This window comes from Achromobacter sp. 1014246743 (assembly GCF_059760725.1).
In genome coordinates this window covers 1-43,438 of sequence record NZ_JCBANA010000061.1, presented here as the reverse complement: position 1 = coordinate 43,438, position 43,438 = coordinate 1, and the positions used below count along the sequence as shown (strand labels likewise).

Here is a 43,438-nt window from a genome sequence, read left to right as displayed (position 1 = left end):
GCTCGGCCAGGAACCCCTGGATCTCGCGCACCGTCATGCCCCGTGCGTACATCGCGATGATCTTGTCATCGAACCCGGTAAAGCGGCGTTCATGCTTGGGGATCAGGATCGGGGCAAAGCTGCCATCGCGGTCCCTGGGGATGTCTACCCGCAAGGGGCCGTCGTCGGTGAGCACTGTCTTGCGGCTCTTGCCGTTGCGCTGGTTGGTCGCCTGCTCGGGGCGCTCCTGGCCCTGGGCGTAACCCAGATGATGCCCAAGCTCGGCACCCAACGCCCGTTCGATCAGCGCCTTCTTGAACGCCATCGACAGGTCCTGCACCGCCTCGGCGGTCATCGGGCCTTTAACGAATTGATCGACCAGGTCCGCCGGGATCGACGGCAACTCTCGCAGGGGAAGTTTCTTCTTTGTGGCCATACAGGTGCTCCTTGAGCGGTATGTTAGGCCTCAAACACAAAATTTATGACACTCCCCTGGCTTGCGCATGCTGGCTGTCTCGCGCGCCGCCCATCAGGCGCTGCACATTGATGTCAACGCCACGGCATCCGCGCCGCTACAGGCCAACAGCATTTCTGATGCCACGTGCTCCGCTCACACACAAGAGCGACATCCTGACAGCACCAACATCACTACCTACACGCGAGAGCGTCATCGGCGCACGCAAGACGCCGCGTAAGCTTCGTAAGGCCGCCCGCGCGGCCGGCACGAAGCGGGCACCGTCCCACCCCGCCCACCCCCCTCTGACCGTGGCTAACATGCCAAGCACACCGACCGCCCCAGGGTCCGCCATTAAGTCGCATCAAGAGCGCGTGGCGGTGTCGGGGTGGGGTGGGCGGGGCGTGTAGATGCGCCCGAGGGAATCCGTAGGGAGCCGAAGGCGGACGAGGATGACGACGGGGCAGTCCGGAGCGAAGGCTCCGGACCGCAATCGTAGCCCCGCCCACCCCACCCCGACACCGTCACGCGCGGCTTAAGAACTCAATTCTTCAAACACTCAATTCTTCAAACGCCCTCAAACTCCACCAACAACGGCTTCAACACAACCCGCAGCGCTTCCTGCAACTCAGCCCCCGGCTCCACCAAAGGATCCAAAACACAAGGAGAATCGACGCCGATAAGATCCATCACAGACTTCATCGGTCCAGGATTCGTCTCCGCGAATGCCAGGTTCATCAGGGGGATCAGGCGGCGGTGCAGCAGCATGGCGGCTTGGGTTTGGCCGGCCGCGGCCAGGTCGTAGACCTGGCGCCAGGCCTTGGGCAGCAGGCTTGCCGTCACCACGATGCCGCCGCGGGCGCCGGCGGCCAGGTGGACGGGGAGCAGCGTATCTTCGCCGCTGAAGACGGCGAACGAATCGTCTACGCCTGCCACCGTGCGCAGGAAGTGGTACATGTCCGTGTTGCAGGCCTTCATCCCGATGATGTTCGGGTGGCGCGACAGCTCGTGCAATACCTCCGGGGCAATCGCGATGCGCGTGCGGTACGGAATTTCGTAGATCATGATCGGCAGCGGCGAGGCGTCTGCGTAGCGCAGGAAATACTCGCGGATGCCGGCTTGCGTCGGTGTCGTGTAGTAGGGCGTCAGCACCATCAGTGCGTCCGCGCCTGCGTCGGCGAATTCCTGGCCGGCTTGCAGTGCGTCGTGGAAGCCGGGGTCCAGTACGCCGGGGATCACCGGCACGCGGCCGGCGACGGCGTCTACCGTCAGCTTGCACATGCGGATGCGTTCGGCGCGGGCCAGCGCGCCGTATTCGCCCGTGCCGCCCAGCGGCACGATGCCGTCGATGCCTTGCTTGAGCAGATAGGCGATCAGCGCCTGGGCGGCCGGGGCGTTGATCGTGTCGTCGGCGTTGACCGGGGTGGGGATCGCGGGGAACACGCCGCGCAGTTGGCTTGCATTCAACATGGAATAGATCCTGATAAAAGGGAAACGGCGCCGCGTGTCAGCCCGCCAGGCTGCGGCGGCGCAGCCGGTCGGCGAGCCAGATCAGCGCGGCGATGAAAATGAACAGGCAGGTCGATACCGCTGCGATCACGGGCGAGATTTGCAGCGTCACCTCGTCCCAGAACTGCTTGGGCAGGGTGGCGTTCAGGCCGCCCGAAGCGAACAGCGCAATCGTCAGCTCGTCGAACGACGTTGCAAACGCGAACAGGAACGACGACATCAGGCCCGCGCCCAGGATCGGGAACGTCACGAATCGCAGCGTCGACCACGGGCCGGCGCCCAGGCTTTGGGCCGCCAGGTCCAGGCGCGTGTCGTAGTTGCGCAGCACTGCCATCATCGTGATCACCACGTACGGCACGGCCACCACCGTGTGGGCCAGGATCAGGCCGATCGTCGAGCCCACCAGGCCGACACGGGCAAAGAAATAGAACATGCCCACCGCGATGATCATGCGCGGCACCACGATGGGCGACAGCACGAAGGCCAGCATCGCGGACTTGCCGCGCATGTCGGCGCGCACCAGCAGGAAGGCCGCTGGCGTGCCGATCAGCATGGCCAGGAGGCCCGTGCCCACGCCCACGATCAGTGACCGCGTGATCGCCTGCATCCATACCGGCGACGTGAACATCTGCTCGTACCATTGCAGTGATAAGCCCTTGGGCGGCCAGGTCAGGCCCGAACCCGAATCGAACGACAGCGGGATCATCAGGAACGCGGGGGCGGACAGGAAGGCCAGCACCGCCAGCACGATCCACCACAGTGTGCGGGACTGGCCGGTGCCGGACACCGAGCGGCGCAGGCGCTTGGGCAGCAGCGAGAACAGGCGGTCGGACAGCGCGGCCAGCACGTCCAGCAGCGCTTCGCCCGCGCGGCGCATCAGGCCGGGCTGGCTTGACGTACGAGGGCGCGATGCGCTGCCGCCGGTCATGGTCGACAGCCCCAGGATCTTGTCGTACAGGGCGAAGACCACCAGCACCACCACCAGCAGCAGCACCGACACCGCGCCGGCGAATTCCCAGTTCATGGTCTGCTGGACCTGGTCGATGATGATCTGCGTGATCATCGTTTCCTTGCGGCCGCCCAGCAGCGCAGGCGTGATGAAAAAGCCGATCGCGGTGACGAACACCATGATGGCCGCGGCGGCCACGCCGGGCATCGACAGCGGGAAGTAGATCTTCCAGAACGCCGTGCCGGGGCGCGCGCCCAGGGTCGATGCGGCGCGCGGCAGGTTGCGGTCGATGTTCTCCATGACCGACAGCATCGTCAGCACCGCCAGCGGCATCAGCGCATGCACCATGCCGACCAGCACGCTGCCGAAGTTGTAGAGCAGGTTGGCCGGCGCATCCAGGATGCCCAGCGCCTGCAACAGCTGGTTGACCACGCCGTTGCGGCCCAGCAGCACGACCCAGGCGAAGGTGCGCACCAGGAAGCTGGTCCAGAACGACAGCAGCACCCAGAACAGCAGCGAGGTCTTGCGCCGGGCCGACAGGCTGGAGATCAGGTAGGCGACCGGGTAGCCGGCCACCACCGCAAAGAACGTCGTCCACAGCGAGATCTTCAGCGTGATCAGCAGCACGTTGACGTACACCGACGACTCGAACAGCCGGTGGTACTGCGCCAGCGTGAAGCCCTGGTCGCCGTAGAAGCTGAGCAGCAGCAACTGGCCGACCGGATAGATCAGCAGCACCAGCAGCAGGATCACCAGCGGTGCGGCCATCAGGAAATGGCGGCGGCCCTGGCTCATGCGCTTGCGGGGAGGGGCGAGGGGGCTCATGCCGTCACTCCGCGATGGCGACCGCGTCGGCGGCCTGCCAGCTGACCGACAAGGGCTGGCCGATGGCGTATTGCTCGGCCTCTCGGCGGGTGGGGTAGGCCACCACGATCGGGGCGCCGTCGGGCACGCCCGAATCGAGGTACAGCTTGGTCAGGCTGCCCGTCACCATCACGTCGAGCAGCTTGCCGGTCAGGGCCGGGCCGTTGGGGCCGGGGGCCGCGGCGGGGCCGGCTTGCAGGTTCTGCGGCCGCAACATCAGCGTGACCTTCTGGCCGACCTTGATGGCGGCGCCGTTGGACAGTACCTGGCCGGTCACGCCCTGGTGCGCCAGCTTGACGGTCAGCGTGTCGCCATCCACCGCGGTGACTTCACCCGGCAGCAGGTTGGATTCGCCCAGGAAGTCGGCCACGAACAGCGTGCGCGGGCGGAAGTACAGGTCGGCCGGGGTGCCCAATTGTTCGATCGCGCCGCCGTTCATCAGGCAGATGCGGTCGGACATGGTCATGGCCTCTTCCTGGTCATGCGTCACGTAGACGATGGTCGTGCCCAGCTCGCGGTGGATGCGCTTGATCTCCAGCTGCATCTGGTCGCGCAGCTTCTTGTCCAGCGCGCCCAGCGGTTCGTCCATCAGGATGATCGCGGGGCGGTAGACCATGCAGCGCGCCAGGGCGATGCGCTGCTGCTGGCCGCCAGACAGTTCGCGGGGCAGCCGCGTGCCGACCTGCGGCAGCCGCACCATGTCCAGTGCTTCCTGGGCGCGGCGCTTCGCTTCGGCCGCCGGGACCTTGCGCATCTTCAGCGGAAACGCGATGTTCTCCAGGATGGTCATGTGCGGGAACAGCGCGTAGTTCTGGAACACCATGCCGATATCCCGCTCGTACGGCGCGCCGTAAGTGACGTCGTGGCCGTCGATCAGCACGCGGCCTTCGTCTGGCCGGGCCAGGCCGGCGATCAGGCTGAGCAGCGTGGTCTTGCCCGATCCGGACGGGCCCAGCAGGGTCAGGAATTCGCCGCGGGCGACGTCCAGGTGAGTGGGCGCCAGGGCGACGAAGTCGCCGTAGCGTTTGCCCAGGCCGGAGATTTGCAGATTGGAAGAAGACATGGTGTTCGGCGTATGCAGAGATTTACTTCAGGACCCAGCCGTTGAAGCGCTCGAGCACGTCGCGCTGCTTGTCCAGCCAGTACGCGGCGTTGATGTGCAGGCCGGTCTTGATGTTGTCGGGATGGGTGGGGCAGTTGCGCGCCACGTCGGCCTTGATGAAATCAAACGCGGCGGGTTGGGTGACGCCGGCGGCGAAGTACTCGACCAGCGCGGCCTGGCGCTTGGGGTCGGACGCGAACTTGATGAATTCGCGGCAGGCGTCGGCGTTGGGCGTGCCCTTCAGGATGGACCAGTTGTCGCAGCCCCAGATGTTCTGGTCCCACACGATCTGCACGGGGGCGCCGTTGGCGATGGCCGATTGCGCGCGCGAGACCCAGGTGGCGATCATGTCGACCTCGCCCGAACCCAGCATCTGTTCGACCTGCGCGCCGGTGTTCCACCACACGTCGACCGACGGCTTGATCTTGTCCAGGCTGGCCAGGGCGCGGTCGACGTCGCAGGGGTAGACCTTGTCGGTGGGCACGCCGTCGGCCATCAGCGCTTCTTCGATGGTGTCGAACGGATGCTTGCGCAGGCCACGGCGGCCGGGGATGTTCTTGACGTCCCAGAAGTCCGCCCACGAGGCCGGGGCGCGGCGGCCCTTGAAGGCGTCGGTGCGGTACGCCAGCACCGTGGTGTAGACGTTGTTGCCCACGCCGTAGGGCGACATGTATTGCTTGGGAATCGTGGCCACGACCGGGTCGGATTCCAGGCCGTGCTTTTCCAGGTAGACCTTGCCGCCTTCGGTCAGCATCAGGATGGCGGGCTGGCTGATCTTGGCCATGTCCCAGGTGTAGTTGCCGGTGTCGACCATGCTGCGGATCTGCGCGGTGGGCTCGGCGTTGGCCTGCACGCCCACCACCTGGATGCCGGTGGCGTCGGTGAACGGCTTGTAGAACACGGCGCCATAGGCCTTGCTGTAGATGCCGCCGTCATCGCGCACGACGATGCGCTTGGAGGCCGCGCGCGACGGCGTCCAGATCATGGGCATGGCCAGGGCGGCGACGCCGGCGGCGGCGGTCTTGAGCGCGCTGCGGCGCGAGGCGTTGTACGTAGTGCGTTTCATGGAAGGCTCCAGCGGGGCGGGGACGGCGGACGGAAAGGGCGCTTCAGGGCAGCAAGCGGCCGGGATTGAAGAGGGCGGCGGGGTCGAAGCCGGCTTTCAGCGTGCGCATCATGGCCAGCTCGACCGGCGACTTGTAGTGCGCCATTTCGGCCAGCGACGTGCGGCCCACGCCATGCTCGGCGCTGAAGGTGCCGCCCAGCGCATCGGCGGCATCGTTGACGGCGCGGCGGATGGCGGCGGCCGTGGCGTCGCGCTCGGGCAGCGCGTTCCAGGCGTCGAACGTGAAGAACGGAATGAAGTGCACGTTGCCGTCGCCCAGGTGGGCCACGATCAGGATGGGCAGGCCAGGCACCAGGCGATGGACGGCTGCGGTGGCCTCGGCAATGAACTGCGGCACGCAAGAAACAGGCACGGCGCTGTCGGTGGTCAGGCCGACGCCGGCCTTCTTGTTGCCTTCGGACACGCTGTGGCGGACTTCCCAGAGCGCGGCGCGCTGGCTGTCGTTGGTGGCCAGTACGGCGTCGTGCAACAGGCCTTGTTCCGAGGCCTGTTCCAGGATCTGCTGCAGCACGTCCTGCAGTTCGGGGCCGCTGCCGGTGTCCGACAGTTCCACCAGCACGTGCCACGGATGCACGCCCGCCAGCGGATTCTTGCGGCCCGGCACGTGCGCCATGACGATGTCCAGCTGGTTGCTGTCGATCATTTCGAAACCGGACAGGCGCGAAGCGCATTGCTGCTGGAACAGGCCCAGGATGTCCAGCGCGGCCTGCGGATCGGTCGGCGCCAGCCAGGCGACGGCGTGGCGGGTGGGCAGCGGGTGCAGCTTGAGCACCGCCGCGGTCACGATGCCCAACGTGCCTTCGGAGCCGATGAACAGGTGCTTCAGATCAAAGCCGGTGTTGTTCTTGCGCAGCGCGGTCAGGCCGTGCCAGATCGTGCCGTCGGGCAGCACCACTTCCAGCCCCAGGATGTTGTCTCGCGTATTGCCGTAGCGCAGCACGCCGGTGCCGCCGGCATTGGTGGCGATGGTGCCGCCGATCTGGCACGAACCTTCGGCGCCCAGGCTGATGGGGTACAGGCGGCCGGCCTCGGCGGCCGCCTGCTGCACGGTGGCCAGCACGCAGCCGGCTTCGACTTCCATGGAGTTGTTGGCGGGGTCGATGCGGCGGATCTTGCGCAGGCGGGCCAGGTTGACGATGACGGGCGGCGGGCCCGCCGCATCGGGCACGGCGCCGCCGCACAGGCTGGTGTTGCCGCCTTGCGGCAGCACCGGGGTGGCGTGGACATTGCACAAGCGCACGATGTCGGCCACCTGCTGCGGGGTCCCCGGCAGCGCCACGCACAGGGCCGGGCCCTTGTAGCGGCCGCGCCAGTCTTCGGTGTAGCCGGCCATGTCGGCCTCGTTGCGCAGGATCGCGTCGGCGCCCAGGGCCTGGGTAAGCGCGTCGAGCAGGGCAGTGCTGGTCATGTCTGTCGTCCCATGGGGATCGGGGGGAAGGAAACCCGATCACGTTGAGACACAGCATACGATTACTTAAATCGCTTTTCGATTTGATTAATCGTATATCAATTGATTTTAGGGTATGTCCTAGGGCGGAAGGCCCGAATGGCGGTTTTTAAAATAATCGAAATACAATCGATACGTTCGATATGTAATTTAAACGGAATCCGGCCAACAAGGAAGAGCCATGCTGCCCAGCGTGATGGATTACCGGACGCAGGCGCGCAAGCGGCTGCCCCGGCTGGCGTTTGATTATCTGGAAGGCGGGGCCGAAGACGGCGCCACCCAGCGGCGCAATACGGCCGCCTATGGCGAGCTGGAATTCCAGCCCCAGGTGCTGGCGGACGTGAGCGACTGCCAACTGGGCACCACGGTGCTGGGCGCCGCCGCAGCCATGCCCGCGATCGTCGGGCCGACCGGCCTGAACGGCCTGTTCTGGCCCGACGCAGACGTGCACCTGGCGCGCGCCGCCCACCAGGCCGGCCTGCCGTTCGTGCTGTCCACCGCGTCGACCTCGCTGCTGGAAGACGTGCGCGCGGCCAGCGCGGGCGAACTCTGGCTGCAGCTCTACGTGCAGCGCGACCGCCGCATCGCCGAGCACCTGATGGACCGCGCCTGGCGCAGCGGCTACACCGTGCTGTTCCTGACCGTGGACGTGCCGGTGCACGGCAACCGCGACCACGACAAGCGCAACGGCTTCAAGCTGCCGCTGCGCCCATCCGGCCGCCTGTTGCTGGACCTGGCTGCGCACCCCGGCTGGTGCTGGCGCATGCTGCGCGGCGGCGGTCCGCAGCTGAAGAACCTGGCCGTCAGTTCCAACGCGCGCGAAGACATCACCGAGCAGGCCGGTGCGCTGAGCCGGCAGATGGATCTGGCGTTGACCTGGGACGACATCGATTGGCTGCGCCGCAGATGGCACGGGCGCATCGTCATCAAGGGCATCCAGACGCTGGCCGACGCGCGTCGCGCCCGGGCCCGCGGGGTCGATGGCATCGTGCTGTCCAACCATGGCGGCCGGCAGCTGGAAAGCGCCCCCTGCATGCTGGATGCCTTGCCCGAGGTGGCGGCTGAACTGGGGCATTCGCTTGAGATCCTGGTGGACGGCGGCGTGCGGCGCGGCAGCGATATCGCCAAGGCGGCGGCGCTGGGCGCGCGCGCCGTGTTGCTGGGCCGCGCACCGCTGTACGGATTGGCCGGTCGCGGGCCGCGTGGCGCGGGCGAGGTGCTGGCGATTCTGCGGACCGAGCTCGAGAACACATTGAGGCTGCTGGGGCGGGACCACATCGGCGCCCTGGACGGCGCCGCGGTGCGCCGGCGCCGCGCCATTTTCGATTGACCTGAGGAACGGAACATCATGCGCGAAAAGATTGTCTTCATCGGCGGCGGCAACATGGCCAGCGCCATCATCGACGGCCTGCTCCGGCAGGGCCGCAAGCTCGCCGACTTCCTGGTGGTGGAACCCTGCGAGTCCACCCGCGCCAGCCTGCTGGCGCGTGGCCTGGCGTGCCGCGAAAGCGCCGGCCCCGAACTGGCCGACGCGGCGTTGTGCGTGCTGGCGACCAAGCCCCAGGGTTTGCGTGAAGCCTGCGCGCAGGTACAGGCGCACTTGCCGGCGCACGCCACCGTGGTCAGCATCGCGGCGGGCGTGAATCTGGCTTCCCTGTCGCAATGGCTGGGGGACCATGCGCGTATCGTTCGCGCGATGCCCAACACGCCCGCCAAGGTGGGGCTGGGCATGACGGGCCTGTACGCCACCGCGGCTTGCGAAACGGCGCAGCGCGACCAGGTGGACAGCCTCTTCGCGGCGGTGGGCGAACGCATCTGGGTCGACACCGAAGCCATGATCGACGCGGTCACCGCCGTGACCGGTAGCGGCCCGGGCTACGTGTTTTATTTCATGGCGGCGCTGGAAAAGGCGGCGAGGGAGTTGGGCTTTGGCGCGGCCGATGCGCGGCGCCTGGCGGTGGCGGCGTTTCGCGGCGCGGCCGAACTGGCCGCGGGCGACGATGCGGCGCTGACCGAGTTGCAGGACCGCGTGACATCCAAGGGCGGCACCACCTACGCCGCGCTGACGCACCTGCGCGAGGCCGGCGTGGCGCAGGCCATCACCGAGGCGGCCTTGAAGGCCGAGCAGCGCGCACGGGAATTGTCGGCGGGGTAGGTCGACGGGGTCAGCGCTGGCGGCCCAGCCACGCCAACAGCAATACCGATGCCGCGATGGCGGCCACGTTGAATTGCATGGCGCTGGCGAACGCGTGCGCATAGCGATCGCCGACCGCAGCATCGGCATACGCATCCAGCGCGCCGCTGAACAGCATGCCTGCTGCGGATACGCCCAAGGCTGCGCCCACCTGCTGCAAGGTCGCGACCACGCCGGCGGCCATGCCGGCGTGGCGGTCTTCGACCAAGCCCAGCGCCAGGTTCACCAGCGGCGTGTTCACCGCGCCTTGCGCCGCACCGAGCCACACCAGCGCGGGCACCAGCGACCAGGGCGCCAGTGCGCCGCCCGCCGCCCCCACTTGCAGCATCAACGCCGCCGTCGCGCCGCCATACAGCACGGCGGCCACCAGGATCGCGCGCGTGCCGCAACGCGCCACCAGCCGCGGCGCCGCCATCGAGCCGGCCACGAAGCCCACGCTGGCCGGCGCGAACACCGTGCCCGCCGTCAGCGGGTCCACGCCCAGGCCGGTCTGCAAGAGCAGGGCGTAGCAAAGGAACATGGCGCTGGCGGTGGAAAACACCAGCGTCACCAGCAGGCAGCCCGCCGCAAAGCGCGGTTGCGTCAGCAAGGCCATGTCCACCAGCGGCGTGCGGCCTGCGGCAGCGGCGCGGCGCTGCAATTGCGTGAACCACGCCAGCAATGCGATCGACGCGACGCCCGCGGCCCAGGTCCACACGGGCCAATGGCGCGCGGGGCCTTCGACCAACGCCAGCAGCAGCAAGCCCAGGCCCAGGCCGACCAGCGCGGAACCCGGCCAGTCCATGCTGGCGCCCGCGGCATCGCGCGATTCGGGAATGTGACGGGCCAGCCGCCAGGCGATCAATCCTAGCGGGACGTTGACCAGGAAGATCGTGCGCCAAGCCAGCCCGAACAGATCGGCATGCACGATCCACCCGCCCAGCACCTGGCCGGCGATGGCCGCCAGCCCCAGTGTCATGCCGAGCAGGCCGAAGGCGCGGCGGCGCGCATGGCCGTCGTAGCTGACGCGGATCAGCGCATAGACCTGCGGAAACAGCATCGCCGCGGCCGCGCCTTGCAGCACGCGCGCGGCGATCAGCGCGTTGGCGCTGGGGGCCAGGCCGCACAGGGCAGACGCCAATGCAAAGCCCGCCATGCCCAGCATGAACAGGCGCCGCCGGCCATGCCGGTCGCCCAGCCGGCTGCCGGCAATCAACAGCACGCCATAGGCCAGCTCGTAGGCCACGATGATGAAGTTGATCTGCGCGAAGCTGGCGTCCAGCGTGGCCTGCATGCTGGGAATGGCGACGTTGACGACGAACAGGTCGAAGATGGTGATGAAGCCGCCGGACAGCAGCACGGCCAGGCCGAGCGGGCCGGGCGTGGCGGGTGATGATGCGGGGGCGGGGCAGGCGGCGGGCAGGGCGCTGGAAGACATGGATAGGCCAGGGGAAAGACGATTGGCGCTATTCTGGGCGGGTCCGCAGCCTTATACAATTTAGCTGTTTATGCTGTTACTGAAGGCAATAGCCGATGCCCCGTTCCCGCAAGCCTGATCCCGTGATCGACGTGGCGCCTGTCGCCGCGTCGGTCTCCTCCTCCCGCGCCACATCGGTTGCCGCAGGCAGTGCGGCGGCGGCATCGGCTCCCCCGTCCGCGGCACGCCTGGACCGCACGCGCAGCGACCTGGCCGAATTCCTGCGCCTGCGTCGCGAACGCCTGAGTCCTGCGGCGTTGGGCCTGCCCGCCGGCGGCCGCCGCCGCACGCCGGGCCTGCGGCGCGAAGAAGTGGCGGCCCTGGCGGGCGTGGGCCTGGCCTGGTACACCTGGTTCGAGCAAGGCCGCAACATCAGCGTGTCGGCGACGTTCCTGGAAAACCTGGCGCGCGTGCTGAAGCTGGATGCGGCCGAACGCCGCCACCTGTATCTCCTGGCGCATCAACGTCCGCCCGCGGAACCCGGCCGCACCTGGTGCACCGTGCCGCCGCAGGTACGCCGGCTGATGGACGACCTGCCGACGCGCCCCGCCTACATCCTGAACCTGCGCTGGGACGTGGTGGTGTGGAACGCCGCGGCCGAGCGCGTGTTCGGTTTTGGCGCGCAGGCTCCGGGGCGGCGCAATCTGCTGTGGATGCTGTTCACCGACCCCGCCATGCGGCAGTTGTTCGTCGACTGGCCGGCGCAGGCGCGCGCCATGTTGTCGACCTTCCGGCGCGACTTTGCGTCGGCCGCGGGCGTGCCCGACATCGCGGAGCTGGTCGACGAACTTGAGCGGGTGTCGCCGGACTTCAAGGCGTGGTGGCGCGAACACGATGTGCACGGCAACTGCATGGGCGTGCGCAGCCTGCACATCGGCCCGCTGGGCGACGTGGCCTTCGAGCATTCGACGTTGTCGGTCGACGAAAGCCGGCATCTGCGCCTGGTGGTGTACGCGCCCGCACCGGACGAACCGCAGGCCCGCGCCTTTGCGCAGTGGCTGGCGCGCAAGCCCGCGCGGCCCGCGCGTGGCTCCAGAGAATAAGCGCCGCGTGGGTCTACGGCGGGGGCGCGGCGCACTCCTATAGTCGGCGCCATGCCTGCCGAAAACCTCTCCCGCCGCCATGCCCTGACCCTGCTCGCCATCGTGGTATTGGCGTGGGGATTCACCTGGGTCGTCAGCAAACTGCTGCTGCAATACATGACGCCGATCTGGGCGGTGGCGGCGCGCAGCCTGGTGGGCACTGCCGCGTTGCTGATGCTGGGCCTGGCGTTGCGCCGGGTTGCATGGCCGGTCAAGGCCGACATTGCCGTGATCCTCAGCGTGGGCCTCTTGCACATGGGCGCCTTTGCCGCGCTGGTCAGCCTGGGGTTGCAATACGTGCCGGCGGGCCGCTCGGTGGTGCTGGCGTACACCACGCCGCTCTGGGTGATTCCTGCCGCGCGGCTGTTCCTGGGCGAGCCGATCGGACGCGGCCGCCAGGCGGGCCTGGCGCTGGGCCTGGCCGGACTGGCCGTCATCTTCAATCCCCTGGCATTCGACTGGCACGACGGCGACGCCGTGTTCGGCAACGGCCTGGTGCTGCTGGCCGCGCTGTGCTGGGCCGCCAACATCGTCTACGTGCGGGCGCATCGCTGGGTCACGCCGCCGTTTGAACTGGCGTTCTGGCAGGCGCTGCTGGCGTCCGTGGTGCTGGCGGGGGTGGCGTGGGCGGCCGAAGGTACGCCACGCGTGGTCTGGAGCCCGGACCTGGGCTGGCTGCTGGGCTACGGCGGCGTGTTCGGCATTGCCGTGGCGTACTGGGCGGCGGTGAATGTGAACCGCTCGTTGCCTGCCGGCGTCACGTCCATCGGCTTGCTGGGCGTGCCGGTGGTGGGGCTGCTGTGTTCGGCGGCCATCCTGCACGAGCCGCTGAGTACGCCGCTGGTCGTGGGGATGGCGCTGATCGTGGCGGGTATCGCGGCCGGGGTGTTGGACAAGGGGCGTCGCTAGCGAGATTTGAAAAAGGCGCTTGACGCCGGGAAGTCGGGCTGTGTATCGTAAGATATATATCTTAAGATGCATCGTAAGTCATATCCCAGATACCCAGCGAGGCCATGCCATGCGCCACTTCCACTTCCTGGCCGCGTTTTCACGCGGTCTTCGCCATGAATCCCGCGACGGCCACGGCCGCGGCGGCCACGGTGGCCGCCATCATCATGAACGCGGCAGTCACCATCACGAATACGCCGGGGGGGCGTATGCTGGCCATGGCCGGCATCACGATTACCCCGGCAGCCCATACGAACAGCCTGGCGCTCGTCACGCCCAGGACATGCCTGACGGCAATTTCTGCGAAGGCGGCCGTGGCCGTCATCGTCGCCATGCCGGGGGCGGCGGTGGCTGGTTCGGCGGCCCCTGGGGCGGCCGTGGCGGCGATGCCGACGACAGCTTCGGCGGCGATGGCCGCGGCTGGGGCCGTAGCCGCAAGGTGTCTGCCGATGACCTGCAACTGATGCTGCTCGGCCTTCTGGAACAGAACCCCAGCCATGGCTACGAGCTGATCAAGGCGCTTGGCGCACTGTCCAACGGCTTCTACACACCCAGCCCCGGCATGGTCTACCCCGCGTTGACCTACCTGGAAGAGCTGGGCTACGCCACCGTCGAACAGGAAGGCACCAAAAAGCGCTACCACCTGGCCGAGCCGGGCCGCGCCCACCTGCAAGCCAACCGCGAGCGCTTGTCGGTGATGTTCAACAAGCTCAAGCACGTGGCGCGCAAGATGGACTGGATGCGCCAGGCCTGGAGCGGCGAATCGCGCGCCGCGCCCGCGGACGACGAGAACGCCACCGGCTGGATCGACGAATTCGTCCATGCCCGCCAGGCGATCCGCCATGCGCTGCTGGAACGCACCGAGGCCTCGCCGGCCGAACAGCGCCGCATTGCCGCGATCCTGCGCCGCGCCACCGAGGAAATCACCGGCAAGAAGGACTGTGCCTGATTCCGTTCATTCCATTGGAGTACCCATGACCCGTAGCGACCTGACTGTCGAACGCGTGCGCCATTCGCTGAAGATGCGCATCCTGACCGTGGCGCGCGTCGAGCGCATCGCGGGCCTGTTGGCCCGCGTCACCTTTACCGGCGAAGACCTGCACGACTTCGTCTCGGCGTCTTTCGACGACCACGTGAAACTGTTTTTCCCCGCCGATCCATCCCAGCCGCCGGCTTTGCCCGAAGTCGGCCCCGACGGCATCAAGTTCCCCGAAGGCGTGCCGCGTCCGGCCGCGCGCGACTACACGCCGCGCCGTTTCGATACGGCCCGCCAGGAACTGGATATCGACTTCGTGCTGCATGGCGATGGGCCTGCGTCCACCTGGGCCGAGCAGGCCGAGGCGGGCCAGCGGCTGGGCATCGGCGGCCCGCGGGGTTCGTTCGTCGTGCCCACGGGCTTTGACTGGCATGTGCTGATCGGCGACGAGACCGCGCTGCCGGCCATCGCGCGCCGCCTGGAGGAACTGCCCGCCACCGCGCAGGCGCTGGTGCTGATCGAGGTGCCTGGCGCCGACAACGAAATCCCGCTGGCTACGCGCGCCCAGGCCAATGTGCGCTGGCTGCATCGCAACGGCACGGCCGCCGGCTACAGCACGTTGTTGCTGGAGGCCGCGCGCGAACTGACGTTGCCGCCGGGCGAGGGCTATACCTGGATCGCGGCGGAATCTGCGGCGGCCAAGGCCGTGCGCGAAATCATGGTGGCCCAGCACGGCATCGACAAGAGCCGCATTCGTGCCGCCAGCTACTGGAAGCGCGGCGCGATAGCGGTGCACGAGTCGCACGAAGACTGACGCAACGCACCCATCGGCCCTGGGCTGTCGTCCCACCGCGGCATATGTCGGCCGCGTGCGGGCGTCTACCCCTGCGCCAGCGCCAGCAGATTGGCCACGCGCCCGCGCGGTGAGTCTTCGCGCACCGCCAGCCCCAGCACCGCGCGCGGCCAATCCAGCGCAAACGGGCGGTACACCACGACGTCCGGACGCAGATGGCGCAGCGACGCGGGCACGATGGCCACGCCCATGCCCGCGGCCACCAGGTTCACCGCGGACGACAGCTGCGGCGCGCGCTGCCCCGGCAGCGGGTTCAGCCCATGCTGCCGGCAGGCGGCCATGATGTCGGCGCTGAGCCCATAGCCGGACTTGCGCGAATACTGGATGAAGCGTTCCTGCACCAGGTCGGCGGGCGCCAGCCGCTTGCGTCGCGCCAGCGCGTGGCCCAGCGGCAAGGCCACCATCAACGGCTCTTCGGTCAGTTGCAGAAAGCGCAGCCCGCCGTCCATCGCGAAGGGCGGGCGCACGAACGCCGCGTCGATCCTGCCGTCGCGCAGCTGCGCGACCAGCGTTTCGCTGTCGTCCTGCGACAGCGTCATTTCCACGTCGGGATACTGCTGCCGATACAGGCGGATCAGTTCGGTCACGACCGGGTGAAACGAGGCCGATTCGGTAAAGCCCAGCGCCAGCTCGCCGACCTCGCCACGCGCGGCGCGCTGCGCCGTCTGCACGGCCGCCTGGGCGCGTTGCAGGATGTCCTGCGCGCATGCCAGGAAGGCGCGGCCCGCGTCGTTCAGGCTGACGCCGCGCCCGCGGCGGTCAAACAGCGGGGTACCCACTTCTTCTTCCAGTTGCCGGATCTGCTGCGACAACGGCGGCTGCGCCATGCCCAGCTGTTCGGCGGCGCGGGTGAAGTGCTGGGCCTCGGCCGTGGCCACGAAATAGCGCAGGTGACGCAGTTCCATATCGATACCTGAAAAGTACTGATTATCAATTTTCCATATATTGGACATTCTATTGCAGCGGAACGATCATGCAGGCATCGATCTTTCGTTTTCAAGGAATGCACATGGCCCCCTCTCTGACCCCCGGCGCGCGGCTGCGCCAGCTTCTGGCGCAGGACATCGTGGTGGCGCCCGGCGCCTACGACGGGATGTCGGCCCGCCTGGTGACGGCCGCCGGTTTCAATGCGGTGTACGCCAGCGGCGGCGCCATTGCCCGGGCCGCCGGCTACCCGGACATCGGGCTGCTCAGCTTTACCGAGGTGATGGACCGCGTGGAAAAGATCGTCGATGCCAGCGGCCTGCCGGTGGTGGCCGATGCGGATACGGGTTTCGGCGGCTCGGCCAACGTCGAACGTACCGTGCGCATCATGGAGCGCGCCGGCGTGGCTGCCTTTCATATCGAAGACCAGTCATTTCCCAAGCGCTGCGGCCACCTGGACGACAAGAGCCTGGTGGACGCCGGGGAAATGTGCCGCAAGGTGCACATCGCGCGGCAGACGCTGGCCGACGCCGATACCCTGGTGATTGCGCGCACCGATGCCATTGCGGTGGAAGGCTTTGACGCGGCCATCGCGCGCGCCGAGCAATACGTGAAGGCGGGCGCCGACATGGTGTTCGTCGAAGCGCCCGAAACGCTGGAGCAGATCCGCGCCATCGCCGCGCGGTTGCCCGGGCTGAAGCTCATCAACATGTTCTACGGCGGCAAGACGCCGCTGGTGCCGCTGCCCGACCTGGCGGCCATGGGCTATCGCCTGGCGATCATTCCGTCTGACCTGCAGCGTGCAGCCATTCACGCGATGCAGGCCACGCTGGCCGCCATCCGCGAGACGGGCGACAGCCGCGCGCTGGCCGACCGGCTGACCAGCTTCAAGGAACGCGAAGAGATCGTGCAGACGCGCCGCTACCTGGCGCTGGATACGCAGTAACCGCGCGCTGTGGACCGGGCGCGGAACGCCCGGTCACGGCAATGCATCCGGCAGCCGCAGCGCACCCGGTGACTGCGCCGTTGCGACTGCGCGCTAGCGCTGGCAGCGTTGCGGCATCGACAGTGGCCACAGCCGCTGGTTGTACGCACCGTACAGCGTGCGGATGCCACATTCCATGCCGACCCGCGCCACCATGGCGCCTTGCTGATCCAGGATCATCGACATGTCGCGCGTGGACACCACGGCGCGTTGGCCCGAGAACGGCGTAGCGTATTGGTACACCGGCGCGATCGCCAGCTTGCCCTGGCCGTCGGCATAGCCCAGCAGGCCGCCCACGCGGGCCAGGGCCAGGCCGTCGCGTCGCAAGCCCAGGTATTCAAACACCGGGCCATCGGCCACGGCCTTGTCGTTGACGGCGCGCTCGGTGCCGTTGGGCAGCGTCATGACCGCGCGGCCCTCCGAGAAGCCCGAGCCGAAACCGGCCAGCGTCATGCGCGTCTTTCCCGTCAGGTCCGCATAGTGGGTGATGTGCCGGCCCTGCTGCTGGTCGCGCCGTACCAGCCAGGGCGAGCCCGTCGGCCAGCTCCATTCGCCCGCAGGCAGCGTGGCCACGGTCTTGCCGTGTTCGTCGATGAGGCGCGCACCGTCATCGTCGCTGAGCAGCGCGCGGGCGGGCTTGCCCTGGAAGGGCGTGCCGGCGACCGGACCCGGGGCGATCTGCCAGCGGCCGGCGCCGTCCAGGTAGCCGTAGCGGTTGGCGCGGCGGATGGACATCCAGCTGCCCATCGGGGTGTAGCTGGCGTCCTGCACGTCCAGCGCATCGGACGCGTCGGGCGCGATCATCCAGCGCTGCTTCTGGCTGTAGGCCAGGTAGGCGCCGTCGTCGGTGCGCGAGACGTCCATGCCGGACTGGAACGTGGTCAGCGCGCGGCCGGCGGTATTGATGACGGCTTGCGGCCGCTGGTAGTCCTCGCCCTTCCAGCCCGCCTGCGACACCAGCCACAGCTTGTCGCTGACGCGCGTGGCGCCGTGATGGCTGGGCGGCACGACCCACTTGCCTTGCTGGTCGATCACGCCGACCTTGTCCGCGCCCAGGGCGGCCACGGCCTGGCCCTTTTGGAAGACGCCTATGAACTGGAACGCGGGCGCCGACACTTCCTTGCCGGCGATGAAGTCGTACAGGCCCCACGGATCGCCTTCCGCCGCGGTCTTCAGGTAGCGCACCAGGCCGGGCGCCACGACCTCGGCCTCGAAATAGTCGGGCAGGGCGTAGGTCTTGCCGGCGCGGTCGATCAGGCGCGCTTCGCCTTTGGCGTAGATCAGCGCATAGCCATGGCGGAAAGCGCCGATGTGCTGCTGCAAGGGCAGGTCCATCGGCTTGCCGCGCGCATCCAGCAACTGCATGCCGTCTTCGGTCTGCGCGGCGTAGCGCAGTTGGTCGGCGGTGGGCGTGTCGCCGGCTTCGTCTTTCGCTGCGTATTCGTCTTGCGGGCCGTCCAGCGGCAGCACGGCGGTCCACGTCTTGTCGGTGGCCACGCTGCCATCGGCCAGCAGCAGGCCGGCGCTGCTGTCGCCGCACTGGCAGTAGCCCTGGCCCAGCAGGCCCAGTGGGCCGCCGGGCACATCCAGCGGCATGTCGCGCAGTTGCGAACCCTGCGCGGCCGCCAGGGCCTCGGGCTGCAGTATCGCGCGGCCCTCGGCATCCAGTGCATTGAACAGCTCACCGTCTTCGCCGGACAGCCACAGCTTGCCCTGGCGCAGCGCGAGCCGGCTGACATTGGCCAGCCAGGGCGGCGCGGTGTCGCCATGCAGCCACGTGCCCTTGGGCGTGAGCAGCCCGGCGACGCGGCCCGCGGGGTCGCGGAACAGCACGTAGTTGCCTTCATTCTCGGCAGCCGTCATGCCCGTGCCCAGGGTCACGGGTTCGGCGCGGCCCGGCACATAGGCCTTGAGCGTGTCGCGCGTGGCGTAGACCAGCGTGTCGCCGTGCAGCACCGTCGACTGCGCCTCGGCGTCGGTCAAAGTGCCCAGCGGCTGGCCGGCGGCGTCGAGCAGCGCATAGCCGCCGCGCGGCAGCTGCGCGCTCCAGAATGCCTCGCCCACCTTGATGATGCGGCGATAGTCCTTGCCCTGGCCGATGACGTTGCCGGCGGTGTCGATCAGCGCCACCTCGTTTTCACCCTCGGCAAGCGCCAGGGTGTCCTTGGATCGGCGCGAGATGTCCAGGTACTGCGGTTTCACGCGCCAGTTCCAGTCGCTGCCGAGCAGCCCATACCGACCGTTCGCGTCGGCGGCGATGAACAGGTCGGGGCCGTAGCCGGACAGGATGCGGATGTCGTCGGTGGCGTAGCGGCGTTCGCCGGTGTTGGAGCGGTATTCCTCGCGGTAGGTGATGGCCACCTGCGCCGGCTTGCCCTCGCCCAGTTGCACGCTTTGCACGCTGGCATCAAGCGCATCGCCCACGGTGTTGCCGCTGCGGTCGATCAACTGGTATTGGCCATCCCGCGTCACCACCGCCAGCCCCGCTTCGACGAAGTCGGACACGCTGCTGTAGCGCGGCGGCACGGCCATCTTGCCCTTGGCATCGATAAAGCCCCACTTGCCCTTCCAGCGCACCGCGGCCAGGCCATGGTGGAAGTCGCCGACCGCCTCGAATTGCGGATTGATGGCCAGCTTGCCGTTGCCGTCCAGAAAGCCCCAGGCGTGCCGGCGCAGCGATTCGTCGGTGGGGACGCGGTCGATCTCTTCCAGCGCCGACGGCAACAGCACGGCGGCGCGGTTGTCGGACAGCGCGCGGATGCAGCCCAGGGCCGCATTGCCGTGGCCGTCGCGATCCTCGACCATGGCGCTGGTGTTGACGGCCGACGCATCGACGCAGACGCTGCGCGCCTGGCGGTACTGGGCGTGGGCGGACAAAGAGACGCCCAGCGCGGCGAGGGCGCAGGCGAGACGGGTGGCGTGAAACGCGCGTGAGGTCATGGTCATTCTGCTTTGGCGGATGCGGGGACGGGCGCCAGTTCGATCTCGGCGGCTTCGGGGCAGGTCAGCTTTTCGCGCGGCCAGGCCTGGCGCTCTTGCGCGTCCAGCACCACGATTTCGTCGCACAGCTTGCCGAACAACGCGGTGGTCTTGCCCTGGGGGTCGATGAATTCCAGCAGGCGGCCGCGGCGCACCAGCGCGCGTTCGTCCTGGAAGTCGGAGGCCCAGCCGAAGTCCGGCGCGATCACGTAGCGGCCGGTCAGGTCGATGTAGCCGTACTGTTCGCCGGTGCGCTGGGTGCGTTGGGCAAGCGCCCGCCCATTGCGCAGCGGGCCCAGCTTGTCGAAGTAGGGGCCGACGATGCGCTTGCCGTCGGCGTTGATGAAGCCATAGCGGTCGTTCTGGCCGCGATACGGCACGACCCCTTCGCTGGCCTTGCGTTCCTCCAGCGAATACTTGCCCTTGATGCGGGTGATCTCGCGGCCCTGCAGGTCGGTGATGATGCCTTCGGACGTTTCTTCGTCGTCGAACACCAGGCGTTTCATCGACGCCAGCGGCGTGCCGTCGCCGCGCTGCGCAAGCAGCGTCTTGCCGTTTTCGTCCATCAGCCGGTAGCTCTGGCCGTCATAGACGCGGGCCAAGCCCTCGGGCTGCACGAAGAACGGGTTGAACTCACCGTTCACCGCGGCGATCTTCATGTTGCCGCGGGCATCGATCGCGCCATTGCGTGAACGGTATTGCACGTAGATCCAGTCGCCGTACTGTTCCTGGCGGTCAGGGCTGCCTTCCCACAGGCGGGTGGTGCCGCCCTGGCGGTCGAACAGCAGCGTGGCGCCGTCCTGCCCCTGCCCCAGGAAGCGGCCCTGCCGCAGGTCCTGCGGCTTTGCACTCAGCAGCGGGCTGCGCTGGCCGGTGCGCAGGTTGATCAGGCGATAGCTTTCGCGATAGCTGCTGGAAGCCCCCTTGCCGCGGGGTTCGCGCGCCAGCAGGTAGCCATTGCCCAGGTAGTCCAGGTCGTAGCTGCCGGCATAGGTGGCGGGCACCACCCATTTGCCCTGGCGGTCGATGACGCCCCAGCGGTCGTTGTCCTGGGCGTTGGCCCAGTCATCCTTGAATTCCTCGATGCTTTCAAGCGTCGGCTTGACGGCCACGCTGGCGCTGCGAATGTTCCACAGGCCCCAGCGTTGCCGGCGGTTGTCGTCCTGCGTGTAGTAGTAGAGCAGGTCGCCGTCGATCTTTTCGCCGTTGACTTCCACCCGCGCCGGCAGCTTCTGCACCTGGCCGCGCGCATCGATCAGCAATGCCGAGCGGCGGTCCATGCCGGTCGTGCGGGCCCAGGAATACGGGCCGTCGAACCCGCGGATGCCCTCGTAATCGGGCGGCAGCAGCCAGTTGCCTTCCGCGTCGATCAGGCCCACGCCGCGCTGGCGGGTCTTGACCACCAGCGGCGCGCTGGCGTTGTAGGTATTGATGTCGTCCCAATCCGGGTTGGTGACGATCCTGCCGGATGGGGTCAGGATGCCGGACGGCTGCGTGTAGTCGTCGGGGCGCAGCAGCGCCAGGGGCAGTTGGGCGTTGTCTTGCGTGCCGGCCTGGGCCTCGTCCGGTGCGGCGTCGGCTGCGTTCCGGGGCGTGAATTCCGACACCCGGTAGCGGGCCAGGCGCGCCGCGGTGTCGGCGTCCAGCAGCGTCGTGCCGTCTGGCCGGTAGATCTGCACCAGGCTGGCTTCGGTCTGCGTGCTGCTGCCGGTGATGTCGATCGCGGTTGCGGTGTCGGCGGCAGCAGTGGCGGCAGGGACGGCCTGGTCCGAGGCGGCATCCACCGCGGCATCGGCGACGGTGGCGGTGTCCGCGGCGGCGGTGGCCTCTGCGGGAACCGTGTCGGCGGCAGCGGCGGCCTCGGCCGGGGCCGCGGCCGTGGCGTCCGTTTCTTGCGGCGGCCGGACGGCATCGCCGCCGCCATTGGCGGGCGGCGTCGGGGCAAAGGCATACACCCAGGCCAGGCCATTCTTGATCGTCACCTGAGGCATGTGGCCGGGAATCTTGCGCATCTTGCCGTCGGGGAAGACCAGCATCACCGCATCGGCATCGCTCAGGATCTTCCAGCCGTTTCGTTCTTCGACGGCCGCGTAGTTGACCGAGAAGGTGTGCAGCGTGGCCAGCTTGCCATCGAGCAGCAGGGACGGGCCGTCGCCTTTGGACCTGACCAGCCACAGGCCGGGCGCGACCTGTTGCACGTCGCTGTAGCGGGTGTCGGACAGCGGCGTGCCGTCGGGGCGCACGAACATCCAGGTCTCGTCGCGGCGCACGGCGATCGTGTCGCCATCGCGTCGCGGCGGTTCGTGCGAACGCAGCACATCAGGGGCGATGGCCCAGCGGCCTTCGGCATCCAGCAGCCCCCAGGCGCCGCCGTAGCGGGCGCTGCGGCGCTGCGCGGGCAGGTAACCGCCGGTGGTGGGCTTGGACAACGCCATCACGTCGCCCGGCAGCGTCAGGGCGCGTCCGGTCGCCGTGTCGAACAGCCGCGGCGCTTGCGGCACTTCCATGGACGCCAGTTTCTGGCCGGGCTCGAAGCCCCACGAACGCATGCCCAGCTCGAACGTCTTGACGATCTGGCCCTGCCGGTTGACCAGCACGTCGCGCTCGTCCAGTTCGACCAGCGCGGTGCCTTCGGCGTTAAAGCCGGTGGCGCGCGTGAAGCGCGGCTGGATCGCCCACTCGCCGCGGGCATCGATGTAACCCCACAGCTCGCCCTGTTGCACGGCGGCCAGCCCGTTCTGGAAGGATTCGGCTTCCCGGAAGGCGGGCTGTATCGCCATGCGCCCTTGCTTGTCGATGTAGCCCCAGGTGCCGGCCGGGTCGCTCGTCTTGCCGACCTGCACGGCCGCCAGCCCCTCGGCATAGGCGCGGTTGCAGGGCGTGTCCGGGTTGATGGCATAGGTGCTGCCGAGGCACGCGCGCTGCCAGTCTCTGTCGTATTGGGCGCTGGCCGGCGCCGCGTACGAGCCGGCAATGGCCGTAGCGAGCGCCAACAGGCGGAATGAGCGAAGCCGGACGTGCCGCATGGTCGGGTTGCCTGCCAAAAGTGGGGGGAAGGCAGCACTGTAACCAGCAGTAGCAGTCAAAAAACCGAGAAATGTAACGATTAAGAACGAACCGTTAATCGTCCAGCCAGGCACCCTGGGCGCGCATGCGCGAACGGACCAGGGCGCGGGCGCGCGACAGGCGGCTGCGCACGGTGCCCACCGGCAGGCCCAATTGTGCCGCGGCATCCTCGTACGACAGTTCGTCCACGCAGATCAGCACCAGCAATTCGGCCAGGTCGGGCGGCATCGCGGCCAGCGAGCGGTCCAGGATGCGGAGCAACTGCAGCAGCTCGACGCGGTTGGCCGGATCGGCATGCAGGTCCGATTCGTCGGTCAGCGCGTCGTCGCTGACGAAGGTAAAGCGCCGTTCAGGCGAACGCGACAGGTGGTTGCGGATCAGGTTGCGCGCGATGCCGAACAGCCAGGTCGACGGCTTGCTCTCGCCGCGGAACTGGTCGTAGCAACAGGACATCTCGACAAACGCCTGCTGCGTGATGTCGTCGGCATCCGAGCCGTTGCCCACGTGGCGCAGCACGAAGCGTCGCAAGCGTTCGGATTCCTCGCGCACCAGCTGGCTGACCGGGTCGGGTTGGGCGGAGGCGGCGTAACGGAGAGCAGGGTGCATGGTGACGGTGCAACGGTGCATGGACGGGATGCTCGGCACGCCGGGCAAGCGGCGCCTGGCTTGGGCGCGCACCGTCCTGCCGCGGAGCCGGTGCGGTCCGCGCACGTTCTGATGGGCATGAGGGAATTCGGTGCAGGCCTGTGATCTCCCATGGCCCCTCGCAGGAAGAGATCGCAGGACGCTGCGAAATCAGTCTACGTTTGGAAGATTCGGTAGCAAATACGGCGGGCGCCGTATTTTTGGCCAACTTTTTGCGCGGGCAAGGCGCTTGGGTGGGGCGGGGCCGCGCCGTCAGGCGCTGGGCAGGCCCAGCCGAACCGCGTAGGCCACCAGCTCCGCGGTGCTGTGCAGCGTCAGTTTGCGCATCAGGTTTTCGCGATGCTTGCGCGCGGTCAACGGACTGATGTGCAGCGCCTCGCCGATCTGCGCGGACGTGGCGCCTTGCGCGGCCAGCGCCAGCACCTGTTGCTCGCGCCGCGTCAGGGTTTCGGCGGGGGCGGGGGCATGGCTGGGCCGGGCGCGGGCGGGTTGGCGGGCGTGGTCATCGTGCAGGCGCTGGATGGCTGCCATCAGTTCGCGCGAGCTGCCGGTCTTGGCCAGGTAGGCATCGGCGCCGGCCTCCAGGATGGCCTGGCGGCTGCGCGCGTCGGTATTGGCGGTGAGCACCATGATGTACAGCGCCGGGTGGCGTTCGCGCAGGGCGCGCACCCAGCCCGACCCCGCCACGCCGGGCATGCCCAGGTCCAGCACCAGCACGTCGGCGCCATGGGCGGCCAGCAGGGCCAGCACCTGTTCGCCGGTTGCCGCTTCATCCACCGACCCGATCAGGTTGGCCGCCTGGTGCATGACCATTTTCAAGCCCTCGCGCACGATGCCGTGGTCATCGGCCAGCAGGACGCGCAGCAGGGGAGGTGGCAGGGGCAGGGTCATGGAGGGCGGGAGGGGGCGCCGCAAGGTTGTGTCAGAATGATGCGTCATTATAGGGACCGATCCAGGCGCATGACCGACCCCGCCGCGCTGCCCCCACCTCGCTCGCCGGGCGAGCCTTTTTCCGGCACGCCGGGCGGCACGGCGCCCGATGTCGCCGATGCCATCGCGGCCGAGCTGGCCGCGCTGCTCTACCAGCAATCCCATGGCGTGCTGTTCGCCAACTTCGCTGTCGTCGTGCCCGTGGCCTATGTCATGCACGGCAGCGTGCCGACCTGGCTGCTGGCGTCGTGGGTCGCCATTGTCTATGTGCTGACCTTGCTGCGGGTGGCTGTCAGCCAACGCTTTGCGCGGCGCGGCCCCGGGCCGTTGCGGCCCTGGGTTCGGGGTTTCTGCCTGCTGTCCTGGACGTCAGGCCTGCTATGGGGGCTGGCGGGCGTGGCGGCGGTGCTGTCAGGGCAGGACATGCTGCTGGCTTTCGGCTGCGTCATGCTGGCCGGCATGTGCAGCGGCGCCGTGCCGTCGCTGTCGGCCTACCCGCCCGCGTACTCGGGGTCGGCGCTGGGCATGGTGGCGCCCTTCATCATCGCCTGCCTCGCGGCGGCCGACGGCCTGCACCTGGTGTATGCGGCCTTCGGCGTCTGCCTGTTGGGGGTCAACCTGTACTACAGCGCCGTCACCTATCGCAGCTTGCAGACCACGGTGGCGCTGCGCTTCGAGAACACGGCCCTGATCCACAGCCTGGAGCGTGAACGCGATCGGGTGGCCGCGGCCGACCGCGCCAAGACCCGTTTCCTGGCCGCCGCGGGGCACGACCTGCGCCAGCCGGTGCACGCCCTGGGCATGTTCACCGATGTGCTGGCCAGCCGCGCCGAACAGGGCAGCGTCACGCCACAGGACGCGCTGCAGGTGGCCCGCCGTCAGCAGACCGTGCTGGACGGCCTGAACCGCCTGCTCGACGGCCTGCTGGACCTGTCGCGCATGGACGCGCATGCGCTGCGGGTGGAACGCCAGGCGGTGGCGCTGGACTCCCTGTTCGACGATATGCGCCAGGACTTCGAACCCCAGGCGCGCACGCGCGGCCTGCGCTTGTCGGTGCTGCCCACCGCCGTCGTGGTCGACACCGACCCCGCCTTGCTGCGCCGCATCCTCGACAACCTGCTGGGCAATGCGCTGCAGTACACGGCCACGGGCGGTGTGCTGCTGGCGGCACGGCGGCGGCGCGGTGGCGTGCTGATCCAGGTATGGGATACCGGCGTGGGCATCGCGCCCGAGCGGCAGGAATCCGTTTTCGCCGAATTCACGCGCGGCGACGCGGCCCCGGCCGCGGCCATGGCGGGCCAGGGCCTGGGCTTGGGGCTGGCGATCGTTCGACGGCTGGCAGGGTTGCTGCACGGCTACATTTCGCTGCGGTCGGTGCCCGGCAAGGGGTCGGTGTTCTCGTTGTGGCTGCCGGCTGGCATTCCCGCCGCGCATGCCGCCGACGAAAATTAATCAGTTGAACGCCGGCGGCAGCGGCCCTGTAATAGCGCAAGCTGCCCGCCCGCGCGGGTGTTGACGTTTCCCACCCGAGGTCCGCCATGCCTGCCGCTCCGTCCGCCACGCCCGTTCATCCCGCCACCGTGCGCCGCCTGTGGGTCATGGTATTGGCCGGCGGCATCGTCATGGGCCTGGCGCTGGGCGTGCGGCACGTGCAGGGCCTGTTCCTCTTGCCCATCACGATGGACCGCGGCTGGTCGCGCGAGACCTTCGCCATGGCGCTGGCGGTGCAGAACCTGACCTGGGGCGTGGTGCAGCCGTTCACCGGCATGATCGCCGACCGCTACGGCTCGGCCAAGGTCGTCCTGGGCGGTCTCGTGTGCTACGCCGTGGGGTTGTTCGGCATGGCCCACGCCGCCAGTCCGGCGGCCTTCATGTGGACCGCCGGCATCTGCATCGGCATCGCGTTGTCGGGCACCGCGTTCGCCGTCATCTACGGCGTGCTCAGCCGCCTGGTGCCGCCGGAAAAACGCGGTTGGGCGCTGGGCATGGCCGGCGCGATCGGCGGGCTGGGGCAGTTCACCCTGGTACCCGCCGCGCAATGGCTGATCGGCGGCTGGGGATGGGTCAGCGCGCTGCTGACCTTCGCGGTGGTGCTGGCGGTGGTGCTGCCGCTGGCCTGGCCCTTGAAGGACACCGCACGTCGGGCGGCGCCGGCCGCCACCGGGGCGTCCGCCACGCCTGCCGACCTGCCCATGGGGACGGCCATTCGCGAAGCCTTCGCCCAGCCCGGCTTCTGGTTGCTGAACCTGGGCTTTCTGGCTTGCGGCTTCCAACTGGCGTTCATCGGCACCCACCTGCCGGCCTACCTGATGGACAAGGGCCTGCGCGCGGCCGACGCCGTCGCGGCCCTGGCCATCATCGCGCTGACCAATGTCATCGGCACCTATGTCTGCGGCATCCTGGGCGCGCACCACCGCCGCAAATACCTGCTGGCCGGCATTTACCTGCTGCGTACCGCCGCCATGGCGCTGTTCTTCCTGCTGCCGCTGTCCACCTGGTCGGTGTATGCCTTCGCGGCGGTCATGGGCTTCGTGTGGCTGGGCACGGTGCCCCTCACCAACGGCCTGATCTCGCAGGTGTTCGGCGTGCGCTACATCACCACGCTGTTCGGCTTTGTCTTCTTTGGCCATCAGGTCGGGTCTTTCCTGGGCGTGTGGCTGGGCGGCGTGGTGTTCGAAACCACCCATTCCTACGACCTGATCTGGCTGGGCGCCATGGCGCTGGGGGTGCTGGCGGCGGCGCTGCACTGGCCCATCGACGACCGCGAGCTGCCGCGCGTGCGGGCGGCAATGGCCGGCTGAAGGCGCCAAGGGCGCGCGCCGGGCGGGCGCAACGCCAATCCGCGCTATAACCTTGCGGTGCGCCGCGCTGGCGCGGACCGTTGCGGCAAGGAGCCCGACATGCAGATTCAATCCCGTTGGCTGTTCCCCTGCGAACCGCGCCATGTCTGGCCGCATTTCCTGCATGCCCGCATGGACGACAACCGTCCGCTGCTGTTTCGGCTGGGCGTGCCCAAGCCGATCAGCTGCAAGGTGCTGGAAGGCGTGGCGGCCGTGGGCAACACCCGTCAGTGCACCACCGACCGCGGCACCATCGACCAGCGCATCCTGATATTGCAGCCCGACGAACGCTTGCGCTATCAGATGCAGCAGAGCACCGTGTGGTGCGCGGACTGGGTCGGCAAGCTGGTGGATACCTTTGAGCTGCGCGCAGTGCCGGGACAGGGCACCGAAGTGCGCCGGACCACCCAGTTCGAGGCCGCGGGCAGCCTGCGCTGGATCAAGCAGGTCAGCCTCTGGGCTGGCTTGCGCCAGGCGCACGCCTACGCCAGCCGCAACTGGCGCCGGCTGGCCTTGCAGGCGCAGGCCTCGGAAGCGCAGGCCGCACCTGGCAGCGTCGCAGCGCGCTGACCGCCGCATGTGATCAACCCCGCGCATGTGATCAACCCCGCATCGGAGCAACGACAGGCATGAACAAAGGATTCGACGGCGTGCGGCCGGCTTCCGAATCGTCCATCGAGATCGGCTTTTTCTACCAGGGCCGGCATTGCGTGGAACGCATCCGCGTCAAGCCCACCGCCGCCAACCTGAAACGCGCGACCGCGCGGCGTGCCGCCATCCTGGCCGCCATCGCCCGCGGCGACTTCGACTACGACGCTGAATTTCCCAAGCGCGCCGCGTCCAACCTGCGCGCGCAATCGCAATCTTCCCTGCCTTCAACCCCTTCCGCCAAGGACGACGCATGACCCGCGCTGCCGCATTGCCTGTATACGACCTGACCGACGATGCCTTCAAGCCCTACGGCTGGATGCTGGGCAAGCCGATTCCGCAGGGCAACGGTGTGCCGCTCTTTACCAACGACGCCACCGATTTCTGGCAAGAGCACGTGTTCAACACCGGCGCGGGAGGGGACGCGGAAGTGCTGTGGGTCAATTACCGCAGCGCGTCGGCCGATATCGCCAGCCTGGAAAAGCACTTGCTGACGCAACAAGCCATCGTGCCGCTGACAGGCAGCATCATCCAGGTCGTGGCGCGCAGCGCGGCGGACGGCAGCCCGGACCTGTCCACGCTGGCCGCCTTTCATGTGGCCCAGGGGCAGGGCGTCTGCATGCGGCCCGGCTGCTGGCACGCAACCCGCGTGGCCGACACCGAGGTCACCTGCCTGATGCTGACCCGCCGGTCCACCACCGTGGACTTGATCCAGCACCTGACCACCGACGCCGCGGCCACCGAAAGCGCCATCACGCCGATTCCGCTGGCCCGGCTGGAAGGCTTGCCGCTGCCGCGGTGAGCGCGTCTGGCGTCGAGGAATCAGACGACAGGTAGTGCGATTGAGGGGGCGCTGTTTCACTATGGTCACAAAAAGTGTGCCAGAATTTCGACCACCCTTTTGTCTTGCCCGCGACGCTGCCGCCATCTGGGCGTTGCCAACATCCGCCCATGTTGGAGCATCGAATGCGCGACCGCCTGGTTGGCACTGCCCTTCTTTCCACCCTTCGCGGCATGGCCGGCGTGGCGCTGGCCGCCACCCTGGCCGGATGCAGCTTCACGTCGCCCGACGCGGCAACGGGGTCGCAGTTCGTGGGCATCGACGGCGTCTCGGCACCTGAAGCACGTCGCATCGCCAAAGAGGCCTACGTCTACGGCTACCCCATGGTCGCCAGCTATCAGGCCCTGTACGCCACGAACATCGATTCCGCCAGCCCGCAGTATCGCGGCCCCTTCAACACGCTGCACCTTGATGCGCGGGGGGGCACGCCGGAAGACGCCGGCCTCGCGGCGCCCGATCTCGACACCGCCAGGTCGTCCGCCGTGCTGGATCTGCGGGCCGAGCCGGTCGTCATCAGCGTTCCTCCCATGGAATCGCGGCGCTACTTCGCGCTGCAGCTGACTGACCTGTACGGCCAGAACTTTGCCTATATCGGCAGCCGCGCCACGGGCAATGGCGGCGGCCATTTCCTGATCGCAGGTCCCCGCTGGAAAGGCACGGCGCCCAAGCACGTTTCCAAGGTCATCGTCGCCGAAACCGAGCTGGTCACGCTTTCCGGGCGCACCCTGCTGTTTTCCTCGGCCGACCTCGCGAACGTCAAGCGCATCCAGGCGGGCTACAAGCTCCAGCCCTTGTCGGCCTTCCTGAAAAAGGCCGCGCCGCCCGCGCCGGCGCCGGTCGCCTGGATCGTGCCGGAAGCCCCCGCCCAGATGCGCAGCTCGCTCGAGTTCTACAACCAGCTGGCATTCCTGCTGCAGTTCGCGCCTGTCGAGCACAGCGAAAAAACGCTGCGCCGGCGCCTGGACAGCCTGCGCATCCGGCCGGGGGATCCGGTCGTGACCGATCGCATGAACCCCCGCCTGCGCCAGATGATGCAGGAAGGCATGCACGACGGCCAGAACGACATCGACAAGCGCCGCGTGGCGCTGGCCGGCAAGACCGATACGCTGTTCGCCGACCGTCGTACCTTCAAGAACGATTACCTGGCGCGTGCCGCCGGCGCCCAGGTCGACCTGGGCGGCAGCAGCCGTGAAGAAGTGCTGGCGCCGGTGCTCGAACAAGACAGCGCCGGGCAGCCGCTGGATGGCACGCGCGCCTACACGCTGCGCTTTGCCCCGAAAAGCCTGCCGCCGGTCAATGCCTACTGGTCGGTCACGCTGTATCGACTGCCCGGGCAAACGCTGGTGCCCAACGCCGCCAAGCGCTACACGATCAACGCGTCAATGCTGTCGTCGCTCAAGCGCGACCGCGATGGCGGCATCACGCTCGCCCTGCAACCGTCGTCGCCCGGCAAGGGCCACGAGGCCAATTGGCTACCCACGCCACCGGGGCCGTTCGTGGTGGCGCTGCGTTATTACTGGCCCAAGCCCGCGCTACGGGATGGCACGTGGCAAACCCCCCAGCCGCAGCGGGTGGCGCAGTAGGGCGGCGAATCGCCGAATGCCTCACGCAAGCCCGCGCGCATCAGATCGTGCCTGTCTGATCGCGCGCCTCAGAAATCGTCGCTGCGCCACACCTTCAGCACACGCCCGAAAATCTGCAGGTCCATGTCTTCGGTGATGTCCCAGGCGTCGTACTTGGTGTTCTCGGATTTGGCGCGAATCAGCAACCCCCGCGCGCTGGGAATGCGTTGCAGCCGCTTGATGAAGCCTTCGTTGCCCACCCGAAAGAAATAGATGCCATCGATGTCGGCCTTGGCCACGCCCAGGTCCACCAGCAGCGGATCGCCGGGGTTGTACATGGGCCGCATGCTGTCGCCGAAACCCGTCACGACGCACAGGTTGCTGACCGAGGTGTAGTGCCGCAGGTTCTTGTGCAGCCATTCCTGGCTGACGCGCAGGCTTTGAATCACGCCTGGCTGGTCGCGCAGTTCGACCCCCGCGCCCATGGCACCGCCGGTATCGAAGCGCGGGATGCGCAAATCGTCGGCCAGGCCGTCGTCCAGGCGCAGCAGGGTGTCGGGCGCGGACAGCACCGTATCGGGCGGATACTGCGCCGCTTCGTCCAGCAATTGTTCCAGCGACAGCCCCAGCCCGGCGGCCAGCCGGGCCGCGTATTTCGAGCGTTCGCTGTCGCGCCCTTCGAGGGCGGCGATGGTGCCCACGCCCACGCCCGTGCGGGCTTCCAGCTGTTCCAGGGTGAGACCGAGCGCGGCGCGATAGCGCCTGATTTGTTTTCCGAGAGCCATGGTGCGGACGCTAAACAGTTGTGGAATGTTGTGCAACAACAAGTGTTGAAAAGGCGATTATACACTTGTAGAATTCCAGGTATGAATTACCCAAAACGCGTGCTGTTATCAGACGGAAGCGTAGGTAGCGTTTCGCTACCAGAAGACTTCTCCCGACAATCTTTCCGACCGGCGGCGCAGCCGGTCCGCGCACCAGGCGCCCGCGCGGCGCACTCCCGGGACAGCCAGGCGGCTTATCCCGGCAACGAACTCAACGGCAAGGAGCGGCATATGGATCAGGCAGCAAACATGGCATTGCGGGCACCGCAAGGCTGGGCAGTGGCGGCATCGCAGGCGGGGGCCGCGATTGCGCGCTCGTTCGCCGCGCGGCCGGCGGGCAACGCGGACCGCACGGCCCGCGCAAGCATTCAGAAGGGGCAGGGCATGACGCGAGAAGAATCGGACCAGGTCGAAGCACTGATCATGGAGTGGTACCACTGGAGCCGCGGCTACCGGCCCAAGCTGGGCGTGGGCCGCGTATCGGCATTCGCGCGGGGCATGGTGCCCGACGACGCCTACGTCGACGACGAAGACATCGATGCACGCCTGACCGCCGCGCGCGGCGAGCAGACCGAATTGTGCATCGACGAACTGCCCTGGCAGCAACGCTCGGCCATCGGCGTGCACGCAGGCAACAAGGCCGCCGGCGCGCGCGTGTTCAGCAACCCGCGCATGACGCCCGAGCAGCAGCATGCCGCCTACCAGGAGGCCAAGGCCGCACTCTTGCCCGCCTTGCGTCGTCGTTCGCTGGTGACCGCGCCGCAAGTGCGACACGCAGATCGCGCCAACGCTTGCAGCCCGTCCAAGGCCCGCGCATAATTCAGTCGTCGGGGCAAGTTGCGCCCGAAGAAAACCCACCCGCTGGCCTACACGAAACCCGTGCTTGCCCGCGGGTTTTTTCTTTTCAGGACATGTGCAATGCCAGTCCCGCGCAGTGGGCGGGCGGCGCTGCTTCGACACTTCATCCTCAACACGCTGATCAGGCCCCGTGGCATTCGCCACGGGGCCTTTTTCATGGCCGCGCCGACCCTCGGGGTGGCCACAGTTGCCCGCCATCGGCGGGCTTTTTTCTGGAGTCTGCAATGGCAGGTACTACCGTTTCGCAATTCGTTCAAACCCAGGGCACGCAGCTGGAAGTGTCCACCACGGCCACCGAAGACCTGGGCGCCGCTGGCCTGACCTACGCCGATCTGGCGATCACCATCAAGGACCCGAACTTCCAGGGCGGCCAGACCACCGAGATCGACGTCACCGTGCTCAAGTCCACTGCCAAGGAATATGCCCTGGGCCTGGACGACAGCGGCACCTTCAGCATGGCCGGCAACTGGAAGGCCGGTGACCCCGCCCAGAAGGCGCTGGTGGCCGCGCGCAGCGACAAGAAGACCCGCGCGTTCCGCGTGACCTTCGCCGACGGCGCCAAGTTCGAGTTCCTCGGCCTGGTCACGCAGTACCAGTGGCAAGGCCAGCTGGACAACGTCGTGTCCGCCACGTTCAACGTGCGCGTCACTGGCGCCGTCAAGCTGACCGACGCACCCGCCAACGGGGGCTGAGCGCCATGACGGACACGTCGATCAATCCCCTGGCTCGCGCAGCGGGCCTGCGCGGCCTGGCCGCCGATCCCCTGGCTGGTTTCCATCATGAAACCGTCACCGTGCCGCAATGGCAGGACGCGCGCGTCATCGTGCGCGCGCCCAGCGCCGGCGACCATCTGTTCCACATCCGCGCCATCTGGGCGGCCGCGGGCGTGGTGCCGGGCGAAGACAACGACACCGTGCGCGCCAAGCTTGATGCGCCGGGCGTGGATTACACCCGCGCCTCGGCCAGCCTGCTGGTGCGCACCCTGTTCGAGCAGACCGCCAATGGTCCGCAGCGTGTCTTTCGCGACGAAGACGTGGACATCGTCGCGGCGGCCTACGGGCTGGCGCACGCCACGCTGGTGGCCAAGGCGATCGAACTGGGCAACCTTGGGGAGGGGGCGCAGGAGCGCGCAAAAAAGCCCTCCAGGAAACGCCAGACCTCCGTTTCCTGATGGTCCTGGCGCTTCGGCTGGGGCGCACGCTGGGCGAGTTGATGCAGGCCATTGACACCCATGAACTGTCGCTGTGGCGCGAACTGGACCGCACGTCTCCCTTGGGCGACGAACGGGCCGACCTGCTCGCCGCCAGCCTGGCCGCCACGGTGGCGCAGGCTGCCGGCGCCAAGGTGCGCGCCACCGACATGCTGGTGCGCTGGGGCGCCGACGATGCGGAACCGCCGGCCGAGGCCGGTGCGGACGCGTTGAAGGCGTTCCTGCTGTCGAAGGTCAAGAAGGGGTCTTGACGACGTGTCCGGCCCGCGCAAGCGGGCCGGAGGCGGATTTATAAGAGGTGAAAGACCATGGAAAGTAACAAGACAGCGGCGCAGCTGGCTGCGGAAAACCTGGCGCTCAAGCAGCAGAACGATCTGCTGGCTCGCAACATCGGAGCCCAGAAAGCGCGCTGCAGTGAATTGGCGAAGGCCGCGACGGCTGGCACGAAAGACAACACTGTCACCAAGCTCGGCACCACTGAAAAGGCAAGGGCAACGCTGGCGTTGAAGCAGAACGCCGAAGCGGTCAAATCGGCCGTGGTCGAGCAGGTGCTTGCCGACCAGAAGCGCACCGCGGCGTATATGAGCCTGAAGTCCGAGACCGGCAAGATGCTGTACGAGACGGAATTCGGCAAGTACGCGGGCGAGAGCGAGCCTGACAAGGATCGGCTGATCGAAGGGGCGACGCGTCTGGACAAGCGCCAGGAGCAGATGAAGATGAGCGATTACATCGCAAGTCTGAAAACCGCGGAGACTGCAAAAGCCGAGAAGGACCAAAAAATGGCGGCGCTGGACCAGGCCCTGCGAGACGGCAGGCTGGATCAGGGCACGTACGACAAGGAAAGACGGAATCTCGGCTTCAGGAAGGACGGCGATTTCATGCTGGACCTGAATGACAAGCTGGTCGAATCCGCGCGTACCAGCGCAGGCAAGATCCAGGACGTGCTGGGCACGAAGATGTATGACTTCGTGGCCGAGAAGTTCGACAAGATGGGGCTGTCCTTCTTGAACAACGTCGCCAAGATGGTGACATCGGCAGCCTCGGCCAAGCTGATGGAAACGCTGTTCGGCAGCAATTTCATGAAGAACGAGAACGGTGGCGGCCTAGGCGGCTGGATCGGCACGGCGGGCAATTTCATCTCCGGTCTGTTCGGAGGCGGGGGCGCCGCCGCCCAGGGAGCAATTTCCGTGGGAAGCAATTTCGTTTCCGGCGGGACCGCGCTTTCGTCGTTTTCATCGCTTTTCCCCAGCGCCAAAGGCAACGCCTTCACCAACGGCATGGTCAGCAGCCCCGTGGCCTTCCCCATGGGCGTCATGGGCGAAGCCGGCCCCGAAGCCATCATGCCGCTGCATCGCGGCGCTGACGGCTCGCTGGGCATTCGCGCGGCCTTCCCGAACGTAGCCGGCGACACCGGCCAGATGGGCGGCGGGGTCGCCGTCAACGTCTATGTGCAGGACGGCAACGTCAATTCGGAAACCGAGTCGGGCGAAGGCGGCTGGAAGCAGTTCGGCCAGCAGATCGGCGAATACGTCAACCAACTGGTCGACCGTCGCATGACGCAGTCGTATCGACAGGGTGGCCTGGCATGGCAGGCCAGCAACAACCGTTTAGCAGGGGCTTGAACATGGCAATCGAAACCTTCACCTGGTCGCCGCGGCCCAACCCCGTCGGCACGTTCAAGGACCGCACCCTGCGGGTGCAGTTCGGCGATGGCTACGAGCAGGAAGTGGCGGACGGCATCCATACCGTGTCGCAGTCGTGGCCGCTGCAGTTCGTGGGCAACGAGACCTACGTGCGACCCATCCTTGAGTTCATCAACCGGCATGCCGGTGGCAGATCTTTCGCATGGACGCCGCCGCTGGGCGAGGAAGGCCGCTACAAGGCGCGATCCCTGTCGGTGCAGCCGATGGGCGCTGACATGTACACCGTCGCGGTCACGTTGGAACAGACGGCGATCCCCTGATCGCCAAGGCCGGCCCTGACCGGAAAAACACGGAAGGCACTATGGAAAATCTTGACATCATCAACATCGGCGCCATGCCCAACGACCGGCAGGGCGATCCGAATCGTGATGCGTTCGCCAAGGTGAACGCCAACGACAGGAAGCTTAAGACCGGCGTGGACGCGGCACAGGCGGCAGCCGTCGTCGCACACACGGCTGCCACCAAGGCCCAGTCGACCGCGGACGGCGCCGCGTCCGCAGCCGCGCAGGCGCAGCACCAGGCTGATCGAGCAGGCGCGGACGCCGCGACGGCGCAGGCTACTGCCGACTCGGCCGTGACGGCGGCAACGCGTGCACAGACGACGGCAACCACGGCTAGCCTGGCCGCCGCCGCCGCGCAGACCACGGCGGACATGGCGGTGCCCTTGGCGCAGAAGGGAGTCCCGCATGGCGTCGCTACGCTCGGGGCCGGCGCCACCCTACCCGAATCTCAAGTCCCCCCCCTCTACGGCACCATCTTGATGCCGCCTGAGACGGACCTGAATTCCCTGGACGTGCCGGGCGACTACTTCCAGTTGAATAACGAAGTGGCCGCCGCGGGACACAACTATCCCGTGCCGTTGGCCGGGCATCTGGCGGTGGCCGCCACGCCCTGGAGCCGCGACGTCTCGACGCAGGGTGATTTCGTGTACCAGCGCTATCGCGTCTATACGCTGGAGCAGCCGCGCGAATTCCTGCGCACGCGCTACCTGGGTACGTGGGGGCCCTGGGCGGAATTGGCCAGCGCCGGGCAGGTACAGGTGGCCCTGGACCGCAAGGTCGACCGCGTGGTCTTGACGGGCCCCGGGGTGGACCTTGACGCCCTGCATGCAGGGCCGGCCTGCTACACCTGGGACGCCGCGGCCACCATGGCGGGCGGCGCGCACTTTCCCCCACACCCGTCGAACCGTCCGGGCGCTTTGTGGAGTTTGCGCATATCTGCTGCCGTCGTCATGCAGACGGCAGAGATGCATGAGCAGGACTCGTCCTTGCGCAATGCACGTTATGTCCGTAGCGGAGACCCTTCCACAGGTCAATGGGGCCGTTGGCTGGCACTGGGAGCGGTGTCGGCGGTATCGCAGTTGCCGCGCCAGGATGCGGGCGACGTCTATGTCGACGGCGTGGGTTGGCATCGCTGGAGCGGCACGGCCTATGCCCGGGTCGATATGGTGACGCGCGATCAACTGGACGCGATCAAGAACGGCGTTCGAGCGCTGGTGTATCGGCAGCCCGGCACCTACACCTTCGCCATGCCGGCGCCGACGGTGTACCTGGATGGTTGTGCGGGTGGCGGGGGCGGCGGCGGCGGGTCGGGTTACGTCGGCACGGGCGTGCGGCTGAACGGCGCAGGAGGCGGCGCGGGCTTGCCCGTGTTGGGCTGGACGATCTCCGCACCGGTTGGTTCCACCGTCACGGTGTCCATCGGCGCGGGCGGCGCGGGGGGCGCCGGCGGCGGTGTATCGGGTGCGGGGGGAGGCGGCTTGCCGGGTGGCCCGACCACGGTGAAGATCAACGGCAACACGGTGGTGACACTGGATCCCGGCCAAGGCGGTCAGGGAGGCTCCGCGGGCGGCCCCGCGCTGGGCGGAGCCGGCTATCCCGTGGGCGGCGACGCAACCGCGGGTGACGTGACCAGTGTGGCCTCGTGGGTGACCTCCGGTGCGGGTGCCAGCGGCCCGTTCGGCGGCGGTGGCGGCGCGCGCGCCAACCGCTTTGAACTCATGGCGGGCTTTACCGCCTATGGGCACGGCGCTGGCGGCGGCGGTGGCACGACCCCGGCGGGGGCACAGGCCGGGGGCGGCGCGGGCGGGGCCGGCGCGGGCGGCTTTGCCAAGTTCTATTGGTAAGGCGTCAGGCCATTTCCGCAACGCGGAAGGAGATTTGAAAAATGACTATCAACGCAGACGTACAAAAGCTGGAACCTGGCGCCCTGGTCGAACTGTTCGAGCTGGACGCCAGCGAGATCGGCGGCGCCGTGCAGCGCTTTCATGGCTACGCACAGACGGGCCCGATCTACTGGCAAGGCAAGCAGTACGACCCCTGGGCGATCCAGGCCGAAGGCTTCGAGCAGGTGGGTGAAGGCCAGCAGCCGTCGCCCACCTTGCGCGTGGGCAACATCGGCCAGGACGAAAAGGGCAATCCGCTGGCCGGGGTGATCTCGGCCCTGTGCATCCACCTGGACGACTTGGTGGGCGCGCGGGTGGTGGTGCGCCGCACGCTGGGCAAGTACCTGGATGCGGCCAACTTCCCGGAAGGCAACCCGACGGCGGACCCGCAGGAAGAGCTGCCGCCCGAGGTGTGGATCGTGCAGCAAAAGACCGCGGAAACCGCCCAGGTGGTGGAATTTTCGCTGTCCAGCGCGCTGGACTTCAACGGGCAGAAGCTGCCCGACCGGCCGATCATCGCGGGCGTGTGCGCGTGGCTGCGCAAGGGCGGCTATCGCGGTCCGTACTGCGGCTACACCGGCAGCCGCATGTTCGACCTGGACGGCAAGCCCGTCAACGACCCGACGCTGGACCGGTGTTCCGGCCTGATGTCGGATTGCAAGAAGCGCTTCGGCGAATACGAAATCATCAACTTCGGCGGCTTTCCGTCCGCCGACCTGGTCAGGGGATAAGCATGCGCAAGAGCACGATGCAGGCCATCCGCGACCATGGCGTGGCGACGTATCCGCAGGAATGCTGCGGGCTGGTGGTCAAGGCCGGCCGCCGTGAATGGTATGTGCCGTGCCGCAATACGGCCGCCAGCGAAGAACATTTCGTGATGTCGGCCGAAGACTACGCAGCCGCCGAGGAAACCGGCAAGATCGCGGCGGTGGTGCATTCGCATCCGGATGCCGCGGCGGTGCCCAGCGAAGCCGACCGCGTGGCCTGCGAGGCCTCGGGCCTGCCCTGGTACATCGTGGCGGTGGAAAAAGGCCTGGATGGCAAGATCCGGGCCGGCGAAATCCGCGGGTTCACGCCCGAGGGCTTCCAGGCACCGCTGTTGGGCCGCCAGTTCGCCCATGGCGTGCTGGACTGCTATTCGCTGGTGCGCGACTGGTACGCCCGGGAACGCGGCATCCGCCTGCCCGATTTCGCGCGCGAAGACGGCTGGTGGGAAGCGGGGCGCGCCGGCAATCTGTACATGGACCACTACGCCGAAGCGGGTTTTCGGCCGCTGGCGTCGCACGAGACCATGGCGCCGGGCGACGTGGTGATCATGCAGGTGCGGTCCGACCGGGCCAATCACGCGGGCGTCTTCATCGGCGCCGAGCCGCTGGCCGAGGCGCCGGGCCTGTTTCCGCTGCCGGACGCCATGCTGCATCACCTGTACGGACGTGATTCCGAAAGGGTGGTGTACGGTGGTTTCTGGCGCGAGGCGACCCGCGTCGTGTTGCGTCATGGGGGGATGGCATGAACGACAGACTACGTTTGGTGCGGCTATACGGCTGGCTGGGCGCGCGCTTTGGCCGCGAGCACCGGCTGGCGGTCGCCAGCCCGGCCGAGGCCGTGCGGGCGCTGTGCGCGCTGTTGCCCGGCTTCGAGAAGGCGCTGGTGCATAGCGACGCGCGCGGCGTGCGATTTGCGTGCTTTGCCGGCCGTCGCAACCTGTCGGAAGACGAGCTGGCGTATCCGGTGGGCGAGGATGCCATCCGTATCGCACCGGTGCTGGCAGGCGCCAAGAACGGCGGCTTGTTCCAGACCGTGCTGGGCGCCGTGTTGATCGCGGCCGCGGCGTGGTACAGCGGCGGCCTGGCGGCGGCTTTTCAGGCGGGTGGCATGGTGCAGGCTACGGCAACCCTGGGCCTGTCGATGATGCTGGGCGGCGTCGCCCAGATGCTGTCGCCCCAGCAACGCGTGCTGAGCGCCAAGGACGGCCCGGAAAACGGCGCCTCCTACAACTTCAACGGACCCGTGAACACCACGGCGCAGGGCAATCCCGTGCCGCTGCTGTACGGGGAAATGTTCGTCGGCAGCGCCACGATCTCCGCAGGCATTTATTCGGAAGACCACGTATGAAACAACGACATCGCATCAGGAACAAGGCGCCTTCGGGCGCCTTTGCTTTTGGCGGCAAGCGGGCGCCCGGCAGCCAGGACCTTATCGGCCACAAGGGCAAAGGGGGCGGCGGCGGCCGTGCGCCGGTGGAATCGCCGGACAGCCTGCACAGCACCGCCTATGCCCGCGTCATCGACCTGCTGGGCGAAGGCGAGATCTACGGCCCCGTGCACGGGCTGGACAACGCCTTGCGCGACGTCTACCTGAACGGCACGCCCGTGGCCAACGAGGACGGCTCGCTGAACTTCACCGGCGCGTCCATCGACTTTCGCACGGGTACCCAGCTGCAGGACCCGCTGCCCGGCTTTCCCGCGTCGGAAAGCACCATCGGCATCAATGCCGAGCTGAAGTCCGGCCAGCCGTGGAACCGCCTGTTCACCAATCTGCAGGCGTCCGCTGTGCGCATCACGCTGGCCGTGGAAGGCCTGAGCCGCGCGGACACCAAGAACGGCGACATCAACGGTTATCGGGTGGAATACCTGATCGAGGTGAACACCGACGGCGCCGGCTACCAGGTGGTGCTGTCCACCGCCTTCGATGGCAAGACCACGCAGCGCTATACCCGTTCGCATCGCATCGACCTGCCGCGCGCGCGCCAAGGCTGGAACATCCGCGTGCGCCGCATCACGCCCAACGCCAACAGCAACACCATCTCCGACCGGACGATGGTGGATACGGTGACCGAGATCGTCGATGCCAAGCTGCGCTATCCGATGTCGGCCGTGGTGGGCATCAAGATCGATGCCTCGCAGTTCCAGAGCATCCCGACCCGCGCCTACCACGTGCGCGGCCGCATCATCCGGGTGCCCTCCAACTACCACACGGACCTGCGCAGCTACGACGGCGTGTGGGACGGCACCTTCAAGCTGGCCTGGACCAACAACCCGGCCTGGGTGTTCTACGACCTGATCAGCAACGACCGCTATGGCCTGGGCACCCGCGTGCCCGCCGGCTGGCTGGACAAGTGGGGCCTGTACCAGATCGGGCGCTATTGCGACGAGATGGTCGACGACGGCTTTGGCGGCAAGGAACCGCGCTTTACCTGCAACGTGTATCTGCAGCAGGCGGCCGACGCCTACCGCGTGGTACAGGACTTCGCGTCGATCTTTCGCGGCATGGCCTATTGGGCCAACGCCGCAGTGTTCGCGTCGGCCGACATGCCGGGCGATCCGGTCTACACCTTCTCGTCGGCCAACGTGGTCGAAGGCAAGTTCAACTACGTCGGGTCGGCGCTGACCACGCGCTACACGGTGGCGCTGGTGTCCTGGAACGACATGTCCGAAATGGGCCGCCAGAAGGTCGAATACGTCGAGAATCGCGAAGGCATTGCGCGCTACGGCATCCAGCAGATCGAAGTGACGGGCTTTGGCTGCACGTCGCGCGGCCAGGCGCATCGCATTGGCAAGTGGATGCTGCTGACGTCCAACATGGAAACGCGTTCGGTGACGTTCTCGGTGGGGCTGGACGCCTGCCGCGTGCGGCCGGGCAGCGTCATCCGTGTGGCCGACCAGCACCTGGCCGGCCGCCGCATCGGCGGCCGCATCCATGAAGGCAGCGCCAGCAAGATCACGGTGGATGCCGAACTGGGCGTGCGCCCCGGCGACCGGCTGACGGTCAACCTGCCCAACGGCCTGTCGGAAACCCGCGTGGTCGCCAAGGCGGTGGGTACGGGCCTGACGGCGGACAACACCGTCTTCACGGTGGATTCCACCGAACTGACGGCCGATCTGGTGGGCCTGCCCGGCACGGTGCTGCACATCACCGTCACCACGCCGTTCTCGCAGGCGCCCGAGGCCGAGTGCGTCTGGACGCTGGAATCCGAAGTGCTGTCGGCGCAGACCTTCCGCGTGCTCAGCGTGAAACGCAAGGAAGGCCTGGTTGCCGAGATTTCGGCGGTGCAGCACGAGCCCGGCAAGTTCGATAACGTGGACTTCGGCACCCGCCTGGACCCCAAGCCCATCACCGTGGTGCCGCCGTCCGTGCAGCCGGCGCCCACGAACATCCGCCTGGCTTCGCGCTCGGTGATCGACCAGGGCATGGCGCGCCACGTCGGTGTGATCAGCTGGGACGCGGCGGCGTCGGCCGTGGCCTATCAGGTGCAATGGCGCCGCGACAATTCCGACTGGGTCGAAGCGGGCCGCACCGGCGCGCTGACCCTGGAACTGCCGGACATCCGTGCCGGCGCCTATGTGGCGCGCATACGCGCCATCAACGTGGCGGACGTCTCGTCGGTGTGGGTCAATTCCACCGAGACGAAGCTCGAAGGCGACATCGCGCCGCCGCCTGCGCTGGCGTTGCTGGCCACCAAATCGCTGGTGTTCGGCATCGACCTGCGCTGGGCCTTCCCGGAGGGGCGTTTCACGGCGCAGCGTACCGAGATCTGGTACAGCGCATCCAACGACCGTGCCAGCGCCATCAAGCTGGGCGACTATGCCTTCCCGCAAAGCGCCCACACCTTGATGGGGCTGTCGGCCGGCAAGCGCTTCTACTTCTGGGGGCGCATCGTTGCGCTGAACGGCGAGATCGGCGCCTGGTATCCGGGCGAGCAGGGCGTGATGGGCGAGGCCAGCTGGCAGGCCAGCGAGATCCTGGAATACCTGAACGGCCAGATCAGCCGCGACGAGCTGGCCAAGGAACTGGTCGGCACCATCGACGGCCTGACCGACGGTCTGGAGGAAACCCGGGCGGCGATCACCGCAGAGGAAATCAAGCGCGCCGACGAGGATGGCGCATTGGCCTCGCGCGTGGATACGGTCATGGCGACTGCCAACGGCGCGGCTGCCGGGGTGCAAGAGACCCGCTCCGCGTTGGTCGATGTAGACGGCCAGCTGAAGGCCACCTACAGCATCCGCGCCCAGATCACGAAAGGCGGTGATATCTATGCGGCCGGCATGTCGATGGGCGCCTACGCCCAGCCCGACGGGACGGTGCAGAGCTCGGTGTATTTCCTGGCGGACCGCCTGGCGTTGTTGAACCTGGCGAACGGCCAGACCACCACGCCCTTCGTGATCCAGGGGGGGCAGACCTTCATTAACGACGCGGTAATCGGCACGGGTCGGATCACCAACGCGATGATCCAGAGCCTGGAGGCAGGCAAGATCAATGCGGGGTTCATGAGCGCGGAACGGATCGATACCGGGTCGTTCAACGCCAAGGTGGCCAATATCGGTCAGGCCTACATCAAGCGCGCGCACATCATCGACGCGCAGGTGGATACGCTGGCCATCGCGGGTAACGCGGTGACGATACCGGTGTCCATGACCGCAAAGGGATCCGCGACGGTTGTCGTCAACAGCAACGTGGCGGGACCCGTGGTGGTTATCGCGTATAGATCGGGATACGACGGTCAAGCGACAGACCTGCGCATCTACGTCAATGGTGAGTTGATGGAGCGGGCGGCGGGCAGCCATTCGGCCTGGCAGAGTGGAAGCGGCGAAGGCACGATGCCGTGGGTCTATACCAGCATGCCGCTGACTGCCATGGCGGTGGGTTCTGCGATCGCCGGCAATACCAGGATTGTCGTTGATTCGGCAGGTTCAGCAAGCAACGGCGCGACCGTTCGGGTCGTCGCCTTGATGGTGAAGAGGTAATGAGCATGTATACCGCAACGTTTTATGACGCGAGTGGCCAAATCGTCGGTGTCATGAGCGGGCCCCGCGAGAGCGTCGAGGCAACCGCTCTGGTCACCGGGAATCCTTTTGTCGATGGCGAGGGTGATCCTGATCGGCAATACGTGCTGGAAGGGGCGCTCGTACCCCGTCCAGAATTGCCGGCAACGTTGGCAGGACGAACGCTTTCCGGACTTCCCGTTCCCTGCCTCATCAGGATCGGCGATGTCGACTACCCCTGCGCGGAACCCGTGGTGGAGCTGGAATTTTCCCACCCCGGAATCTTTCAGGTCTCGATCGAGGCCTGGCCCTATCTGAACAAGGAGTTCACCGTTGAAAATCCGGCACTATGAACCGTATGCGCCGCTGCGCGCACGCGCCTATCCCGCCATCGGCGACCAGCTCGACGCGATCATGAAGTTCGCCCAGCATCTGCAATCGTCGGGCCAGGTCTTGCCCGACGAAGTGGCGCAGTGGGTGGCGCAATGCAACCACGTCAAGCAGCGCTTTCCGAAGACCGTCGGCAGCGGCGCCGAGCCGCTGCCGACGGCCTAGCGA

The 43,438-nt window shown here is 67.5% G+C and carries 39 protein-coding genes; 26 read left to right on the top strand and 13 right to left on the bottom strand.

The annotated features are described in order from the left end of the window. The 6 genes from AC6LJ2_RS22755 to AC6LJ2_RS22730 all read right to left on the bottom strand — a co-directional run. On the bottom strand, window positions 1–415 hold a 415-nt coding region (locus AC6LJ2_RS22755), incomplete at its 3' end, for a transposase (RefSeq protein ID WP_498152241.1). Between the two features lie 585 nt (window positions 416–1,000). Then, window positions 1,001–1,903: a 4-hydroxy-tetrahydrodipicolinate synthase gene (dapA, locus tag AC6LJ2_RS22750; RefSeq protein WP_498152240.1), complete on the bottom strand. Its 903-nt coding sequence runs from the start codon at window positions 1,901–1,903 to the stop codon at window positions 1,001–1,003. Between the two features lie 37 nt (window positions 1,904–1,940). Further along, window positions 1,941–3,716 carry an ABC transporter permease subunit gene (locus AC6LJ2_RS22745; protein ID WP_498152239.1) on the bottom strand — a complete coding sequence of 592 codons (1,776 nt, stop codon included), beginning with the start codon at window positions 3,714–3,716 and terminating at the stop codon, window positions 1,941–1,943. 4 nt (window positions 3,717–3,720) lie between these two features. After that, window positions 3,721–4,818, bottom strand: a complete 1,098-nt coding sequence (locus tag AC6LJ2_RS22740; protein WP_498152238.1) for an ABC transporter ATP-binding protein — start codon at window positions 4,816–4,818, stop codon at window positions 3,721–3,723. A 22-nt stretch (window positions 4,819–4,840) separates the two neighbouring features. Further along, window positions 4,841–5,923 carry an ABC transporter substrate-binding protein gene (locus AC6LJ2_RS22735; RefSeq protein WP_263909187.1) on the bottom strand — a complete coding sequence of 361 codons (1,083 nt, stop codon included), beginning with the start codon at window positions 5,921–5,923 and terminating at the stop codon, window positions 4,841–4,843. A 43-nt stretch (window positions 5,924–5,966) separates the two neighbouring features. After that, entirely contained in the window at window positions 5,967–7,391 is a 1,425-nt protein-coding gene (locus tag AC6LJ2_RS22730; protein ID WP_498152237.1) for an FAD-binding oxidoreductase, read from the bottom strand. A gap of 220 nt (window positions 7,392–7,611) precedes the next feature. Between AC6LJ2_RS22730 and AC6LJ2_RS22725 the strand changes: the two genes are divergently transcribed. Next, window positions 7,612–8,760: an alpha-hydroxy acid oxidase gene (locus AC6LJ2_RS22725; RefSeq protein WP_263909191.1), complete on the top strand. Its 1,149-nt coding sequence runs from the start codon at window positions 7,612–7,614 to the stop codon at window positions 8,758–8,760. Between the two features lie 18 nt (window positions 8,761–8,778). Next, complete coding sequence (proC, locus tag AC6LJ2_RS22720) at window positions 8,779–9,585, top strand: pyrroline-5-carboxylate reductase (protein ID WP_263909193.1); 807 nt, start codon at window positions 8,779–8,781, stop codon at window positions 9,583–9,585. Window positions 9,586–9,595: 10 nt separating this feature from the next. On the opposite strand, the gene AC6LJ2_RS22715 is transcribed toward proC, so the two are convergent. Then, a complete protein-coding gene (locus AC6LJ2_RS22715) occupies window positions 9,596–11,041 on the bottom strand; it encodes an MFS transporter (protein ID WP_498152236.1) in 1,446 nt (481 codons plus the stop codon). 95 nt (window positions 11,042–11,136) lie between these two features. Between AC6LJ2_RS22715 and AC6LJ2_RS22710 the strand changes: the two genes are divergently transcribed. The 4 genes from AC6LJ2_RS22710 (at window position 11,137) to AC6LJ2_RS22695 (ending at window position 14,900) form a co-directional block, all read left to right on the top strand. Further along, complete coding sequence (locus AC6LJ2_RS22710; RefSeq protein WP_498152235.1) at window positions 11,137–12,123, top strand: helix-turn-helix transcriptional regulator; 987 nt, start codon at window positions 11,137–11,139, stop codon at window positions 12,121–12,123. 51 nt (window positions 12,124–12,174) lie between these two features. Further along, a complete protein-coding gene (locus AC6LJ2_RS22705; protein WP_445657657.1) occupies window positions 12,175–13,071 on the top strand; it encodes a DMT family transporter in 897 nt (298 codons plus the stop codon). Window positions 13,072–13,393: 322 nt separating this feature from the next. Continuing rightward, window positions 13,394–14,059 carry a PadR family transcriptional regulator gene (locus AC6LJ2_RS22700; RefSeq protein ID WP_263909199.1) on the top strand — a complete coding sequence of 222 codons (666 nt, stop codon included), beginning with the start codon at window positions 13,394–13,396 and terminating at the stop codon, window positions 14,057–14,059. A 25-nt stretch (window positions 14,060–14,084) separates the two neighbouring features. Further along, window positions 14,085–14,900, top strand: coding sequence for a siderophore-interacting protein (locus AC6LJ2_RS22695; protein WP_263909201.1), 816 nt, complete (start codon window positions 14,085–14,087; stop codon window positions 14,898–14,900). Between the two features lie 65 nt (window positions 14,901–14,965). Here the strand turns inward: AC6LJ2_RS22695 and AC6LJ2_RS22690 are convergent, their stop codons facing one another. Beyond that, window positions 14,966–15,844 carry a LysR family transcriptional regulator gene (locus tag AC6LJ2_RS22690; protein WP_498152234.1) on the bottom strand — a complete coding sequence of 293 codons (879 nt, stop codon included), beginning with the start codon at window positions 15,842–15,844 and terminating at the stop codon, window positions 14,966–14,968. A 104-nt stretch (window positions 15,845–15,948) separates the two neighbouring features. On the opposite strand from AC6LJ2_RS22690, the gene AC6LJ2_RS22685 reads away from it, so the two are divergent. Beyond that, a complete protein-coding gene (locus AC6LJ2_RS22685; protein ID WP_263909205.1) occupies window positions 15,949–16,809 on the top strand; it encodes an isocitrate lyase/PEP mutase family protein in 861 nt (286 codons plus the stop codon). 93 nt (window positions 16,810–16,902) lie between these two features. On the opposite strand, the gene AC6LJ2_RS22680 is transcribed toward AC6LJ2_RS22685, so the two are convergent. From AC6LJ2_RS22680 to AC6LJ2_RS22665, 4 genes are all read right to left on the bottom strand, one after another. Further along, window positions 16,903–19,788, bottom strand: a complete 2,886-nt coding sequence (locus tag AC6LJ2_RS22680; RefSeq protein WP_498152233.1) for a WG repeat-containing protein — start codon at window positions 19,786–19,788, stop codon at window positions 16,903–16,905. 2 nt (window positions 19,789–19,790) lie between these two features. Beyond that, a complete protein-coding gene (locus AC6LJ2_RS22675) occupies window positions 19,791–22,853 on the bottom strand; it encodes a WG repeat-containing protein (RefSeq protein WP_498152232.1) in 3,063 nt (1,020 codons plus the stop codon). A gap of 94 nt (window positions 22,854–22,947) precedes the next feature. Beyond that, window positions 22,948–23,499: a sigma-70 family RNA polymerase sigma factor gene (locus tag AC6LJ2_RS22670; RefSeq protein WP_263909211.1), complete on the bottom strand. Its 552-nt coding sequence runs from the start codon at window positions 23,497–23,499 to the stop codon at window positions 22,948–22,950. 291 nt (window positions 23,500–23,790) lie between these two features. Continuing rightward, a complete protein-coding gene (locus tag AC6LJ2_RS22665) occupies window positions 23,791–24,429 on the bottom strand; it encodes a response regulator (protein WP_263909213.1) in 639 nt (212 codons plus the stop codon). 69 nt (window positions 24,430–24,498) lie between these two features. Between AC6LJ2_RS22665 and AC6LJ2_RS22660 the strand changes: the two genes are divergently transcribed. The 6 genes from AC6LJ2_RS22660 to AC6LJ2_RS22635 all read left to right on the top strand — a co-directional run bounded on the left by AC6LJ2_RS22660 (window position 24,499) and on the right by AC6LJ2_RS22635 (window position 30,380). Beyond that, the gene (locus AC6LJ2_RS22660) at window positions 24,499–25,920 is read left to right on the top strand and encodes a sensor histidine kinase (protein ID WP_498152231.1); all 1,422 of its coding nucleotides are present in this window, start codon (window positions 24,499–24,501) and stop codon (window positions 25,918–25,920) included. A gap of 86 nt (window positions 25,921–26,006) precedes the next feature. After that, entirely contained in the window at window positions 26,007–27,269 is a 1,263-nt protein-coding gene (locus AC6LJ2_RS22655) for an MFS transporter (RefSeq protein WP_263909218.1), read from the top strand. Window positions 27,270–27,368: 99 nt separating this feature from the next. After that, window positions 27,369–27,878 (top strand): SRPBCC family protein, encoded by a 510-nt coding sequence (locus AC6LJ2_RS22650; protein ID WP_263909220.1) that lies wholly within the window; start codon window positions 27,369–27,371, stop codon window positions 27,876–27,878. Window positions 27,879–27,937: 59 nt separating this feature from the next. Continuing rightward, complete coding sequence (locus AC6LJ2_RS22645) at window positions 27,938–28,213, top strand: Arm DNA-binding domain-containing protein (protein WP_263909222.1); 276 nt, start codon at window positions 27,938–27,940, stop codon at window positions 28,211–28,213. After that, window positions 28,210–28,758, top strand: coding sequence for an ureidoglycolate lyase (locus AC6LJ2_RS22640; RefSeq protein ID WP_498152230.1), 549 nt, complete (start codon window positions 28,210–28,212; stop codon window positions 28,756–28,758). Before AC6LJ2_RS22645 ends, AC6LJ2_RS22640 begins: the two co-directional genes overlap by 4 nt. A 164-nt stretch (window positions 28,759–28,922) precedes the next feature. Then, window positions 28,923–30,380 (top strand): DUF1254 domain-containing protein, encoded by a 1,458-nt coding sequence (locus AC6LJ2_RS22635; protein WP_445657649.1) that lies wholly within the window; start codon window positions 28,923–28,925, stop codon window positions 30,378–30,380. A gap of 68 nt (window positions 30,381–30,448) precedes the next feature. Here AC6LJ2_RS22635 and AC6LJ2_RS22630 read toward each other — a convergent pair whose 3' ends face one another. After that, window positions 30,449–31,144, bottom strand: coding sequence for an XRE family transcriptional regulator (locus AC6LJ2_RS22630; protein ID WP_263909228.1), 696 nt, complete (start codon window positions 31,142–31,144; stop codon window positions 30,449–30,451). Window positions 31,145–31,414: 270 nt separating this feature from the next. Between AC6LJ2_RS22630 and AC6LJ2_RS22625 the strand changes: the two genes are divergently transcribed. From AC6LJ2_RS22625 to AC6LJ2_RS22565, 13 genes are all read left to right on the top strand, one after another. Beyond that, a complete protein-coding gene (locus tag AC6LJ2_RS22625; RefSeq protein ID WP_263909230.1) occupies window positions 31,415–32,002 on the top strand; it encodes a hypothetical protein in 588 nt (195 codons plus the stop codon). Window positions 32,003–32,265: 263 nt separating this feature from the next. Continuing rightward, window positions 32,266–32,733 (top strand): phage tail tube protein, encoded by a 468-nt coding sequence (locus AC6LJ2_RS22620; RefSeq protein WP_049076510.1) that lies wholly within the window; start codon window positions 32,266–32,268, stop codon window positions 32,731–32,733. A gap of 5 nt (window positions 32,734–32,738) precedes the next feature. Continuing rightward, entirely contained in the window at window positions 32,739–33,212 is a 474-nt protein-coding gene (locus tag AC6LJ2_RS22615; RefSeq protein WP_263909232.1) for a phage tail assembly chaperone, read from the top strand. Further along, window positions 33,212–33,502: a phage tail assembly protein T gene (locus AC6LJ2_RS22610; RefSeq protein WP_263909234.1), complete on the top strand. Its 291-nt coding sequence runs from the start codon at window positions 33,212–33,214 to the stop codon at window positions 33,500–33,502. The genes AC6LJ2_RS22615 and AC6LJ2_RS22610 overlap by 1 nt, the downstream gene beginning before the upstream one ends. A gap of 57 nt (window positions 33,503–33,559) precedes the next feature. Next, window positions 33,560–34,873, top strand: coding sequence for a phage tail tape measure protein (locus AC6LJ2_RS22605; RefSeq protein WP_498152229.1), 1,314 nt, complete (start codon window positions 33,560–33,562; stop codon window positions 34,871–34,873). Window positions 34,874–34,875: 2 nt separating this feature from the next. Further along, window positions 34,876–35,214: a phage tail protein gene (locus AC6LJ2_RS22600; RefSeq protein WP_498152228.1), complete on the top strand. Its 339-nt coding sequence runs from the start codon at window positions 34,876–34,878 to the stop codon at window positions 35,212–35,214. Window positions 35,215–35,255: 41 nt separating this feature from the next. Next, a complete protein-coding gene (locus AC6LJ2_RS22595) occupies window positions 35,256–37,079 on the top strand; it encodes a pyocin knob domain-containing protein (RefSeq protein ID WP_498152227.1) in 1,824 nt (607 codons plus the stop codon). 41 nt (window positions 37,080–37,120) lie between these two features. After that, entirely contained in the window at window positions 37,121–37,849 is a 729-nt protein-coding gene (locus tag AC6LJ2_RS22590) for a phage minor tail protein L (protein ID WP_498152226.1), read from the top strand. 2 nt (window positions 37,850–37,851) lie between these two features. After that, on the top strand, window positions 37,852–38,631 hold the full coding sequence (locus AC6LJ2_RS22585) for a Mov34/MPN/PAD-1 family protein (RefSeq protein WP_263909244.1): 780 nt from the start codon (window positions 37,852–37,854) through the stop codon (window positions 38,629–38,631). Continuing rightward, window positions 38,628–39,233: a tail assembly protein gene (locus tag AC6LJ2_RS22580; RefSeq protein WP_498152225.1), complete on the top strand. Its 606-nt coding sequence runs from the start codon at window positions 38,628–38,630 to the stop codon at window positions 39,231–39,233. Before AC6LJ2_RS22585 ends, AC6LJ2_RS22580 begins: the two co-directional genes overlap by 4 nt. After that, window positions 39,230–42,862, top strand: a complete 3,633-nt coding sequence (locus AC6LJ2_RS22575; protein ID WP_263909248.1) for a TipJ family phage tail tip protein — start codon at window positions 39,230–39,232, stop codon at window positions 42,860–42,862. Before AC6LJ2_RS22580 ends, AC6LJ2_RS22575 begins: the two co-directional genes overlap by 4 nt. After that, on the top strand, window positions 42,862–43,233 hold the full coding sequence (locus tag AC6LJ2_RS22570) for a hypothetical protein (protein ID WP_263909250.1): 372 nt from the start codon (window positions 42,862–42,864) through the stop codon (window positions 43,231–43,233). Before AC6LJ2_RS22575 ends, AC6LJ2_RS22570 begins: the two co-directional genes overlap by 1 nt. Continuing rightward, entirely contained in the window at window positions 43,214–43,435 is a 222-nt protein-coding gene (locus tag AC6LJ2_RS22565) for a hypothetical protein (RefSeq protein ID WP_498152224.1), read from the top strand. The genes AC6LJ2_RS22570 and AC6LJ2_RS22565 overlap by 20 nt, the downstream gene beginning before the upstream one ends. Window positions 43,436–43,438: the final 3 nt, after the last annotated feature.

Bases quoted from the DNA above. Each gene is read 5' to 3' on its own strand.
- dapA (WP_498152240.1), bottom strand. From the start codon at position 1,903: ATGTTGAATGCAAGCCAACTGCGCGGCGTGTTCCCCGCGATCCCCACC.
- AC6LJ2_RS22745 (WP_498152239.1), bottom strand. From the start codon at position 3,716: ATGAGCCCCCTCGCCCCTCCCCGCAAGCGCATGAGCCAGGGCCGCCGC.
- AC6LJ2_RS22740 (WP_498152238.1), bottom strand. From the start codon at position 4,818: ATGTCTTCTTCCAATCTGCAAATCTCCGGCCTGGGCAAACGCTACGGC.
- AC6LJ2_RS22735 (WP_263909187.1), bottom strand. From the start codon at position 5,923: ATGAAACGCACTACGTACAACGCCTCGCGCCGCAGCGCGCTCAAGACC.
- AC6LJ2_RS22730 (WP_498152237.1), bottom strand. From the start codon at position 7,391: ATGACCAGCACTGCCCTGCTCGACGCGCTTACCCAGGCCCTGGGCGCC.
- AC6LJ2_RS22725 (WP_263909191.1), top strand. From the start codon at position 7,612: ATGCTGCCCAGCGTGATGGATTACCGGACGCAGGCGCGCAAGCGGCTG.
- proC (WP_263909193.1), top strand. From the start codon at position 8,779: ATGCGCGAAAAGATTGTCTTCATCGGCGGCGGCAACATGGCCAGCGCC.
- AC6LJ2_RS22715 (WP_498152236.1), bottom strand. From the start codon at position 11,041: ATGTCTTCCAGCGCCCTGCCCGCCGCCTGCCCCGCCCCCGCATCATCA.
- AC6LJ2_RS22710 (WP_498152235.1), top strand. From the start codon at position 11,137: ATGCCCCGTTCCCGCAAGCCTGATCCCGTGATCGACGTGGCGCCTGTC.
- AC6LJ2_RS22705 (WP_445657657.1), top strand. From the start codon at position 12,175: ATGCCTGCCGAAAACCTCTCCCGCCGCCATGCCCTGACCCTGCTCGCC.
- AC6LJ2_RS22700 (WP_263909199.1), top strand. From the start codon at position 13,394: ATGCCTGACGGCAATTTCTGCGAAGGCGGCCGTGGCCGTCATCGTCGC.
- AC6LJ2_RS22695 (WP_263909201.1), top strand. From the start codon at position 14,085: ATGACCCGTAGCGACCTGACTGTCGAACGCGTGCGCCATTCGCTGAAG.
- AC6LJ2_RS22690 (WP_498152234.1), bottom strand. From the start codon at position 15,844: ATGGAACTGCGTCACCTGCGCTATTTCGTGGCCACGGCCGAGGCCCAG.
- AC6LJ2_RS22685 (WP_263909205.1), top strand. From the start codon at position 15,949: ATGGCCCCCTCTCTGACCCCCGGCGCGCGGCTGCGCCAGCTTCTGGCG.
- AC6LJ2_RS22680 (WP_498152233.1), bottom strand. From the start codon at position 19,788: ATGACCTCACGCGCGTTTCACGCCACCCGTCTCGCCTGCGCCCTCGCC.
- AC6LJ2_RS22675 (WP_498152232.1), bottom strand. From the start codon at position 22,853: ATGCGGCACGTCCGGCTTCGCTCATTCCGCCTGTTGGCGCTCGCTACG.
- AC6LJ2_RS22670 (WP_263909211.1), bottom strand. From the start codon at position 23,499: ATGCACCCTGCTCTCCGTTACGCCGCCTCCGCCCAACCCGACCCGGTC.
- AC6LJ2_RS22665 (WP_263909213.1), bottom strand. From the start codon at position 24,429: ATGACCCTGCCCCTGCCACCTCCCCTGCTGCGCGTCCTGCTGGCCGAT.
- AC6LJ2_RS22660 (WP_498152231.1), top strand. From the start codon at position 24,499: ATGACCGACCCCGCCGCGCTGCCCCCACCTCGCTCGCCGGGCGAGCCT.
- AC6LJ2_RS22655 (WP_263909218.1), top strand. From the start codon at position 26,007: ATGCCTGCCGCTCCGTCCGCCACGCCCGTTCATCCCGCCACCGTGCGC.
- AC6LJ2_RS22650 (WP_263909220.1), top strand. From the start codon at position 27,369: ATGCAGATTCAATCCCGTTGGCTGTTCCCCTGCGAACCGCGCCATGTC.
- AC6LJ2_RS22645 (WP_263909222.1), top strand. From the start codon at position 27,938: ATGAACAAAGGATTCGACGGCGTGCGGCCGGCTTCCGAATCGTCCATC.
- AC6LJ2_RS22640 (WP_498152230.1), top strand. From the start codon at position 28,210: ATGACCCGCGCTGCCGCATTGCCTGTATACGACCTGACCGACGATGCC.
- AC6LJ2_RS22635 (WP_445657649.1), top strand. From the start codon at position 28,923: ATGCGCGACCGCCTGGTTGGCACTGCCCTTCTTTCCACCCTTCGCGGC.
- AC6LJ2_RS22630 (WP_263909228.1), bottom strand. From the start codon at position 31,144: ATGGCTCTCGGAAAACAAATCAGGCGCTATCGCGCCGCGCTCGGTCTC.
- AC6LJ2_RS22625 (WP_263909230.1), top strand. From the start codon at position 31,415: ATGGATCAGGCAGCAAACATGGCATTGCGGGCACCGCAAGGCTGGGCA.
- AC6LJ2_RS22620 (WP_049076510.1), top strand. From the start codon at position 32,266: ATGGCAGGTACTACCGTTTCGCAATTCGTTCAAACCCAGGGCACGCAG.
- AC6LJ2_RS22615 (WP_263909232.1), top strand. From the start codon at position 32,739: ATGACGGACACGTCGATCAATCCCCTGGCTCGCGCAGCGGGCCTGCGC.
- AC6LJ2_RS22610 (WP_263909234.1), top strand. From the start codon at position 33,212: ATGGTCCTGGCGCTTCGGCTGGGGCGCACGCTGGGCGAGTTGATGCAG.
- AC6LJ2_RS22605 (WP_498152229.1), top strand. From the start codon at position 33,560: ATGGAAAGTAACAAGACAGCGGCGCAGCTGGCTGCGGAAAACCTGGCG.
- AC6LJ2_RS22600 (WP_498152228.1), top strand. From the start codon at position 34,876: ATGGCAATCGAAACCTTCACCTGGTCGCCGCGGCCCAACCCCGTCGGC.
- AC6LJ2_RS22595 (WP_498152227.1), top strand. From the start codon at position 35,256: ATGGAAAATCTTGACATCATCAACATCGGCGCCATGCCCAACGACCGG.
- AC6LJ2_RS22590 (WP_498152226.1), top strand. From the start codon at position 37,121: ATGACTATCAACGCAGACGTACAAAAGCTGGAACCTGGCGCCCTGGTC.
- AC6LJ2_RS22585 (WP_263909244.1), top strand. From the start codon at position 37,852: ATGCGCAAGAGCACGATGCAGGCCATCCGCGACCATGGCGTGGCGACG.
- AC6LJ2_RS22580 (WP_498152225.1), top strand. From the start codon at position 38,628: ATGAACGACAGACTACGTTTGGTGCGGCTATACGGCTGGCTGGGCGCG.
- AC6LJ2_RS22575 (WP_263909248.1), top strand. From the start codon at position 39,230: ATGAAACAACGACATCGCATCAGGAACAAGGCGCCTTCGGGCGCCTTT.
- AC6LJ2_RS22570 (WP_263909250.1), top strand. From the start codon at position 42,862: ATGAGCATGTATACCGCAACGTTTTATGACGCGAGTGGCCAAATCGTC.